Origin of the sequence: Faecalicatena contorta (assembly GCF_003149105.1) — a bacterium.
GTDB lineage: Bacteria > Bacillota > Clostridia > Lachnospirales > Lachnospiraceae > Muricomes > Muricomes contortus_C.
The window spans coordinates 1-57,671 of sequence record NZ_QGDS01000008.1 but is presented as its reverse complement, the minus strand read 5'-3'; the positions used below and the strand labels follow the sequence as shown (position 1 = coordinate 57,671).

The 57,671-nt window shown below is 40.9% G+C and carries 55 protein-coding genes and 2 riboswitches (1 of these 57 running past the window's edge); of the genes, 16 read left to right on the top strand and 39 right to left on the bottom strand.

Going from position 1 to position 57,671, the window contains the following annotated elements; genetic code table 11:
- From A8805_RS13715 to A8805_RS13685, 7 genes are all read right to left on the bottom strand, one after another.
- Window positions 1-684: the 5' portion of an alpha/beta fold hydrolase gene (locus A8805_RS13715; RefSeq protein ID WP_109712078.1), read on the bottom strand. It extends 243 nt beyond the left edge of the window; only the first 684 of its 927 coding nucleotides appear in the window; it begins with the start codon at window positions 682-684; the stop codon falls past the left edge of the window.
- 8 nt (window positions 685-692) lie between these two features.
- Window positions 693-2,063, bottom strand: a complete 1,371-nt coding sequence (locus A8805_RS13710) for a citrate/2-methylcitrate synthase (protein ID WP_109712310.1) — start codon at window positions 2,061-2,063, stop codon at window positions 693-695.
- 197 nt (window positions 2,064-2,260) lie between these two features.
- Window positions 2,261-3,136, bottom strand: a complete 876-nt coding sequence (rsmA, locus tag A8805_RS13705; protein WP_109712076.1) for a 16S rRNA (adenine(1518)-N(6)/adenine(1519)-N(6))-dimethyltransferase RsmA — start codon at window positions 3,134-3,136, stop codon at window positions 2,261-2,263.
- Between the two features lie 169 nt (window positions 3,137-3,305).
- Window positions 3,306-4,070 carry a TatD family hydrolase gene (locus tag A8805_RS13700; protein ID WP_109712074.1) on the bottom strand — a complete coding sequence of 255 codons (765 nt, stop codon included), beginning with the start codon at window positions 4,068-4,070 and terminating at the stop codon, window positions 3,306-3,308.
- Between the two features lie 430 nt (window positions 4,071-4,500).
- Window positions 4,501-5,739 carry an IS110 family transposase gene (locus A8805_RS13695; RefSeq protein ID WP_109712072.1) on the bottom strand — a complete coding sequence of 413 codons (1,239 nt, stop codon included), beginning with the start codon at window positions 5,737-5,739 and terminating at the stop codon, window positions 4,501-4,503.
- Between the two features lie 672 nt (window positions 5,740-6,411).
- Complete coding sequence (locus A8805_RS13690) at window positions 6,412-8,523, bottom strand: beta-propeller domain-containing protein (protein WP_242992398.1); 2,112 nt, start codon at window positions 8,521-8,523, stop codon at window positions 6,412-6,414.
- Between the two features lie 15 nt (window positions 8,524-8,538).
- Window positions 8,539-9,051 carry an RNA polymerase sigma factor gene (locus tag A8805_RS13685; RefSeq protein WP_109712070.1) on the bottom strand — a complete coding sequence of 171 codons (513 nt, stop codon included), beginning with the start codon at window positions 9,049-9,051 and terminating at the stop codon, window positions 8,539-8,541.
- Window positions 9,052-9,361: 310 nt separating this feature from the next.
- On the opposite strand from A8805_RS13685, the gene A8805_RS13680 reads away from it, so the two are divergent.
- The 7 genes from A8805_RS13680 (at window position 9,362) to A8805_RS13650 (ending at window position 18,534) form a co-directional block, all read left to right on the top strand.
- A complete protein-coding gene (locus tag A8805_RS13680; RefSeq protein WP_109712067.1) occupies window positions 9,362-10,981 on the top strand; it encodes a response regulator transcription factor in 1,620 nt (539 codons plus the stop codon).
- A gap of 17 nt (window positions 10,982-10,998) precedes the next feature.
- Entirely contained in the window at window positions 10,999-12,102 is a 1,104-nt protein-coding gene (locus tag A8805_RS13675) for a sensor histidine kinase (protein WP_109712065.1), read from the top strand.
- The gene (locus tag A8805_RS13670; protein ID WP_181392843.1) at window positions 12,095-13,597 is read left to right on the top strand and encodes an ATP-binding cassette domain-containing protein; all 1,503 of its coding nucleotides are present in this window, start codon (window positions 12,095-12,097) and stop codon (window positions 13,595-13,597) included. The genes A8805_RS13675 and A8805_RS13670 overlap by 8 nt, the downstream gene beginning before the upstream one ends.
- 193 nt (window positions 13,598-13,790) lie before the next feature.
- Window positions 13,791-15,287 carry a sugar ABC transporter ATP-binding protein gene (locus A8805_RS13665; protein WP_109712061.1) on the top strand — a complete coding sequence of 499 codons (1,497 nt, stop codon included), beginning with the start codon at window positions 13,791-13,793 and terminating at the stop codon, window positions 15,285-15,287.
- Window positions 15,280-16,266, top strand: coding sequence for an ABC transporter permease (locus tag A8805_RS13660; protein WP_109712059.1), 987 nt, complete (start codon window positions 15,280-15,282; stop codon window positions 16,264-16,266). The genes A8805_RS13665 and A8805_RS13660 overlap by 8 nt, the downstream gene beginning before the upstream one ends.
- A gap of 166 nt (window positions 16,267-16,432) precedes the next feature.
- On the top strand, window positions 16,433-17,452 hold the full coding sequence (locus tag A8805_RS13655) for a sugar ABC transporter substrate-binding protein (protein WP_109712057.1): 1,020 nt from the start codon (window positions 16,433-16,435) through the stop codon (window positions 17,450-17,452).
- 17 nt (window positions 17,453-17,469) lie between these two features.
- Window positions 17,470-18,534, top strand: coding sequence for an alcohol dehydrogenase catalytic domain-containing protein (locus A8805_RS13650; protein ID WP_109712055.1), 1,065 nt, complete (start codon window positions 17,470-17,472; stop codon window positions 18,532-18,534).
- Window positions 18,535-18,588: 54 nt separating this feature from the next.
- Here A8805_RS13650 and A8805_RS13645 read toward each other — a convergent pair whose 3' ends face one another.
- The 6 genes from A8805_RS13645 to A8805_RS13620 form a co-directional block, all read right to left on the bottom strand.
- Window positions 18,589-19,605: a PD-(D/E)XK nuclease family transposase gene (locus A8805_RS13645; RefSeq protein ID WP_109712053.1), complete on the bottom strand. Its 1,017-nt coding sequence runs from the start codon at window positions 19,603-19,605 to the stop codon at window positions 18,589-18,591.
- Between the two features lie 278 nt (window positions 19,606-19,883).
- Window positions 19,884-22,151 carry a hydratase gene (locus tag A8805_RS13640; RefSeq protein WP_109712051.1) on the bottom strand — a complete coding sequence of 756 codons (2,268 nt, stop codon included), beginning with the start codon at window positions 22,149-22,151 and terminating at the stop codon, window positions 19,884-19,886.
- A gap of 152 nt (window positions 22,152-22,303) precedes the next feature.
- Complete coding sequence (locus tag A8805_RS13635; RefSeq protein WP_109712049.1) at window positions 22,304-22,876, bottom strand: FHA domain-containing protein; 573 nt, start codon at window positions 22,874-22,876, stop codon at window positions 22,304-22,306.
- A 106-nt stretch (window positions 22,877-22,982) separates the two neighbouring features.
- Window positions 22,983-23,786 (bottom strand): C-type lectin domain-containing protein, encoded by an 804-nt coding sequence (locus A8805_RS13630; RefSeq protein WP_109712047.1) that lies wholly within the window; start codon window positions 23,784-23,786, stop codon window positions 22,983-22,985.
- Window positions 23,787-23,885: 99 nt separating this feature from the next.
- Window positions 23,886-25,235, bottom strand: coding sequence for a glucose-6-phosphate isomerase (locus tag A8805_RS13625; protein WP_109712045.1), 1,350 nt, complete (start codon window positions 25,233-25,235; stop codon window positions 23,886-23,888).
- A 94-nt stretch (window positions 25,236-25,329) separates the two neighbouring features.
- Window positions 25,330-26,091, bottom strand: coding sequence for a hypothetical protein (locus tag A8805_RS13620; RefSeq protein WP_109712043.1), 762 nt, complete (start codon window positions 26,089-26,091; stop codon window positions 25,330-25,332).
- Between the two features lie 407 nt (window positions 26,092-26,498).
- Between A8805_RS13620 and A8805_RS13615 the strand changes: the two genes are divergently transcribed.
- Window positions 26,499-26,741, top strand: a complete 243-nt coding sequence (locus A8805_RS13615; protein WP_109712041.1) for a TIGR03905 family TSCPD domain-containing protein — start codon at window positions 26,499-26,501, stop codon at window positions 26,739-26,741.
- A 259-nt stretch (window positions 26,742-27,000) separates the two neighbouring features.
- Here A8805_RS13615 and A8805_RS13610 read toward each other — a convergent pair whose 3' ends face one another.
- Together A8805_RS13610 and A8805_RS13605 are read right to left on the bottom strand one after the other, a co-directional pair.
- The gene (locus tag A8805_RS13610; RefSeq protein WP_242992396.1) at window positions 27,001-27,516 is read right to left on the bottom strand and encodes a DUF6147 family protein; all 516 of its coding nucleotides are present in this window, start codon (window positions 27,514-27,516) and stop codon (window positions 27,001-27,003) included.
- A gap of 52 nt (window positions 27,517-27,568) precedes the next feature.
- Entirely contained in the window at window positions 27,569-28,567 is a 999-nt protein-coding gene (locus A8805_RS13605; protein ID WP_109712039.1) for a DUF4367 domain-containing protein, read from the bottom strand.
- 151 nt (window positions 28,568-28,718) lie between these two features.
- Between A8805_RS13605 and A8805_RS13600 the strand changes: the two genes are divergently transcribed.
- Window positions 28,719-29,786 (top strand): undecaprenyldiphospho-muramoylpentapeptide beta-N-acetylglucosaminyltransferase, encoded by a 1,068-nt coding sequence (locus A8805_RS13600; protein ID WP_109712037.1) that lies wholly within the window; start codon window positions 28,719-28,721, stop codon window positions 29,784-29,786.
- A 46-nt stretch (window positions 29,787-29,832) separates the two neighbouring features.
- Here A8805_RS13600 and A8805_RS13595 read toward each other — a convergent pair whose 3' ends face one another.
- Together A8805_RS13595 and A8805_RS13590 are read right to left on the bottom strand one after the other, a co-directional pair.
- A complete protein-coding gene (locus A8805_RS13595) occupies window positions 29,833-30,381 on the bottom strand; it encodes an RNA polymerase sigma factor (protein WP_109712035.1) in 549 nt (182 codons plus the stop codon).
- 14 nt (window positions 30,382-30,395) lie between these two features.
- Window positions 30,396-30,803, bottom strand: a complete 408-nt coding sequence (locus A8805_RS13590) for an HIT family protein (protein WP_109712033.1) — start codon at window positions 30,801-30,803, stop codon at window positions 30,396-30,398.
- A gap of 245 nt (window positions 30,804-31,048) precedes the next feature.
- Here A8805_RS13590 and A8805_RS13585 point away from each other — a divergent pair, with 245 nt between their 5' ends.
- Window positions 31,049-31,780: a sensor histidine kinase gene (locus A8805_RS13585; protein WP_109712030.1), complete on the top strand. Its 732-nt coding sequence runs from the start codon at window positions 31,049-31,051 to the stop codon at window positions 31,778-31,780.
- A gap of 21 nt (window positions 31,781-31,801) precedes the next feature.
- Here the strand turns inward: A8805_RS13585 and A8805_RS13580 are convergent, their stop codons facing one another.
- The 18 genes from A8805_RS13580 to A8805_RS13495 all read right to left on the bottom strand — a co-directional run bounded on the left by A8805_RS13580 (window position 31,802) and on the right by A8805_RS13495 (window position 47,362).
- Window positions 31,802-32,425: a rhomboid family intramembrane serine protease gene (locus A8805_RS13580; protein WP_330405948.1), complete on the bottom strand. Its 624-nt coding sequence runs from the start codon at window positions 32,423-32,425 to the stop codon at window positions 31,802-31,804.
- 139 nt (window positions 32,426-32,564) lie between these two features.
- Window positions 32,565-33,344, bottom strand: a complete 780-nt coding sequence (locus A8805_RS13575) for a DUF6382 domain-containing protein (RefSeq protein WP_109712028.1) — start codon at window positions 33,342-33,344, stop codon at window positions 32,565-32,567.
- Between the two features lie 3 nt (window positions 33,345-33,347).
- Entirely contained in the window at window positions 33,348-33,791 is a 444-nt protein-coding gene (locus A8805_RS13570) for a TadE family protein (RefSeq protein WP_109712026.1), read from the bottom strand.
- 4 nt (window positions 33,792-33,795) lie between these two features.
- On the bottom strand, window positions 33,796-34,227 hold the full coding sequence (locus tag A8805_RS13565; protein WP_109712024.1) for a prepilin peptidase: 432 nt from the start codon (window positions 34,225-34,227) through the stop codon (window positions 33,796-33,798).
- Between the two features lie 87 nt (window positions 34,228-34,314).
- The gene (locus A8805_RS13560) at window positions 34,315-35,232 is read right to left on the bottom strand and encodes a TadE family protein (RefSeq protein ID WP_330405947.1); all 918 of its coding nucleotides are present in this window, start codon (window positions 35,230-35,232) and stop codon (window positions 34,315-34,317) included.
- Entirely contained in the window at window positions 35,225-36,628 is a 1,404-nt protein-coding gene (locus tag A8805_RS13555; RefSeq protein ID WP_109712022.1) for a DUF5702 domain-containing protein, read from the bottom strand. Before A8805_RS13555 ends, A8805_RS13560 begins: the two co-directional genes overlap by 8 nt.
- The gene (locus A8805_RS13550) at window positions 36,594-36,794 is read right to left on the bottom strand and encodes a Flp1 family type IVb pilin (protein WP_109712020.1); all 201 of its coding nucleotides are present in this window, start codon (window positions 36,792-36,794) and stop codon (window positions 36,594-36,596) included. Before A8805_RS13550 ends, A8805_RS13555 begins: the two co-directional genes overlap by 35 nt.
- Before the next feature lie 24 nt (window positions 36,795-36,818).
- Window positions 36,819-38,051, bottom strand: a complete 1,233-nt coding sequence (locus A8805_RS13545) for a secretion protein F (RefSeq protein WP_109712018.1) — start codon at window positions 38,049-38,051, stop codon at window positions 36,819-36,821.
- Between the two features lie 2 nt (window positions 38,052-38,053).
- The gene (locus A8805_RS13540) at window positions 38,054-38,803 is read right to left on the bottom strand and encodes a type II secretion system F family protein (protein WP_242992395.1); all 750 of its coding nucleotides are present in this window, start codon (window positions 38,801-38,803) and stop codon (window positions 38,054-38,056) included.
- The gene (locus tag A8805_RS13535) at window positions 38,760-39,953 is read right to left on the bottom strand and encodes a CpaF family protein (protein WP_242992392.1); all 1,194 of its coding nucleotides are present in this window, start codon (window positions 39,951-39,953) and stop codon (window positions 38,760-38,762) included. The genes A8805_RS13540 and A8805_RS13535 overlap by 44 nt, the downstream gene beginning before the upstream one ends.
- A 14-nt stretch (window positions 39,954-39,967) precedes the next feature.
- Window positions 39,968-40,897: a hypothetical protein gene (locus A8805_RS13530; protein ID WP_109712014.1), complete on the bottom strand. Its 930-nt coding sequence runs from the start codon at window positions 40,895-40,897 to the stop codon at window positions 39,968-39,970.
- A gap of 240 nt (window positions 40,898-41,137) precedes the next feature.
- Window positions 41,138-41,347 carry a pro-sigmaK processing inhibitor BofA family protein gene (locus A8805_RS13525; RefSeq protein WP_109712012.1) on the bottom strand — a complete coding sequence of 70 codons (210 nt, stop codon included), beginning with the start codon at window positions 41,345-41,347 and terminating at the stop codon, window positions 41,138-41,140.
- 130 nt (window positions 41,348-41,477) lie between these two features.
- A complete protein-coding gene (locus A8805_RS13520) occupies window positions 41,478-41,966 on the bottom strand; it encodes a deoxycytidylate deaminase (RefSeq protein ID WP_109712010.1) in 489 nt (162 codons plus the stop codon).
- 20 nt (window positions 41,967-41,986) lie between these two features.
- Window positions 41,987-42,616 carry a uracil phosphoribosyltransferase gene (upp, locus tag A8805_RS13515; protein ID WP_109712008.1) on the bottom strand — a complete coding sequence of 210 codons (630 nt, stop codon included), beginning with the start codon at window positions 42,614-42,616 and terminating at the stop codon, window positions 41,987-41,989.
- Window positions 42,616-44,142 (bottom strand): L-threonylcarbamoyladenylate synthase, encoded by a 1,527-nt coding sequence (locus A8805_RS13510; protein ID WP_109712298.1) that lies wholly within the window; start codon window positions 44,140-44,142, stop codon window positions 42,616-42,618. Before A8805_RS13510 ends, upp begins: the two co-directional genes overlap by 1 nt.
- Before the next feature lie 82 nt (window positions 44,143-44,224).
- Window positions 44,225-44,926 (bottom strand): N-acetylmuramoyl-L-alanine amidase family protein, encoded by a 702-nt coding sequence (locus tag A8805_RS13505; RefSeq protein WP_109712006.1) that lies wholly within the window; start codon window positions 44,924-44,926, stop codon window positions 44,225-44,227.
- Between the two features lie 130 nt (window positions 44,927-45,056).
- Window positions 45,057-46,985, bottom strand: coding sequence for a glycosyl hydrolase family 18 protein (locus tag A8805_RS13500; protein ID WP_109712004.1), 1,929 nt, complete (start codon window positions 46,983-46,985; stop codon window positions 45,057-45,059).
- 149 nt (window positions 46,986-47,134) lie between these two features.
- A complete protein-coding gene (locus A8805_RS13495; protein ID WP_109712002.1) occupies window positions 47,135-47,362 on the bottom strand; it encodes a hypothetical protein in 228 nt (75 codons plus the stop codon).
- A gap of 482 nt (window positions 47,363-47,844) precedes the next feature.
- Between A8805_RS13495 and A8805_RS13485 the strand changes: the two genes are divergently transcribed.
- Window positions 47,845-48,564 (top strand): adaptor protein MecA, encoded by a 720-nt coding sequence (locus A8805_RS13485; RefSeq protein WP_109711998.1) that lies wholly within the window; start codon window positions 47,845-47,847, stop codon window positions 48,562-48,564.
- Between the two features lie 131 nt (window positions 48,565-48,695).
- On the opposite strand, the gene A8805_RS13480 is transcribed toward A8805_RS13485, so the two are convergent.
- Both A8805_RS13480 and A8805_RS13475 read right to left on the bottom strand, forming a co-directional pair.
- Complete coding sequence (locus tag A8805_RS13480) at window positions 48,696-48,905, bottom strand: DUF1858 domain-containing protein (protein ID WP_109711996.1); 210 nt, start codon at window positions 48,903-48,905, stop codon at window positions 48,696-48,698.
- 584 nt (window positions 48,906-49,489) lie between these two features.
- Window positions 49,490-50,596, bottom strand: a complete 1,107-nt coding sequence (locus A8805_RS13475; RefSeq protein WP_109711994.1) for an SH3 domain-containing protein — start codon at window positions 50,594-50,596, stop codon at window positions 49,490-49,492.
- A gap of 428 nt (window positions 50,597-51,024) precedes the next feature.
- Between A8805_RS13475 and A8805_RS13470 the strand changes: the two genes are divergently transcribed.
- The 3 genes from A8805_RS13470 (at window position 51,025) to rbr (ending at window position 52,714) form a co-directional block, all read left to right on the top strand.
- The gene (locus A8805_RS13470; protein WP_109711992.1) at window positions 51,025-51,420 is read left to right on the top strand and encodes a Fur family transcriptional regulator; all 396 of its coding nucleotides are present in this window, start codon (window positions 51,025-51,027) and stop codon (window positions 51,418-51,420) included.
- A 140-nt stretch (window positions 51,421-51,560) separates the two neighbouring features.
- Window positions 51,561-52,103, top strand: a complete 543-nt coding sequence (locus tag A8805_RS13465; RefSeq protein WP_109711990.1) for an NADH peroxidase — start codon at window positions 51,561-51,563, stop codon at window positions 52,101-52,103.
- Between the two features lie 74 nt (window positions 52,104-52,177).
- On the top strand, window positions 52,178-52,714 hold the full coding sequence (gene rbr / locus A8805_RS13460; RefSeq protein ID WP_109711988.1) for a rubrerythrin: 537 nt from the start codon (window positions 52,178-52,180) through the stop codon (window positions 52,712-52,714).
- Window positions 52,715-52,796: 82 nt separating this feature from the next.
- On the opposite strand, the gene A8805_RS13455 is transcribed toward rbr, so the two are convergent.
- Together A8805_RS13455 and A8805_RS13450 are read right to left on the bottom strand one after the other, a co-directional pair.
- Window positions 52,797-53,081 carry a GIY-YIG nuclease family protein gene (locus tag A8805_RS13455; protein ID WP_109711986.1) on the bottom strand — a complete coding sequence of 95 codons (285 nt, stop codon included), beginning with the start codon at window positions 53,079-53,081 and terminating at the stop codon, window positions 52,797-52,799.
- Window positions 53,082-53,157: 76 nt separating this feature from the next.
- Window positions 53,158-54,516 (bottom strand): NCS2 family permease, encoded by a 1,359-nt coding sequence (locus A8805_RS13450; RefSeq protein ID WP_420319473.1) that lies wholly within the window; start codon window positions 54,514-54,516, stop codon window positions 53,158-53,160.
- 226 nt (window positions 54,517-54,742) lie between these two features.
- A riboswitch (purine riboswitch) is annotated at window positions 54,743-54,838 on the bottom strand.
- Window positions 54,839-55,130: 292 nt separating this feature from the next.
- A riboswitch (purine riboswitch) is annotated at window positions 55,131-55,226 on the top strand.
- Between the two features lie 46 nt (window positions 55,227-55,272).
- Here A8805_RS13450 and A8805_RS13445 point away from each other — a divergent pair.
- Window positions 55,273-56,553 carry an amidohydrolase family protein gene (locus A8805_RS13445; protein WP_109711982.1) on the top strand — a complete coding sequence of 427 codons (1,281 nt, stop codon included), beginning with the start codon at window positions 55,273-55,275 and terminating at the stop codon, window positions 56,551-56,553.
- A gap of 29 nt (window positions 56,554-56,582) precedes the next feature.
- A partial coding sequence (locus A8805_RS13440; protein ID WP_146199448.1) for a molybdopterin cofactor-binding domain-containing protein occupies window positions 56,583-57,671 on the top strand: 1,089 nt, incomplete at its 3' end.

The window sequence follows — 57,671 nt, the reverse complement described above, 5'->3', positions numbered from 1 at the left end:
CATCTGAAGCATACCACCGAACATATGATAATATGCATTCACGGTAAACATGAAGGAGCAGAGGGGATCTGCCGCATACATGTCCAGCATCTGAACATCACTGGTTACCCAGTCCGTCCTGGTCCTTGCAGGCTTATAACCCTTATTATACCCCCCTATAGCCAGCTTATCAATTAGCTTACTGCGGTAATGCCATCCTTTGAAAGCCGCCATAATACGGCACATGCGCTTTGTAAGACGCAGTGCTGCACGTTTTTGATCTGATACCACACCAATAAGGATAATGCCGCTCAAACCATTGCCATACATCTGGATATATTGACGTACAAGTGCGGAACCCATGCTGTGGCCCAGCATAAAATAAGGAACCTTTGGATATTTTTTAGCTGTCCGCTGGCGAAGCGTATGCATATCTCCCAATATACACGCGTTCCCATACTTCTCGTTAAAATATCCATATTCTGTTTTACTTTGTACAGACTTCCCATGCCCTAAATGGTCATTCCCAACTACATAGTATCCCTGCCGGCACAGGAAATCCGCAAATTCATCATAGCGGTTCACATATTCAACCATTCCATGACAAAGCTGCAAAACAGCTTTTACTTCGCCCTCCGGCTTCCATTCAATTGTATGAATCTCTGTATTTCCATCCTTCGACGGGAAGTAAAATTCATCTTTCATCTCAACATCTACCTGTCATCTAATTTTATGTAATCACGATAAGGTGCAAGCGGCTTATATGCCGGGCGAATAATCTTATCTACATTCTTAAGCTCTTCCAGTCTGTGCGCGCTCCATCCAACAATACGGGCTGCTGCAAATATTGGAGTGTATAATGCCGGCGGAAGATCCAACATGCCATACACAAGGCCACTGTAAAAGTCCACATTCGCATTGACCCCTTTATACATCCTGCGTTTCTCGCCGATAATCTCCGGCGCCATATTCTCCACTTTCTCGTACAGGGCATATTCTGCTTCATAACCCTTTTCTGTTGCAAGCTTCTTAACAAATGCTTTAAAAATATCCGCTCTTGGATCGGACATAGAATAAACTGCATGACCCATTCCATAAATCAGCCCTTTTTTATCAAAAGCTTTCTTATCCAGCAAATCAACCAGGTACTGGCGTATCTGACTGTCATCTTCCCAGTTCGTCAGATTACTCTTCATATCCTCAAACATCTGCGTTACCTTTATATTGGCACCGCCGTGTTTCGGCCCTTTCAAAGATGCCATGGCTGCCGCAATTGTTGAATAAGTGTCTGTACCTGAAGATGTTACAACATGAGTTGTAAACGTAGAGTTGTTACCGCCGCCATGATCCATGTGGAGCACTAGGGCCATATCCAGAATCTGAGCTTCCAGCTTTGTATACTGCCTGTCCTCACGAAGCATCATGAGAATGTTTTCTGCCATAGACAGCTCCGGGTAAGGTGCATATATATACAAGTCTTCACCTCTTCTATAATTATATGCATGATAACCGTAAACCATGAGCATAGGGAACTGGCTGATTAAATTCAAAGACTGGCGCAGTACATTTGGAATCGATGTGTCATCTGCATTTTTATCATAAGAATACAAGTTCAGGATACATCTGGAAATGCTATTCATCATATCCCGGCTTGGTGCTTTCATAATTACATCACGTACAAAATTCGGAGGAAGCGTTCTGCGTTCTGCAAGTATATCCTGAAATTCCTTTAACTGTACCGCATTGGGCAGGTTACCAAACAGGAGAAGGTACGCTGTCTCCTCAAATCCCGGATGCTCCGCGTCCAGAAAACCTTTTACAAGATCTTTGATATTATAACCACGATAGTAGAGGTTTCCCTCGCAGGGAACTTCCTTCCCGTCCACAATCTTACTGGCACATACATCCGATATATTTGTTAAACCTGCCAGTACGCCTTTACCATTTAAGTCTCGCAGGCCTCTTTTCACCTCGTATTTCGTGTAAAGCTCTTTTTCGATTGCATTGTTCTCCTCACAGATACGAGCTAACTCTTCAATCCTGGGGGTGTTTTCAAAAAAGATATTATCAATGTCCTTTTTCATTTTTACCATAAAACCTCTCCTTTCCTTTTATCATTCTATTCACTTGTCCGACTCAATTATTATACTAAAAAAGCCCTTTTTATACAATGAAATGTCTATAAAATCTTTATGAACTTGCCCAAAATAGAGATATTTTCCAAAAATCAGGCTGTTTTTGCTTTAATATGCCCTAAAACATGCTTTAGGACGTAACATTTTTACGCTCTGTTACGCCCTAAAGTATTGCTTAATACCGCAAACTCTTCCAATGTTAGTGCTTCTCCCCGTACGCTTGCACCCTTTCCGAGACTCCGTATGGAAGTTTCTATCTCTTCTTTTGAAAAATCCAACTCCGACGAATTTTTCAATCCATTAGCCAAGGTTTTCCTTCTTTGATTGAAAGATGCCCTGATAATTTTAAACATGAACTTCTCATTATCCACTTGTACCGGTGGCTTTTCATACCTGTCCAGGCGTATGACCGCGGAACCGACTTTCGGCCTGGGCATAAAACAATTAGGCGGTACATTTGCTACAATGTATGGTTTTGCATAATATTGTACAGCTAGAGACAGTGCGCCGTAATCCTTGCTTCCCGGCCCTACCTGCATCCTCTCCGCCACCTCTTTTTGTACCATAACGGTGATACTTTTCAAAGGAACATGATTTTCAAACAGCCCCATGATAATAGGTGTCGTAATGTAATAAGGCAGGTTTGCAACAACCTTTATCGGCTTCCCCCCATTCTCCCGCTCTGCAAGTCCGGCTATATCCACTTTCAGGATATCTTCATTCAACACTGTTACATTTTCATAATCTTCCAGCGTTTCCTCCAGGATAGGAATCAGTGCCCGGTCAATCTCAACTGCTGTCACCCGGCCTGCCGCCTGTGCCAGATATTGAGTCATTGTTCCAATCCCAGGCCCGATTTCCAATACCATGTCCTCACTGGAAATTTCCGCCGAACGGATAATTTTATTCAATACATGTGTATCTATAAGGAAGTTCTGTCCAAACTTCTTCTGAAATACAAAATGATACTTCTGCAGAACCGCTATTGTATTCTGTGGATTTCCTAATGTGGGCTCCTTCATAAGCTCCTCCTTCAAAACGCAGTTTCCTGAATCAGTATAATATACTTTTACCCATGGGGCAACTTAAAACCTGGAGTTTCCTGATATATCAGAAGGGGAATCTGCAAAAGCATTCCGCTTATGATAAAGAAAATGGCAGACTTTATTCTATGGAAAAATTATCAGACTCTTACTCCATACCATACAGTCTCCTGGCATTTTTCTCTGTCTGCGCAACCACCTCTTCGTAAGAAACCCCTTTCAATTCTGAAATCTGTTCTGCCACATAAATCAGGTTTAAAGAAGAGTTTCTTTTTCCCCTGTTTGGTACCGGCGCCAGATAAGGGCAGTCTGTTTCAAGCACTAAAAATTCCAGAGGAATCTCTTTTACCACTTCTTTCAGCTTTTTTGCATTTTGAAATGTCACTACTCCACCAATTCCAATAAAAAATCCCATCTTCACATACTCCCTTGCCAGTTCTGCTGAGTAAGAAAAGCAATGAATAACTCCCTGAAGTTTCCCCCCATATTTTTTCATAATCTCAAGTGTATCTGCCGCAGCGTCCCGGCTGTGGATAATCACGGGCATTTCCAGTTCCTTCGCCAGCTCCAGCTGTCGGATGAACCACTCCTTCTGCTCCTCATGGCTCTCTTTATCCCAATAATAGTCCAGACCAATTTCACCCAAGGCAACTATCTTTTCTTCTTGTAGAATCGTTCTCAACCGATTAAAGTTCTCTTCGTTCAACTCGCCTACATCATCAGGATGAACTCCAACTGCCCCGTACACAAAAGGATACCTTGCCGTCAAGTTCCGGATATCCTCCCAGGATGACACATCTGAACCTGCATTAACAATAGTTCCGACTCCGTCTTCCTGCATGGATAATAGCAATTCCTCTCTGTCCTCATCAAACTGCTCATCATCATAATGTGCATGTGTATCAAAAATCATGATTTACTTCCTCCATAAAATAAACAATATAATTTCCTGTTATATAAAAATCAGCCGGCTTAAAACAACGCGACTCAAATCTCTTCTAACTCTTTTCACGATTATAGCACAACTTTAATATTCTTTTCACTTATTTTATTAGCATACCCTCCTTTTCCCATATTCCATGTTATTATATATTCATTCTTTCCGTACAGCTTGGCTGTACTTAGCAGGCTCACAGCGCCTTCTTCATTACTCTCGCCACTTCTTTCATTATAATCCGTTTCTTTTTACCCTTGATAATATTAAACATTTTCCCATGTACATTGCTACGAAAATAAAATATTCGTCAGCAAACTTGTACATTGACAATAATTGTTTTCAACAATCATAAGGCACAGCAAACAAAGCAGTATACTGACTGCCATAGGGAAACCAAAATGGATATTTAGATTTGGTGCTCCACTCGATAACCACGCTTTTCTAATTCGTGAATGTAACGAGACAATTGTTTTTGCTCACAGTTTTTGCGTCTAATCTCAAAGCAGGATTCGTCAAAAAGAGTTCCTTGTTTGAGCATGGTGTAGATAATGACGAGAAGTTTACGCGCGAGGGCAATAATTGCTTTCTTAGCACCTTTTTTCTGCTTAATACGCCAATACCAGGCTGAAAGATAAGAGTTACGTTTTCCGGCAATGACCCGGGAAATTTCACAAAGCATAGTTTTCACATATGGATTGCCTTTGGTCACCGAAGCACTTTTACGCTTTCCCGCGCTTTCGTTGTTCCCGGGGGATAACCCAGCCCATGAGCAAATATGTTCGGCTGTTTTAAAGCGGCTCATATCAACACCAATTTCTGCAATGATAGCACAAGAGGCGGTAGTACCCATTCCGTAAATACTGTTTAATTGATCCACCTGTAGGGCAAAGGGTTCCATCTCTGCAGCAACTGCTATTTCAATTTCAGAGAGGTGAGTTCTTAACGAATCATAGTGATCCATTAACATTTTTAAAAAGGATTTTTGATGATCGGATAATGTTCCGTTGACCGAAACAAGGATTTCTGATATGCGGTTACGGGTTTTTGTCTTTAGACAAGCATCTAATGCAGACTTATCAATCTGCCCATATTCTATCAAATGGGAAATGATATCTCGGCCGGAAGCTCCAAAAATATTAGAAATGAATGAGGATAAGCGAAAGCCGGAGCTCTGAAGAAACTTTTCAACACGATTTTTTTGAGAAGTAATATCACGTATAATACTTTTGCGGTAGCGGTTCATATGCCGAAACTCCCGGATATTTTTGTCTGGAATAAAGCTTCCATTGAGAAGTCCGGCGCGAAGGAGGGTTGCAATCCATTCAGAATCGCGCATGTCAGTTTTCTTACCCGGAACACTTTTCATGTGTCTGGCATTTACACCAAGCAGTGTAATGTGTCCGGCAAACGCGTCTTCGAGAATTTCATAGATGGGTTGCCAATAGATGCCAGTACTTTCCATAGCAACATGCTGACAATCGAACTGCACGATCCAGTCGCGTAAAGCAACCATGTCAGGTATTAGAGTAGAGAATTCCTTAATTTCAGTATGAGTGGGTTTGCCAAGAGGACCTAAAAGTATACAGGCAACAATTTTTTCTTTGTGAACATCCAAACCAGCACAGATTTCTAATAAATCTTTCATAAGCGAACTCCTTTCTATCTTTTGAATCAGCAGGAGATTTACCCGAGATAATACGGACTTTGCTACTCGTGCTATCCACTAGGGGTGCGACAATATGTTGTTCTCAAGGGCAAAACATTTACGTTGACAAACGGGGTGCAAATCCTCCAATGTGCACTCAAACTTGATCCTGCTTACATTTATTATAAGACAAAGGAGTAATGGAGTGGAAACCTATTTTCATTATAGGCTGTGATAAACCTTCATGATTCGTTGACAATAATATACTTACCCAGGGAACCGTTGAGGTTGCTATACTGGCCGCGGGATACAAAAAAGGAGGCTGGTGCTTATGGTTACATACAGTGATTTATTTACTTTTATTATCATGCTTTGTGCCGTTATAACCCTTGTTATAGCGATTTTTAAACATAAAAAATAGCACCCTCTGTCTGGTAAACTAAGGCGCTACTTTTAAGACTTTAACTTTACCGGCGGTCAGGTGTGCTCTGGCCAACGGTTCCCTTGTTAGGTATATTATAGTCAATATTATAAAATATGTCAAATATCTTCTAAGCATTCTTATTCTCTCTGGTCAAAATGGAAGTAGATACAGTATTTTAGTTCCATGAATACATTAAAGAAAGCCAGCTTCCCCTTATTTTAAAGGAAAAGCTGGCTTTCTTAATGACATCATAGCACGATATCATCTATTTTATCAAATGTGTCCATATTATATGACTCTACTGTATTTCCTGCCACAATATAGAAAGTGTTTCCGGAATAGATACCCCTCGCCTCAGAATATCCTCCCAGCTCTCTTTCGAAGATATTCTTGAATCCATTCTCCTTGTCATAGGAAAAGAGGTAATAGCTCTGCCCCTGTCCATATGCCGAGAATCCAATCAGATTCCTGTCCGTACTAACTAAAGCTGCTTTATAATTGTAAGAAATATCCGTAGAATAACTGTCTTCCAATATATACTTCTGCACCTCTTTTACATCCTTCGGATTAGAAATATCAAACATGGATAATTTCACTCCCTGAGTCATAGTTCCTGTTTTATCTACATCCATTCCAACACCCAGTAAGAGTCCCTCTCCATAAGGGTGAAGATAATCTGAAAATCCAGGTATCTTCAGCTCACCGATAATCTTAGGCTTTTTCGGATTGGATAAGTCAACGGAAAATAGCGGATCTACCTGTTTAAATGTTACAAAATATCCGGTATCACCCATAAACCTGGCTGAATATACTCTCTCATCTTCTGCAAGTCCCTCAATTTTTCCCGTTTCATTCAACTTTTCATCTAAAATGTATAAAGAATTTGTATCTTTCTTTGTTGAATTCTCCGCAGGCGCTATTTCGTTAAACAGAACGATAGGGAATCCACTTCCATTTCCTGTAGAACTGACTGTTGTCACCAGTCTGAGGTTTCCTTTGTATTCATCAATACTGAAAGAATCGTTTAGTGTACCGTTAATTCTGGTCTGTCCTACTGCCTCCAGTTTGCCATCCTTATAAGCTACTTTTCTGATACATGTCTGTGTAACATCAGATTCCGCGGAATTGTAATATGCTTCACAAACATAAATATTATTCTTGCTTACATATACAAGCCCTGCATTTCCAAATACTGCCTTATTGTCCTTCTTCTCACCTGGGTCCTTCAGGGAAAATGTGGAGATTACCGTATATTGATTTCCCCGTACATACTGAGGAAGCAGAATATTTTTACTGTCTATTTCCTTACCCTGTACCTGAGGTATATAAGCGCCAATATCCGTTCTTCCTGCTGCCGTATCCGCATAAAAATTACTCAGAATATATACATCATCCCCGGATACCCGCATGGTATAAAAGCTGCCGCTCTGAGTGATCTTTCCTATAGATTTAGGTTTGGAAGTATCGCTGACATCGTACGTCTCAGCAACAGTATACTGCTTATAAGTTCCTCCGTATCCTTCTTTCCCATCTTCATACTCTGTTTTTGTGTAAACAAGGATTAATTTTTCATCTTTTACATAAACTTCGGAAATATACTGGTCATCCTCAAGACGGATTGTTGCCATCTGTTTCATCTCTTGCTTCTCAATGCTGACAATCTGAATCCTCTGACCATTTAGTATATACAAATTCTTACCGTCCGTCTTGACGATATCACCTTCCCCAACGCCCTCTTCCCTGATATTTGTATCAGAGTAAGAGCCATTGCCTGAAACATCATTCGTTGCCGATGAATCCGCCTTACTTTCCTGTGCCGCACGCTCTGTATTTCCTGTTCCGGGCGTACCAGCCCCTTCATCTCTGCTGCTTTCCGTAACATAAGTCTCACTATTGTACTGTTCCTGGCTTTTTCTCTCTGCTTCAATATACTGGTACACCTCATCATAGCTCTTTGCTGATGCAATGACCCTGTCCCCTGACGATACCGGTGCAGAAGATTCCTCCCCCGCATCACTGGCATTGTCTGCAGAAGCCATTCCAGGTCTGCTGCCTGCCGTATCTTCATTCTTTTGAAATAATCCGCCAAAAGCTGCAATTCCTATGACAAGAGCACAGCACGCCGCAGCTGCTCCAACCGTATAGACTGTTTTCCAGCGGAATCTTTTTAGTTTTCCTTTTTCTTCTAACAGCTTTTCAATATTTTCAGGCTTTAGAGATTCTGGAATTTCCACATCTTCTGTCATTTGCCGAAGCTGTTCCTCTAGTTTGTTTTCTTCTATTTCCTGCCCCTCTGCCGTCTGCTCCTCTATCATCTCTTCTTCCGGATTTTTCTTTAAATCATTCCCATCCAACGTCATGACCTACACCCCTTTCTATTGTAGAACCCTGCGCATTTTTTCCATTGCGCGGGTCTTCTTTGAGCGGACTGTGGCGGGGTTCTGATCCATCATATTCCCAATTTCATCACTCTGATAGCCCCCAAATACTGAAAATGCCACAATCATCCTCTCGTCTTCGTTTAATATGCCGAATGCCTTCCGCACATCATGTGACCCCGCATAATCCCTCTCCGGTGCCGGCAACTCCGTCTCAAGCTCTTCCATCTGCGGAACATCCCTGAACCGCTTCTTACATTGATTGCTCAAAATCCGAAAAATCCAGCTTCGAAAAGATTTCTCTTTTTTAAGTCCGCTGATATTCTCATAAGCCGCTATGACAGCTTCGCTTACCGCATCCTCCGCATCCTGAGGATGCTTCAGTGTATACAGCGCAAACTTATATAATTCCTTGTGAATCCTCACATACAGCTCTGAAAATGCTTTCACATCTCCCTGCCGGGACTTCCGTATTAATACTAATTCCGATAAATTTTCATAATCAGACATCTGCCCCTCCTCTCCCGCCCTGTAATTCCAGGACAAAGTTATTTACATTCATGAATGAAAACGAAACAAGATATCCGTTTCGTTCTTGTATATATAAGAGTAAAAAATCTTATATTTTGTTGCAGGTAAAACAAAGAAATTTTTTTCTTCCTCTTTTTTCATCTTATCCCATTATTGTCCAGACATCCACTATTTTTTCTATTGCCCATTATATTTTTATCCCTTAAAATAAGGGTAGCGGTTCAGAGGGCAGGCTCGAAAATATTTATGTTCTTCTGAATAGTTACAAATTTCGAAAGGTGGCACATTTATGTATAAGGTCATGATTGTGGATGATGAAAGCCTTATCATCTCTTTGATAGAGAATTTGATAGACTGGGAAAAATATGACATGGTAGTGGCAGGGAGCGCAAATAATGGAATAGATGCTCTGACAGAGGTAGAGAGGATACAGCCGGACATTGTCATAGTTGATGTCCGCATGCCCGGGTATGATGGTATCACTTTTATGCAGAAACTCCGTGAGATTAATACTAAGATTAAATTTATCGTAATCAGTGGGCATAAGAAGTTCGAATATGCTAAGAGTGCAATGAAATATAACGTAGAAGATTATCTCATTAAGCCTATTAATAAAGAGGAAATGGAACATATTCTGGATAAACTGAGACAGAAGCTGGCAAGTGAACGGCAGTCTGAAAACATTCACCAGGCTTTGAGCAGCGAGCTTAATGCCAGTCACCGGCAAATCCATGACTATTTCATTGAGTCATTTTTTCAAAATAAGCTTCCGGCTGACGGGTTATCTGAAGATGCCGTTAACAGCTCCTATTTTACCAAATTCCGCTCCGGCTTCTACTGTGGTATCATTCTAAAACTGGATTCCCGTTATACCCGGCTGGATTCCGGCTTTACAGAAACACTGCTGGGCCGCATTCAAGAGCAGTTCCTCAAGATTGCGGCAGATCTGTGCCACGAAATACTGATACAGCCGGCCCCCGATTCTCTCCGCATCATCTGTAATTATCCAGATGAACGCCGCCAGGAGCTCCCGGGGCTGTTAAAAGAAATCTTCTCTTATGTTTCCAATATTCTGAAAAAATTTGAAGATATCCTGCTTACCATAGGAATTGGAGCCCCCGTGCACAAGTTAAGCGATGCCAGTTCAAGCCTGCTTAGCGCTGATAGCTGCATTCAGGCAAGAATTGCCCTGGGAACTCAAAGGTTGATTTTTTATTCTGACTTGAAAGAAGACCCCGGTATTGCACAGATTATTCTCACAAATACAGCTATGGAAAAATGGAATGATGCCCTCCGCAGCCTTGGAGCTGATAACATCAAGATGCAGCTTTTAAATCTTTTTTCTTATGCAGAGGATTACAAATATCAGGATAATCTGATTTATAATAAGGTTGCGTTGGCTTTACACAGAAAATTTTATGATTATATCGTTAAAATAGACCTATGTAAAAAGTCTTATGAGGAATTTGAAAACGAACTGGCGGAAAACTCCTGCTGGGCATTTACCGGACGGATGCTTGCCGATGCCCTCTCGGAACAAATGGCTTCCTATATCACCCAATATATCAGCGAGGATTCTCAGGATTGTAACCCTGCTATCCGTATTGCAAAAAAATATATTGCAGAAAACTATCAGAGTAATATTTCTATGACTTCAATGGCTGAACTGGTCAATCTGAGCCCGGTCTATTTTAGCGTGCTCTTTAAGAGGGAAGTAGGCACCAATTTCCTTGATTACCTGAACCAGTACCGTCTGGAAGTCTCTAAAAAGCTGTTAAGGCAGGTAAAATACAATATTAATGAAGTGGCTTCACTCTCCGGTTTCCAGGACTCCAAATATTTTTCCAAGCTCTTTAAGAAGACCTTTGGAATCACTCCAACAGACTACAGAAACCGGAATGCAGGTTAGAAAGGGCGGTATCCGGAATGTATAAATATAATGTATCACGCCTGAACAGAAAGCTTGACAGTGCTAACCTATTCTTAATCCTCATTATTAATATTACCCTGCCTTTGGGTGTCCTGCTGTTAAACACCCTGATTATCCGGTTCCAGCTCAGCAAAAACCTGCTGACATCAATCCCTGAAAATTATTATACAAGGCTTACCCTTCTGTCTTTGGTTCTGGTTACAGTAATGCTTGGAATTATCGACTACGTTTATATTATCTCCCCATTTCTTCACCTGGAGGATGTGTTAAAGGAATATGCTAATCTCACCAATATGAATTTAGAAAAACCTTTTGATAAACACTTTGTGAAATCCTCACTGGAACAGAATTTTCTGGACATGCTGCAGATTCAAAAAGAGATAGATAAACAGGCGCGGAAAGCAGAAAACCGGATTCAGACAACGGAATTGTATGCGCTTCAGACTCAGATTAATCCACATTTTCTCTACAATACCCTGGACTCTATCCGGGGATTAGCTCTCATTCACGGGGTAAGTGAAATTGCCACCATGACTGAATCTCTGTCCTGCCTTTTCAGGAGTATGATTGCCAAAGAGGGACAGATGCTGCTTTTGCGGGATGAATTTGAAAATGTGCGCAATTATATTACTATACAGAATTTTCGTTTCAGCAACCGGTTCGATTATGAGTATAATATCCCGGAATCCCTCATGGATCAGTATCTTATTCCAAATATGACCCTTCAGCCAATTGTGGAAAATGCCATTATGCATGGTCTGGAAAGTAAATACGGGAGAGGCAGGATTTCTATTTCGGGCTACGTAACGGAAAAACGCCTTGTACTGTCAATCACAGATAATGGAGTAGGCATTAAGGAGGAAAAGCTGAACTACCTTAACGAAAGGCTGCTAAATTACCGTGCGCCTATTTCAAAAGAGCATACCCGCTATCATGTAGGAATCGCGCTTCTGAACATAAATAAACAGATTAAGTTAAAATTTGGAGACCAATACGGAATCTGCCTCACAAGCACTCCCGATGTCTACACATCTACCGAACTTGTCCTTCCGGCACTGCCTGCCGGACAGGCTGCCAGACAGGAGAATATCTATGAATAAAGAACTGCTTAGAATGGAGCATATCATCACTTACCGTTCTTCTAAAAAAATACTGGATGATGCAAAGCTCAACCTGTTTCAAGGCGAACTCATCGGTATCACCAGTGTAAACAATGCAGGAAAAACCGCCCTCGTTGGTGGTATAGTTGGGACTGCCCCGATTACCTCGGGGCATATTTATATTGAAGAGGAAGAAGTCTCCATTACATCCATAGAAGAAGGACGGAAGGCAGGTATTTACTACTTTTCCCGCCATTCCTCACTAATTACTGATTTTACAATCTGGCAGAATTTTCTTCTGGGGCCTAACCCAGGCCAAATAATCATTAAATCCAGGGACTCAGAGGCACAGTGCCGGGAAATGCTGGAGCTGCTTGGAATACAGGTGAATATTCATGAAAAAATCAGCACTCTCACCCAAAAAGAGAAACTTCTGGTTGAGATGGCGCGTGCCGTATATTATGATGCTAAAATCCTTGTAATGGATGATATTCTCAATACACTTTCAGCCACAGCCCTGGATGAATTTGAAATGCTCTTTCAAATGTTGTGTTCTCTGCATATAGGGATCATTCTAATCGACAACCGTATCCGCTGTCTGAAACGTTATTGCAGCCGCCTTTTCGTCATGCGCAGCGGTCAAACAGCGGCTGTACTGGATAAAGGAAATATGGACGACAATCTTATCACTGCTCTGATGCTGGGCACAAAGCCTGCTGCAAAAGACAAACCCCACATTCCTGAACCACTGCGTCATAACGAAGTTTTGCTGGAAATGCAGAATATTTACTATCAAAATATTTTGCGGGGCCTCTCCTTTCAGGTTTTCCGCAATGAAATTACCGGTGTCTTAAATGTAGGGACTCATTCCGGAAATGCAGTGAATCATCTGCTTCAAGGCAGGGGAAAACCAGATTCCGGTACTTTATATTTCCGGCAGCAGCCTATTGTTCTGAAGTCTGCGGAACATGCTGTCAGTACTGGTATTGCTTCTCTTGCAGAACAAAACGCCATCTTCCCTAACCTGACCCTGGAGGAAAATATTATGTTTCCTGCCTTAAAAATGAACAGCAGACTCTACGGAATCTTGAATAAATCTGAACTAAAATATTGTGCCAGGGAACTAATGAGCCGCTATATTGTTGATTATGAGGGCATCTATATTTCTGAATCCCAGATTGAAGCAGACATCATTCTGAGATGGAAAATCTATTTTTGCAGAATGCTGTCCACAAGCCCTGAACTTGCTGTAATTCTAAATCCTACCAAAAGCATCGACAGCACTTCAAAAGAATTTCTTTATGATGACATCCGCAGCCTGAGCGGGCTAGATACTACGGCCCTCATCATCTCCTCGAATATTGAAGAACTCTTTGCTGTTTGTGACCGGATTCTGGTTGTCAATCATGGAAAAGCTGAAGCTGATATTCGTAATGATGACGCTGGCCGGGAAGAACTTCTATATCTCTACAGGCAATATCTTAAGCTTATGTAAAAATAAGGATTGGGGCTTAAAAATGCCCCTCTTCATTTTCTGTTCACTTTGTTATATATATATCGAATATATATCCCAATTTTATACAAATTAAATAATTTTTGACACCATATCTAAATTTTGGTGCATTGTTGTCCCCGGCACCCCTGAGTATAATTGATACTAGCAAACGAAAGGAAAAGGGAGGGAGAACATGAAAGGCGATATGATTCTCAAGCTAAATCATATATCCAAGATGTACCCTGGCGTAACAGCTCTGGACGATTTAAACATCCAGTTCCAAGAGGGGGAAATACACGCCATAGTCGGTGAAAACGGCGCCGGTAAATCAACCATGATTAAAACAATTTCCGGTGCAATCCAGCCAACAAAAGGTACTATCGAAATAAACGGGCAAACTTATGAGCATATGACACCTGCACTCTCAAGAGCAAATGGTATTGCGGTTATTTATCAGGAGTTTACTTTGATACCAGTCTTGTCTGCGGCTGAAAATATTTTTATGGGTGAGTTCCTTATGAACGGCATGGTCCTGGACCGCAAAGCCATGTACAACAAATCAAAAGAGCTTTTCGAGCGTCTGAAGGTGAATATCGATCCCAACGTCAAGGTGGCAGACCTGACTACCGGATACCAGCAGATTGTAGAAATTGCCAAAGCGGTCTCAAAAGATGCAAAAATCCTGATTATGGATGAGCCGTCTGCTCCGCTGACCACCTCCGAGGTGGAAGCAATGTTCAAAATTGTAGATACATTGAAAGAACAAGGTGTTACCATTATCTATATTTCACACAGAATGGAAGAAATTTTCCGTCTGTCTGATCGTGTATCTGTTCTGCGTGACGGAAAATACATCACCACAGTCAATACGGCGGATACGAATAAAGCAGAGTTAATCCGCTTAATGGTAGGCAGGGAGCTTACAGAAACTTATCCTGTACGTGCCAAACATGCTACGGAAACAATCCTTTCCATCAGAAATGTTTCGGGCAATGGTGTCAAAGATATTTCATTTGATGTAAAAAAGGGTGAGATTTTGGGTATGGCAGGACTGATTGGCGCAGGCCGTACAGAGCTTGCACAACTCTTATTCGGATATGAAGAGATTACGGAAGGTGAAATCATTCTGAACGGCAAAAGCCTGAAACCGAAGAACTGTATGGAATCCATTAAAGCCGGTATCGCTCTGGTACCTGAGGACCGGAAACGTCAGGGGCTTGTACTTGATATGACAATCAAGGAAAATACCACCATGCCAAGCTTAAAAGACTGGTCAAGCCATAGCGTGATTAATCATAAAAAGGAGACAGAGATTACTGAAAAATACATCGAAAGCCTCCGCACAAAAACACCGAGTATGGATCAGAAAGCAAAAAATCTAAGCGGCGGTAACCAGCAGAAGGTTGTTCTTGCAAAATGGCTGGCAATGAACCCGGATATTTTGATTTTTGATGAACCTACCCGAGGAATTGACGTAGGAGCCAAACAGGAGATTTATCAGATTATGAACGACTTGGCCGATGATGGCAAGGCAATCATTATGATTTCCTCTGATATGGAAGAATTGATTGGAATGTCCGATAGAATTGTAGTTTTATGTAAAGGAAGGATGACCGGCATTATGGACAGAGACTCCATTTCTCAGGAATCTATTTTAGCTAAATCTGCCGGAGGTGACGAAAATGAATAAAAGTAAGAAACTATTTAAATCAAAAGAACTTGGGATTTTTCTTGTACTGGTTGTCATGTTCCTGATATTCAGTATCCTTTCCCCACAGTTCCTAAAAGCAAACAATTTATTTAACATAGCCAAACAAATTGCAACCCTGGGTATTTGCTCTGTAGGCTTTACCTTTGTACTTATTACAGGCGGAATTGATTTGTCTGTAGGGTATCAGATTTCACTGGTTGGAATTATCTGTTCCTACCTGATGACTAAGGCCGGCGTAAACTGGCTGCTCGCAGTACTAATCTCCATGCTGATAGGCACTGTGATAGGTCTCATCAACGGAATGATTATTACAAAAACCGGTGTTGCACCTCTGATTGTCACACTATCCATGATGACCATACTAAATGGAATCAGCTACCTCATTTCAGGAGGACTCCCCATGTTTGGATTTCCAAGGAGCTTTTCTTTCCTGGGGCAGGGCAATATACTGGGGATTCCGGTTTCCCTGATTTTCCTGGTTGTGATTATCCTGATTGGCGCATTCATTCTAAACAAGACTTACTACGGAAGGTATTTCTACGCTATCGGAAGCAACGAGGAGGCCGCTAAGTTATCCGGTGTCAATACCGGGAAAATCCGTATCATTGTTTACAGTATGTGCGGATTCTTCACTGCAATCGGAGCAATCCTGCAGCTTTCCCGCCTGAATTCCGGCCAGTCTGCAACCGGTGCCGGATTTGAGTTTAATGTACTGACTGCCTGTGTACTGGGCGGAGTCAGCAGCAGTGGTGGAAAAGGTACAATTCTTGGAGCATTTATTGGTGTATTGATTGTGGGCGTACTGGATAACGGACTGCTTCTCCTGAATGTCAGTGAATATATCCAGCTTGTTATCAAAGGATGCATCCTGCTTATCGCAGTTATCTATGATACAATGTCACGCACAAACAGCGAACGTGTAAAACGTATTAAGGCAATCAATGCAAATAATAACTAGTGTATTCCCCCTTTAATAAAGAAACATCCATGACCGCTAAGTTCGAAAGAACCTCACTAAGCCGGCAGGATGTACTTTGCAACATAAGGTCTGAAAAAGCCAGACCTAAGTAGCATAAGCAAGGGGATGAAGACAAAATAATATTTTATTTCTAGGAGGAAAAGATATGAAAAAAAGAATTTTAAGTGTATTTGCAGCGATGTTTCTTTTGACAGGGACTATCACCGGGTGCAGCATGGACTCAGATACCAGCAGCAAAGACAGCAGTTCCACTGAAACAGCATCAAAAGACACCAAAAGCTCCGGGGATTACAAGGTAGGCATTACATTTTCTGATTTGAGTAACCCTGTATGGGCAGAACTTGTGAAAGAGGCAGAGGCCTATGCAAAGGAAAAAGGAATTTCCGTTACATATGTGGATGCCCAAAGTGACGCTACAAAACAGGTGACACAGATTGAAAACTTTATCCAGGGCGATATGGATGCTATTATTGTCTGCGCAGTAGAATCAAATGCAGTTGCAGATGTAACAAAAAAAGCACAAGATGCCGGAATTTATGTTGTAGGTTATACACAGACTCTCGAGAACTGTGATGCACAGTACCTTGTAGATCCGTATAATACAGGATATGCATGCGGAGAGCGTGCTGCTGAGTGGATTAATGAAAACTACGGTGACGAAGAAGTCGTAGAGTGGGCACTGATGGATTTACCTGAATTTCCTGAGATTATTGAACGTGCAAACGGAATCAAAGCCGGAATTGAGGAAAATACAAAAAATACAAAGCTGGTAGCAACTGCTTCCGCACTCACCTCTGAGGAAGGTGTTAAAAATGCTGAGACATTCCTTCAGGCTCACCCTGATATCAAGGCGATCTGCTGTATCGGCGGCGGCGGAAGTGTAGGCGGAAACGAAGGAATCAAATCTGCAGGAATCACAGACTTTAACTCTATCGGCCTGTTTGGAATTGATGCTACAGAAAATGAAATCCTGAACATCATCAATGGCGAACCTCAGAAATCCTCTGTCAGCCTGGGCGGCGGAAAAGCACACGGACGTGCTCTGGTGGACATTACTTCTGACCTGCTTGAAGGTAAAGATGTAGAAAAAGACCAGTACATGCCAATTGAGGTAATTGATTCATCTAATGCACAGGAATACTATGATACAATTTATGCTAAATAAGAAGAAGGAGAACATCTATGGAAAGAACAATGAAAGCACTCTTATCTTACGCACCTTATGATAACCGTTATGAGGACGTTCCGGTTCCAACAATCAGTGACGGAGAAATTCTGCTCAAAGTAAAAGGCTGCGGTATCTGTGCGGGTGATGTTAAATCATACCATGGGGGAATCCGTATCTGGGGAACTTCTGAAGAGAACCGGTACATTGAAGCTCCCTGCATTGGCGGACATGAATTTTACGGTGAAATCGTTGAGAAGGCTGACGATGTTGAAGGATTTGAAATAGGTGATACCATTGTTACTGAACAGATTATTCCATGTGGAACCTGTAAATTCTGTCGGGAGGGAAAATACTGGATGTGTACACGATCGGCAGTATTTGGATTCAAACAGTACGCAAACGGCGGCTTTGCAGAATACGTAAAGCTGGATAAAAACTGCCTGAACCATAAAATTCCTAAAAACTTCACCCCTGAACAGGCTGCCCTTGTTGAACCCATCGCATGCGGTATGCACGCCATAGAACGTGCCAATATCCAGCACAGTGATGTCGTGGTTATTGCAGGGCTGGGAGCTATTGGATTATCCATGGTTAATATGGCCTCTCTCTGCCTCCCAAAACTGGTTATCGGTATTGATGTCAAAGCAAACCGCCTGGCGATGGGAAAAGACTTCGGAGCTGATGTAGTATTGAACCCAATGGAATGTAATGTAGTGGAAGAAATCATGAAACTGACCAGTGGACTTGGCTGTGATGTATATGTAGAAGCTTCTGGAAGCCCCAAAAGCGTTACACAGGGAATGGATTCTTTAAAGAACCTGGGACGTTATATTCAGATGGGTGTATTTGCAGAAGAAGTAACCGCAGACTGGAATACAATCGGTGATGGAAAAGAACTCACTATTATTGGATCTCATCTTTCCGCACTTACCTTCCCCGCTGTTATCAAGGGAATCGCATCCGGGCTGATTAAAACAGATGGTCTGATTTCTCACAAATTTGATCTTGCAGACTGGACGGAAGCATTTCAAGTTGCTGAAAAAGATCCAAATGCCGTAAAGGTTATGCTCATACCATAAAGAATAGAAACATCAAGGGGCCGATACACTGGCCCCTAAATGTTTTCCGCTCTTCTATTCACCTAAAATAGATGCCAGCTTTTCCTTTAGCGCTGCAATCTCAGCACTTTGTTCCTGTATTTTGGTACCCTGCTCCTGTATTTTGATACCCTGCTCTTTGAGCTCTTTCTCCTGCTCTTTTATCTCCTTCTCCTGCTCTTCAATCATATATCGAACCGTATTCCTATCCAGTTCCCGCAATTCTTTTGAAAACATGTGCATCACCTCTTCAATATCCAAACACATTTGATAGATTTCTTCGTACATGGTTCTAAATTCCGGGTGTATTTCCAACAGCTCCGCAATTTTTTCCGGCTCATCATAACTTAAAAAGGCCAGCCATGCATCTAACTCACTTTCTATGATTTTATTGTGCATGCTATTTTTGAAAATGTCAAGTGGGATTAACACATACTCCTGCAGCATATTCAGCTGAAGTCCCGTATTAAAAATTTGTTTTCCCCGGTGAATGTACTGTCCTTTTACTTCATGAAATTCTCTTGTACTTTTCTCAAATAATACAATCGTATATACGGTCTTGATATCCCGGTATGTAAAATTCTTTTTTCTCCTTCCCTTTACCCGCTTATACTGCCTCAGAAGCATGTCCGCCGAATAACATGCGATTCGTTCACCCGGAAAAGCATAACCAATCTTCTGGATTTCAATATTTGCAATGCTTCCGTCTTCCAGCTCCACTACAATATCAGTAATCAAAAGTGTACATTCATCTGCGATACGGGTAGAATCATTAGGCAGAATTTGTATAATTCTTACCTTACGGCATAAAATGAGACTAAGAAACCGCTCCACCCGTTCGGGGTGATATTCAGGGCTGAATATCTCTTTGAAAAATGAATCATAAAGAATCTTTACTCCTCTGGCCCCGGAGCAGAAATCTAAAAACTCTTCCTGCTGTTCCTCCTTCCATGAATCAAACAATACCAGAAGTTCCTCTTTTTTCCCAATTTCGTTTAATATCTCATTTCTTGTACGAAGCATTGGAAAATACTCTTGTAATTTTTTTGTCATAGGCATTTCCTTTCTAAAATGATTATTCAGTTTTTTATTCACGGATTATGCTTCGAACATGAAGCGCCGGGATAAGATTTCGCGGCTTGATATAGGCAAGAGCGCCTGCCGCTTGATGTATCTATCATAATATAATAAATTACTTATGACAAGATATTTTTCAATTCAAAATGTTTACAAAAAACTTATAACAAATGAAGCCGCTAATCATCAAGACCAGCGGCTTCTGCCTATTTATTATTTTAACTTAGAAAAGGTCTAATCCCCTTCCAAATACTTTAATCTCTATAATAGTTAATAAGGCATCCTTTTAATATAATTTCTCTTTCTGCATCTGTGAGTTCACCAAGGCGGAATTCAATTTCTTTCAGGCTGTCTCCTACAACATATGCCTTTATCACATCTGCTTTATCCTCCACTGCCTTTCTTACATCAGGAACAAAGATATAGTCCCCATTTTTAAATGGCAGGTTTTCATGGTCTGCATCTGTTAGGAAAGGAAGCATTCCCCAGTTAATCAGATTAGAGCGATAGCGTTTTGTTGCATATCCATTTGCAATATTTGCCCATCCGCCAAGCACCTTCTGACAGGAAGCGGCTTGTTCTCTTGCAGAGCCATCTCCTGGTTTTACAGCGAAAATGGTACTTCCTACACCAAGGTTTCCTTCTCCTGCTTCAGGATAAAATTCTCTGACCTTTGCCATTACCGGCTTTAACTCTTCCAGCACATCCAATGGACATGTATTTTCCTCAATTGCCTTCTGTGCTGTCTGTACTTCTTTGGCACGTCCTACATAAGCCGGGTCCTTTCTGGAAAGTGTAAACTCCGCAAGTCCAAGAGGATTGGAGCGGTAGGAAGATGTCTCCCCTGAAGGAATCAACTCATCAGTAGTCGTCACCGGATCATGAATCTCAGAAACTACCTTCAGAACCAAATTGGGGGGTAACGCAGACATCTTAGGCCAATCTTTAATATTGGGGCCAAATTTAATTTCTACACTTGGGTCAGCAACACCCTGACTGTCAAATACGCGATTTTCATAAATACTCTTATCAAAATGATACTTTTGTCCCTTATACTCCACATCTATAGCTGTAGCAGGTGTCAAAAATCCTTTGTTAGCCGCTGTGGCTGCAATAGAACGTGCATCCATAAGCGCAACAGATGCAATCTGTCCACTTTGGAGCTTAGAGCCTTCACGGTTCGGGAAGTTTCTCGTTGAATGACGGATAGAAAATGCATTATTGGCAGGTGTATCTCCCGCACCAAAACATGGTCCGCAAAATGCTGTCTTCACAACTGTACCTGCTGCCATCAGGTCAGCAACTGCACCATTTTTCACTAATTCCATATAAATTGGCGTACTTGCCGGATATACACTGAATGTAAATTCATCATGTCCAATGTTCTTTCCTTTTATAATATCAGCCGCAGCACAAATATTTTCAAATCCGCCGCCTGCACATCCTGCAATAATTCCCTGTTCTACATAAAGCCTGTCATTTACAATCTTATCCTGCAGTGAATAATCTACTGCACCGCCCAGGCTTACAATTGCTTTCTTTTCCACATCATGTAAAATGTCTTTCAGATTTGCATTTACTTCATCGATTGTATATACATTGCTTGGATGGAACGGCATCGCAATCATAGGCTTAATTTCACTTAAATTTACATAAACCATGCCGTCATAGTACGCAACAGATCCCGGATTCAGCTCTTTATAATCCTCACTTCTTCCGTGAATCTCATAGTATTCCTGAATCTTGTCATCCGTTTTCCAAATGGATGACAAACAGGTAGTCTCCGTTGTCATAACATCAACGCCCATACGGAAATCGGCACTTAACTTGTCCACACCCGGTCCTACAAATTCCATCACTTTATTATTTACATAGCCATTTCCAAATGTTGCCCCAATAATTGCCAGTGCAACATCCTGAGGTCCCACCCCTTTCATTGGCTCCCCATCCAGGTAAATACCGATAACACCTGGCATGTTAATATCATAAGTCTTGTTCAAAAGTTGTTTTACAAGCTCCGGTCCGCCCTCACCCATGGCCATTGTTCCAAGAGCGCCATAACGGGTGTGGCTGTCTGAACCAAGAATCATCTTACCGCCCCCTGAAAGTACCTCACGGGCATACTGGTGAATCACGGCCTGATGAGGAGGTACATAAACTCCGCCATACTTCTTTGCACAGGTCAGGCCAAACATATGGTCGTCCTCATTAATTGTACCACCTACCGCACATAAACTGTTATGGCAGTTTGTCAGCACATAGGGAACCGGGAATTTCTCAAGTCCTGAAGCTCTGGCCGTCTGTATAATTCCAACAAATGTTATATCATGTGATGTGAGCTTATCAAATTTTATCTGCAAACGCTCCATATCAGATGTTGTATTATGATCCTTCAGAATTCCATAGGCAATGGTATTCTGAGCTGCTTCTTCCTTCGTAACAGGAATGGTAATATTGCCTGTATCTTCAACTATTTCAGTGCCATTTTTCAAATAAACACCGTTTTCATATAGTTTTATCATGATTAATCCTCCTAACATACTTATTAACTCGTTACTGCTTATCATTTTAGCATGATAAAGAATAGATGTAAATTGGGAAATTTCCCTCTCAAGCCACAACCCCCTCTGCGTAAGGTCTAAAAAGGCAGTACCCTGTCAGGCACCGCCTTAAATTAATTTGTCTCTCTAAGAATTTTAATAACTTCGAGTTCTGTCTCACCCAGCGAAATAAAATCCTCTCTTTGAATCACAATAGGTTTCTGAATCTTCTTGCCATTTAAGAATGTATGGTTCTTTGAACCCTCATCCCTGAGGTACAATTTATCCTTCCTTCGTATAATTGCACAATGAACCTTAGAAATCTTCCTGTCATTGGTGAGAGATAAAAATTCCTCAAAAGCCACTTCTTTTGTGGTTCTGCCAATTCCAATATTATCATAGAAAATATAGGTGTACCGCTCCTGGGTATCGGTGTCTTCTAAAATAATCTTCCAGCGTCTTTTCTTTCCTGATGAATTCTCAGCACCTGCATCCAAATCGTCATCTTCCAGCTCCTGCTGTGTACCTGGCCTTCTGCGCCTTCTGGCCGGTCTCTTGTCCTCGTAATCATCTTCTTCTATGTCATACTCTTCATCAAGCTCATATTTCCTGTATTCTTTTCTCTCTTTTACTATTGTTACTACTGTCGCGATTATAGTAACTAAAATCAGAACTGCCAAGACTATAAGAATAATCCAGTACATCATTTGCATATCAACTCCTTCAGGAGTTAATCTTACTATATTTTTTCGGTTCAGGCAAGTTAATACGCCTTTTTTATAAATACTTTTAGGAATATCCTTCTATTCCGGCCTAATTCTCGTATTCACAAATATACCCTAATTTTCCTGAATAAGCCGGTTCTGCAGCCAGCATATTATCAGGAATATCATTCCATACGAATCGCTTCTCTCCGTCAAAGAAGAACAAGTCCATATACAACTCTTCCAGACTGCCGTCCTTATAGCTTGGCTCTCCCTTTTTCCATTCATCGGAACACCAGCTATCATCAGAATTTAACTTTTCTCCAAAGAGCTTGTAATCTTCATTTACCCAGTAGTAATCTGAAGAACTACTGTCTCTTCTTCCGCCAATGTGGAAAAAGATATTCGTCATCTTCTGTTTGCTGATTTCTTTTCTGATATATTCATATTCACTTGAGCTGTTGATTCTGACAAGATACCCCCCACGGTCAATACAGTCCTGGAAAGCTTCCTGCCATGTGCCATCACTCAGAATATATTCATATCTGTGAATTCCTGTATCATCCCCAGGAATAGACGCATCATAAGTACTTCCACTATTATCTGGCATGCTGTCATCCTGGGATGGGTTTTGGGCATCATCCTGAGAATTATCTTTCTTATCGTCCCCTCCATTTGTTTCTCCGCCATCCAGCGTATCGTTTTTTGTACTATCGCCTGTACCGGAATTTATGTCATCCTTCTTATCTCCGGCATTTTTTGATTCATTCACAGATGTTGTTTTATCTGTGCTTTTCGTTTCTTTTTTCACTAGCATGGTTCCCGTCACTATACCGGCCCCTATACCCACTGCAAATACTAAAATAATTATTATAATAATCCATACCTTGCGGTTGTGCCTTAATCCTTTCATCTTCTTTGTCCTCCGTCTATTAATTTTATCATATAGAAAAACAGAAGCCTCTGATTCTAAGGCCTCTGTCTACTAGAACTTCCTACAATCCATACTATTTTATAGTCTCTTTAATAACTCTTCTCTTTCTTTTTCATATCCTGGTTTACCTAAAAGAGCGAACATGTTCTTCTTATAACTCTCTACACCTGGCTGATTAAATGGATTCACGCCGAGTAAGTATCCACTTACGCCAACTGCAAATTCAAAGAAGTAAAACAGTTGCCCCAAATAAAACTCTGTCTGCTCCGGAATCGTCACCAACAGATTCGGCACATTGCCGTCTGTATGGGCAAGAATTGTTCCATTCATTGCGCTCTTATTGATAAAATCTACCGTCTTTCCTGTCAGATAATTCAATCCGTCCAGGTCAACCGGTTCTTCATTCATGATAAGCTCTGCCTGGGAAGCCTCCACATTCAGAACTGTCTCAAATAAAATTCTATTTCCATCCTGGATAAACTGTCCCATGGAGTGCAGATCGGTCGTCAAATCTACTGATGCCGGGAAAATGCCCCGCTGGTCTTTACCTTCGCTTTCTCCATACAACTGCTTCCACCATTCAGATACATAGTGCAGGCTTGGCTCGTAATTAGCCAAAACTTCTATCGTCTTGCCCTTTCTAAGCAAAATATTGCGGACTGCCGCATATTGCAGGGCATCATTTTCTGCAAAATCATTCTCCAGTGCTTCTTTTCTTGCTGTCTGAGCACCTTCCATCAGCTTTGTGATGTCTGCGCCGCTCACCGCGATTGGAAGGAGGCCCACTGCTGTCAATACTGAAAAACGTCCCCCAACATCATCCGGTACTACAAAAGTCTCATATCCTTCCTCTGTAGCAAGATTCTTCAAAGCGCCTCTGGATTTATCAGTGGTTGCATAAATTCTCTTTGCTGCTCCCTCTTTTCCATATTTTTTTTCCAATATATCCTTAAATACACGGAAGGCGATGGCTGGCTCTGTTGTAGTTCCTGATTTGGAAATCATATTGATGGAAAAATCCCTGTCACCCACTACGTCTATTAAATCTTTTATGTATGTACTGCTGATGCTGTTACCCACGTAGTAAATCTCTGGAGACTTTCTAATTTCTTCAGAAACGATATTTGCAAATGAGTGCCCCAGAAAATCAATTGCTGCTCTTGCTCCGAGATAAGAACCGCCAATACCGATTACCAGTAACACTTTAGAATCGCTGCGGATCTGTTCCGCTGCTTTCTTAATACGTGCAAATTCCTCCTTATCATAATCAACCGGAAGGTCAATCCACCCCAGGAAGTCATTTCCTGCCCCTGTCTTTGCAACAAGCTTGTCCTTGGCCTGTGCAGCCAGTTCGCTCATATATTCCAACTCATGTTCCTGAATAAAACTACTCGCCTTTGAATAATCAAATGTAACTTTCTTAGCCATTGTTTACCCTTCCTCTCTGTATATGTTTTCATATCTTCTTGAACATTAGCAGCTCAAGAAGCATATCTAATTCTACCAAATATATCCTTCTTAATCAAGCTAAAAACTCTTCTAATATTTGGCGAATTGCTTCTTCTTTTAGTACCGGCTGCTCATCCTCCTCCACTTTTTCTTTTACCGTACGGCGGATAACTTGTCTTGCAGCTTCCCCCTTCTCCACTCTTCTTGGCTCACCCTCTATATTAATAGACAGCCCCGGGTCTTCTTTAAGTGCAGCCGCTCTTGCTGCACTCTCGGGACCTATCACATCTATATTATCTTTTTCAGTCTGTTTTGCCTTTTTGTAACGGTGCGCGCAGACATTTTCCAAATAATCAACCATATAATTCTTCGCTGCTTGTATCTTATATGCTTCGTCGGACAGCTGACTAATGACAAACAGCGCAATCATCTCTGCTGCCCCCACCGCAATATACCGGTACGTTCCCTCCGAAAATCCATTTACTATGTAATTCCCCAATGCTCCGCAAGCTGCCAGACCTCCGGAAAACCAAATGCTCTGTATCTGTAACTGTCTCCATGTGTGTATCCGGAAGAGAAATCCCCGGTATTCATATATGTATTTTCCTACAAATGCACCTACATTATCTACCGTATCGTGTATCATGCATGCATGTTCATATTTTGCCCGCACGAGCTTCATCAGTTTGTGTGTACTCTTTGACATATTGCCTGCCGCCCTTACCATACGGCGAAGAGTAAATTGATTTACAATTTTACCCAGTACCCCGATGACACCGACTGCAATCATTAAATAGAAAATGATATTGGTGTCTGCTATTAAATTTTTTAACATAACTAAGACCTCCTGTTTTTATGGTTGTGCCACAACTACCTTTTTTTGTGTGAGCTTATTATAGCCTAACTTTGCCCGTTCTGCGCAAAAACCGTTCTACATAATTCGTCACCGGCACATGATTTTAACTGGAAACATGCATATTTCAGAGTTCAGAATATAAGAAAGCATGTCCATCCTCAATCCTTAAATTTAACAAAGCATTTAGAACCACATTTTTATGAATACCTTCAGAAAGCTCTTGTCATTTTATAGGAAAATCACTCGAAAAATAGTACATAAAAAGTTCAATACGCAAAAATATACTGGTATTTTCCAGCCCGTTCTGTTATAATTTTCGTATTCTGTAAAACACCAGAATTTCATTTAAGTACGTCCCATCGTACTTGTTACAGGAGGAATACACTATGCAATACAAAACAAGGGGCGTCTGTTCCCAAGTGATAAATTTTGAAATTGAAGACGATAAAGTAAGAAATGTAGAATTCGTCGGCGGATGTGACGGTAACCTTCAAGGTATTTCCAGTCTCATAGACGGTATGGATGTCAGGGAAGCCATTTCCAAGATAGAAGGAATCCGTTGCGGATACAAAAAAACATCTTGTCCTGACCAACTCGCAGAAGCATTGAAAAAAGCAACCGGAGAATAATCCGATTGCCTTTTTATTAGAGTGCGCAGATTGGAACAATGATTTTTCAAACACACTCTTATCTCATTAAAATGAAAAATATTTCCTTTGAGCAATTGAAGCAACTACCAGGTGTAGCACATTTAAAAAAATTTGTGGTGTTTTCTCGGTACAGGTCTTCTCTATAATTTATTCGATTAATAGTTTCTCCTGTTATGTGGTACACCAGCGGTAGCTGCTTCAATTGCTCAAAGTAAAATGGGTTATGGGCTAAATAGAGTTAATTTATCCAGATTCCATCTGTTGCGGAGGTGGCTTCTTCGTATGGTGGAGTCGCTTGCATTCCAGCAACATGTGTAGCCCATACTCTATAGTAGTAGCCTTTCTCTACATTCAATGTTTTACTTGTGCAAACAAAATATGTATCATACTCACTGGCTTGTTGAAAATAAATCTGTCTCCAGGTCTTAGTTGCTTCATTGTATTGATCAACATACATAACTACAGAAAGATAATCAACATCATGATTTGCAGTTGTTCCGGCATACGCATATATCTTCCCACTCCCTGCTTTAGTAATAGAACATTCCCCGTCCATCATATGAATTCCTCGAGTACTTATCCCACCATTAGTACTCCCTGTGGAAGTATCGTCCATAGTTAAGTAGGAACCATCTACCTGAAGCTTATTATAACCTGATGCTTTAACATTCATTAAAGATATAGAAAATATACTGCAAAACACAATTAAAGTGCACAGAACCTCTAAATACTTTTTCCTCACCATTTTTCTCATTTGTACATCTCCTTAATAATTAAACAATCATCTTCTCAAAAACTTACGCGTTTTAATCAAAATAAATTAACTCTTTTATTATTTTAGTGAATTCTTCTTTACTAAATATACCTTTTAATTGATAATTTACCCCCTTATAGGAAAAGTTTGCTATAAACCTGTTTACTGCAGGCTCTTGAATCTCATATTCTTCTACCTCTATTGTTTGTCTGTCCGTGTCAATATTAAACCTATCCTTTAATATATCTTCTTGCTTCTGCCCTAAAGATGACTCAGAATCATTTAAATAAATTGTATAACGGATTACTTGTCCATTATATTTATAAAATAATTGTGCACTTTTTTGCTCTTCATCAATATTAAGGTTCTCTAAGTTCATGTTCTCCGGTTGATACCCAAAACGGACAGGCACTACCCCTAGTTTCTCCGTAATCTGCGTAAAAGCAGTTATTTTTTCACCATCTTCGGTAGGCTGTTTTTCCATATCCTTTACATTTAGAACTTTTCTGCTTTGATTACCTAGCAATCCATCAAATAATCCTTTCAAATATGACTTACTACTTATACTTGTCATATTCGTTCCCACCAGCAGAACTAAAACTGCCACAAGTGCAGCAATAATTCGTTTTTTACGGGGCATATAGAATACTTTAGCTTTCTTCCCATTACTTTTTTCATTTTTATTGAGATGTTTGTGGTATTCCTTATTTACCTCACATAAATGTTCCCCTCCTTTCTCCTTGTTTATTAATTCTCTGCCAAGCAGTAGAGCTCTTCTGTCTTCCTCAGACAAAAATTTTTCGGCGCTATAACTTGTTCCTTCAGTAAAACCTGAAGCAACCTCTTTCGAAATTTCCGGTGTAATACTTTCGGTATTTTGCCTCTCCGCACGTTTTTTCTCGTATTCTTTAATTCGGAGGAAAAGCTCCCTTTCCATCTTCTCCGACACTTTCATGTCTTTAAGATCGGGATTGTCAGAAATTTTCTGTTCTATTTCTCTGGCCTCTTTCTCTACTTCTTCTCGCAGTGATATCCTCTTATTTTGTTCCATTCTTATTCCTCTTGTTTTAATTGTTACTTCTTCTTGACATTTTATTAAATAAGTTTAATATGAAATTATATGTGTTTTATTCATTTTATGCAAGCATAACTTTAAAATTTTTAAGCATAATATAAATATTTAAATCTGGAGGTTTTTCATCATGAAACGAATTATACTTACCGGCGGAGGAACCGCCGGACATGTTACCCCCAATATTGCTCTCATCCCCCGGCTAAGGGAATTGGGCTATGATATCCAATACATAGGCTCTTATAAAGGGATTGAAAAGGAACTGATTGAACCTTTCGGTATCCCTTATCACGGTATTTCTTCCGGAAAACTCCGCCGCTATTTCAGCACGCAGAATTTTACGGACCCTTTCCGTGTCATAAAAGGATTTAGTGAGGCTCATTCTATTATTAAAGAATTAAAGCCTGATGTTATTTTTTCTAAAGGCGGTTTTGTGTCTGTTCCGGTTGTACTGGCTGGCAGGCGCTGTAAGGTTCCTACCATTATACATGAGTCTGATATGACGCCTGGGCTGGCTAATAAGCTTGCAATCCCGTCTGCTACTAAAATATGCTGTAATTTCCCCGAAACTCTTGATTCTCTTCCGAAAGAAAAATCCATTTTAACCGGTTCCCCTATACGGCAGGAATTATTATCTGGAAACAAGATTGCTGCTATGGATCTGTGCAGATTCTCTGCAGATAAGCCTGTAATTCTTGTAATCGGAGGAAGCCTCGGTTCCGTAGCTGTGAATAATGCTGTCCGTCTGGCGCTTCCTGAACTTTTAGAGCGCTTCCAGATTGTCCATCTCTGCGGTAAAGGTAAAGTAGATGATACTCTGGATAGTATGAGAGGCTACAAGCAATTTGAATATATCAAAAATGAACTTCGGGATATATTCTCATTGGCAGACATTGTAATTTCAAGGGCCGGTGCCAATGCAATTTGTGAGCTGCTCGCTTTAAGAAAGCCAAATCTCCTGATTCCACTTTCCTCACATGCCAGCCGCGGTGACCAAATCTTAAACGCACGTTCCTTCGAACGGCAGGGTTTCAGCATGGTACTTGAAGAAGAAGACCTTACAAAAGAAGCACTTCTCGAATCCGTCCGGAGCCTTTATGATAACCGCAGCTCCTACATGGATGCAATGCGGGACTCAAGGCAGCAGGACTCCATTGATACAATTATAGAACTTATAGAAAAAGTCAGTTTGAAATAATTGGAACGCGTCTAAGAAAACAGGTGGCAAAACAGCACCTGTTTTCTTAAAGCTGGTTTAATTCATCATATTCTACTCCAAACTTTTTCTTTATCCAATTTTTAGCTCTATGCAATGTACTATGAAGTACCTCTAAACGTATTCCCAATTCTTCTGCGACTCTTGCCTGTGGTACCTCAAGATAATATACCAGGGAAATCGCTTCATACCACCTGGGATTTTTCTCAAGCAGCGCTGCAAAAATGCGCCCATGCAGCTCTGAACAATCTAAATTTTTCAGTTCTTCCATGAACTCATCTTCGGCACTCCCTGCGGTTTCCTGAATATAATAGCCATCTTCTATAACTTCATCACTCAGTATCTCGCGGTTTGCTTTCTTTTTATAATTCAATGCACGATTTTTAGCAGTTGTATATAGCCACGATTTTATATTACTATGATTCAAACTATCATAATAAATATATAATTGTAGAAACGTACTTTGAGCGATATCTTCTGCTACATAATAATTGCCTGAATATGTATACGCTGCCTTCAAGACAAGATTCTTGTATTCTTCATAAATCTCGTCAAATTCACAATTCTCAGTCCACATATTATCCCCGGTTACTAACTTAACCCTTTTAATATTTCTTCTTTGTCTTCTTGTAAAAGTTTACCCATTTTCCAACCCAAACCAACACTATCACCCTTATATCTCGGAATCAGATGCATATGAAAATGATATACCGTCTGTCCCGCAGCCTCCTCATTATTCTGTACAATATTATAGCCGTCGCAGTCCAACACATTCTTAAGCCTGGTTATCATATTCTTCGCTAACACCATCACTTTAGCCGCAAGGCCTTCATCCAGATCATATAGATTCCGGTAATGTTCTTTCGGAATAATCAATGCATGCCCTTTCGAAGCAGGGCTCAAATCCAAGATAACCCGGAAATCATCATCTTCATAAAGTGTAGCAGATGGAATATCTCCTGATGCCAACTTACAAAAAATACAACTGTCATTTTTCATAACATTTCCCCTTTTCACCCTTAATAAGTATATTAATGGTAGTATAGACTATTTTTGCCAAAATGAAAAGAGCTTTTCCAAAAGCACCGCAAAACATGACAAACAACGCTTCCTCTATTAACGTTAGTCATTTGACAGGAAATTTTATTGATATATACTGTCGAAAATTGTCTATCTGATTTTATTGAATAGAACTGGCCATCGTGCTAGACTACATAATGAATAATACAAAAGGAGGTAATATAATGTTACATAATGTAGACATTAATAAGATGAATACACTTATGAAAGAAAACCCAGATGCAAAACAAATGATTAACCAATTATTGGACAACCACCATGAAATAGTGTCGACAATTGCACACGAAATACGAAATCCACTAACCCTGGTTTCCTCATCCTTACAGGTCATGGAAGCCCAGAATCCCCAAGTAAAAGAGTTCCCTCATTGGAAACAAACCATTGAAGATGTTGAATTCATATGCCAACTGCTTAATGAACTATCCTCATTTAATAATGGAAATGTTCTGCACTACTCCGTATTCTCCATCGAACGGCTTCTTAAAAATATTGCAATCTCATTTGCAATTTCTTTAGACGGCGAAGATTCCGATATAGAATTCACCTCGTCCATCCCCTCTGATCTTGGCGATTATACGGGTGATAAAATAAAACTGGAACAAGTCCTTTTAAACTTGCTGCGTAATGCCAAGGAATCCATTGCAAATGAAGGCTGTATCCACCTTTCGGCCAGCCGCAATAAAGATTCTCTGACTATTCAATGTAAAGATAGCGGATGTGGTATTTCTGATGAAATTATTGATTATATCTTTGAACCATTTAAAACCTATAAAGACGGCGGTACAGGGCTTGGATTGTCCTTGTCCAAAAAAATTATTGAATCGCACAGCGGCTCCATTTCTGTAGATTCAAGGATGGACGAAGGTTCTACATTTACAATTAAACTGCCAGTATAGAAGCGAATCTAGTACTTAATCTTAAACTGCCGATATAGGTACATGGTATTTTCTGTGATATAAAATAACTGCCGCTATAAACCCACAGACAAGTCCCCCTATATGGGCAGCATTATCTACCCCTGAGCTTGTAAATCCAAAATAGAGGCTCAAGGCTACCATGAATAAAATTCTCCGGTTTGTCAAACGTCCGACTCTCCCATGATTCTTGATAACTACCCACAAAAGCGCCCCCATAAGTCCAAAAATTGCCCCGGAAGCTCCGGCTGATACAACCACAGTATCTGTTCTGTCATTCATCCAAAATGAGAACAGATTCCCTCCCAGGCCGGCTATAAAGTAAATAAGCAAAAATTTAATTCTTCCGGTTTCAAGTTCCAGGTTCCATCCCAGAGCTCCCAGAAGCACCATGTTATTCAATAAATGTTCAATTCCAAAGTGAAGGAACAAACTGGTAAACAGCCTGTAGTATTGGTGCCCTTCTGATATATACGGTCCGTATACTGCACCATGATTCAACATAAACACAGTATCTTCCGTATCTCCCAAAAAAGTAAGGATTAAAAATACGGCGATATTTATCACAATCAATGTTGTAGTACATACTGCCTTTTTTTCCTGGTTCAAACCAATACCCCTTTTCATATTTTATATCTTCTTGAACATTAGCAATTCAAGAAGTATACCTTATTGTACATTAGCAGTTCAATAAGTATACCCTCTTGAACACCAGTAGTTCAAGAAATACATCTTATTTGAACGTTAACGGTCCAATTAGTTTATATTATAAGGGTTTCTCGGTCTCGTGTCCATCTGTTTCCAAGATTAAATCCTTCCAGTTGCCCCACCGTTTCTTTTTTAATCTAACGGCAGTCTTTTTCCAGGAGCTTAGCCAGCCTCCCATTTCGCGGATAGTCTCTACATCTCCTGCCTGTTCATATTCTTCCTCATCAACCGAAAATATATTATCCTCCTGCAGAGTTTCTCCTCCTTCATTTGTTTTTCCGGCATTGTTGTTATTCCTCTTTTCCTCATGCATTCTATATTCACTCATTATCTTTTCCAGGTCATAATTTTCCTGCAAAGTTGCTTTATGAAGTTCATATGCCAGCAAAATTCCTTCAGTTTCTTCATAATCCAACCTCTTAACAAAGTATTCCGTCATAACATGAAATGCTTCACATAACGTTTTTTTTCTTCCGGGCAGATAACAGAAAAACCAGTTGTTTTCTCCTGAAAACACAAACTCCGGGTACAGCAGAAGGCCATCCGGATTCAGCATATAATGGGAGAGCAGCTTCACAACCTCTATCAGACGATTTACAAAAGCCAGCATGTCCTCCTTTTTGATTGCAGAAGTCTCAAACATTGCTTTCATTGATACCATTCCCGTCACCACATAGCTATATCTGCTTTTTCCATTTATTCCACACCCTGTTATTTCCAGTAAACCCGAGATTTTGTTTTCTCTCAGCATATGTATCTGATAGTCTTCCTCATATAAACGGGGTAAATCAATATGTAGGCATACCCTGTTTAGTTCTTTTTCATATCCTGCTTTCATTTTCTACTTCTCCTGTTCCAATAGTGATTCTAACTGCCTTTTCTTTCTGATTTTTTTCTCCGGTTCAGGGACTACTGCTTTTTGCCTTACAGAAACACGCATCTGTTTTTTTCCCGCCCAGGCCGTAATCTCAATCCACTTCTTTCCCTCTGTAATCTCAACCTCAGTCAAATGAAGCAGGGTTAGCTTCCCCTCTACCCGTTCTCTATAAAAATTATGCAGGTCCGCTTTGTTCTCTCCTTTCTGCCTTTCTATCTGCGCTCCTAACACTGCCGTTTCACCTGCTGCTCCAATCAGAATATTTTTATCATGATAATAGAATATTGTATATATGGTTAATAAAAGCATTAAAACCACTATTGGCATTATATAAGCCATCTCTATTGTAATACTTGCTTTTAATTTTCTAGTTTTGTTTAATGTTCTATATTTGTTTGATATCCTCAACGAATTAAAATCCTCCAAACCACAGCCAAATTGAATAGGATATCAGTAAAAATGGAACAAAGGGATATCCTGCTTTTCTGTCTAGTCCTTTATATATCAGAAATATGACTGCAAAGGCAGAGGAGAATAAAAACGCGCCCAGCAATACCCCCAGAAGATTCCACAGCCCCAAAAAGATTCCCATTATTACAATCAACAAACTGTCTCCATATCCAAACGCTTCCCGGGTTATTCTGCTGATTACCAGAAATATTGCCCCAGCCCCTGCTCCTGCCAGCACTAAAACGAGTGGTACTTCCGTTTGGCATGCCCGTACCATAACTGCTCCTGCCCCTCCTGCCGCCAACAGCCATAACGGTACTCTTTGCAGCCATATATCTATAATCGATAATACGCACAAATATACAGCATATCCTATCTGGCTCACTTCAGACATTCTTTATAACCTCCTCTTATACTTGTCTCAAATATTCCTTTTGTCCTTCTCTCATACTCATCTCAGGCATTCGTGACACTTTACTTTCTATTTTGAACATCTGCTGCATCCTCCTCTTATACCAACTTCAGATTTTCTCACGGCATAAATGGTCCGTTTTAATCCACTGCAATTTAACGAATTGTGGTACTTTCCTCCTGTATTCGTGATATATACACCTGCAAAGGTATTCCCATGTACACATTTCCCGCATTTATAATATCTGCCCCCATCTTCATTGCGGAGTCCGGAAAGTTCAGCATAGGGGACAAACTTAATGGACAATTGTAAATAAGTACATTGATAATCTTCATGGTAGACCAGTGCCGTATCTGTAATATATACAATTTGGCTGTCTTCCTGGCCTCCATCTCTTTTGGAATATCCTGTCCATGCCTTTACCTTCATCTCTTCCCGAAATTTTGCAGTTAGATTGGTGAACTTTGGAAAAGGCAGGCGTACCTTATATTCCACAACAACATAAATCTCTCCGCTTAACACGGACATATGTGTCTTAAGACAGCTAATCCCCGAGCTTCCTCCTGCCAATATACTTCTTTCAATTCTGTCGGCGCCTACAGAATCAATAATGTCATGCTTTAGCTTAATGACATTTACTACAGGAAGTATTATTGCCTCCTCCGCGGCAGTCTTTGCCGCGCTTTGCACTCCCTGACGTATACTAGTCCGTATAGACTGTATTTCCAGCAGGTAGACTAAACTCAGAACTGCAAACAGAAAAATAGGAATAACCAGCGCCGCTTCTACTGTTACACTTGCTTTTGAACTCCATGCAGATGCCCTTTCTTGATTTGACTTGGATGGGTGTTTATTTGATTGTGACATCGCAGTTTTTCCTTTCTTAATATTTTTTATATGTTGGGATGTTCCTGCCAGAAGGGATGCCTGGCAGGGTTTTGGAGAAAGGGCATCTGCATGGGATTCAAAAGCCATTCTTTTATTCATATCCAAAGTATACGGGGAATTGATAAGTAAGCCCTTTACGTATTTCTGCTTTATTTTGTAATTTCAGTTTTACTACACATGAGTCCACACAAAAGTTCTCAGCCTCTTTTTCACTCCTCATATTCTGTTCCACCCTGTCCAATGCTTTCATAGTTAATTCACCTTCATTTTCTAGAAATAGAAGAATCCTTAAATAGTCTTTATAGGTAAGTCCACCTTCTGCGTCCATTCCTTCCTGCATATCCTCCCCGGTTCCCAGTGTTATGAGAGCGGAAAGTGACAACTGCCAGTTTTCATTGTTTTTTATCAGTGCCGCTTTTTTGCCTGACAGAAGCACCCGCAAGTCCACCACACTCTCGCCAAAAGCCCAGGCCGCCAGCAAAGCTTGCTTGATAAATCCCGATACTGCTGGTAAACCTGCAAGGACAGATAAGCTTAATGCCATTGCTTCTGCTTCTGCCTGCTTGACAGAATCAGACTGCAAATACAAGTAATTGATTCCAAACCGGACTGCGAGCAGTTTTTTTACTACAGCTTCCAGATTTTCTACATCTGAGCTGCTTCCACCTATCAGATATTCCAATTCATACGATAGACTTCTGTTCTCGCCTTTACTCTCCGCTGCATTGCCAAATTTCTTTAGAAGATACTCATGGAACAGTAAACGATCTTCTATACCATTTATGTTCTGCCTGATATAAAAACTCCCCCGTCCACCTCTTAAATTTCTGCTGCTCACTTGTTCCTCCGGAACAATTCCCCTTGCTGATACCTGAAATTCTTTAGGAAGTACAAGCTTCAAAATACCGGATTGCTTCAGTTCTTCTATATGATGGAGAGGATTCTCTTCCTCCGGCAGCATAATCTCACTTTCTTCCACGAACTCTTCCAACTCCATATTCACTTTCTCATTTTCTTGATTTGCTTCTTCCCCCTGCATCTCCTGTTCCTTCCAAACACCCGTTTTACCAGCCAATTCACGGATAATAGAGATCCCGTATGCCTGTTCCATATATTCCAATACCTGTTCCCGAAAAGCACTTCCCTTATTATCAGATAAATATTGGATTCCCTGAATATCATGTTCAATGCCGGCAGTTCCATAATAGCGCATATGATCCAGCAGGTTTTGTTCCTGAAAGGAACCTGTCCCATAATTGCCGTCAATTGCCAGAATTTCATATTCTTCCAGCAGTTCCTTTTGATATTCCCCGAATATAGAAAATATTGCATTGTCCACATCAAGGCGTTTTTGATTCTTTGATACCTGTATCACCGTACTTTCCAGCATTGCGGTAATAAATGAAATGAGGAGAACAAAGATAAGGCTCAAAAATGCTGTGACTTCGCCTTTTGCCAATTTAAATGCCTGCACTTTCACTGGTAATTTTTTCAAAAATGGAGTTTACTAAGCTGATTAGCTGTGTTTTGAATATTAAGATAAGGGCAATAATTACGACCAGAATTAAAATCATTTCAACAACAGAAAGCCCTGCGTCATCCTCCAATAAATTCCTGATAAAAATCCATTTTTGCCTTATTTTATTTCTAAGACTCTTCATATATTTCCTCCTTTTGGCTTATGCCTAAATCTGTATAGTTAAAAACGCTGGGACAACAATTATAAGCAATACTACTGCCAGCATCATAAACATAGGTCCCAGCAACTTTGTGCCCGCCTCTTCCCCTAACCTGCGTGCCTGTTTTTTCCTCTCCTCAAATGCGTCCAGAGCTTCACGCCTAAGTAAATCGCTCATTCCTTTTGTCCCCTTTCGGAGGTTTTGAGATAAAAGAGCACCAAATTTCCGGTAAGAAGGCAGTGAGCACCTGACTCCAAATCTCTCATAACATTCTCCTTCAGAAATGCCGCCCTGCATTTCATGCATGGTATATACCATTTCTTCATATGCAACACGTATATCTTTTTGGCTTCTTTGGTTTTCATAATCCTGCACCATTTTGAACCACGCTTTACGTACCGCCATACCTGCACCAAGAAATAGTGTAAACTGACTGACAAGCTGAGGATAATCAGCCGCCAGTTGTTTCTGCCTGTCCTCTATCCTTTGCTTTTCCTTCTGCCGTTCTAATGCATAGATGGAACCGGAAGCCACAATTCCTAATACAAACAGTCCTAAAGCACGGGAGTTTCCGGTATACCTCCAGACGGCAGGTCTCCCGTCCAATTGGTCGGGAAGTGTAAGATATGCTTCTTCCCTGGTTTCCTCTTCGTTTTTCTTGATCTGTCGGTTCAACTTTTGAAATGCTTTTTCCCTTGTATTCAGCTTTGGGGGGTAGATGTTAACATAAAATGAATGTACCGCTTCCTGTTCCCCATATGAAAGCAGCGCATGAAGCCCTACGCTTGTCCCCTCCTCCTTCAAACCTTCCGGCTGCAGCTCACCCATGAGATTTATAACTTCATAATTATCTATCTCCCAGGTGACAGCAATATCCGAATCCGGGATCTTGTTTACCAAATTCAGGTCGTGTCTGATTTCATCCAATCCGGTGTTTTCTCCCAGGATTAGCTCTTCTAACTGTTTTGCAGCATCCTGAAAAATTTCAGGAAGTTCCTTTTTACTATACTGCTGTTCCCCAACCTCCACTGTCAAAGTCTCCTTCTCCTTACCCAGGCGGACTTCCAAATCTACCTTCCGGCTTCCCAGACCGTACCCTCCCCGTTCCAAAACATACTTTCCTTCTCCATTTTTTCCCGGCACATGATGATTATCTGCAAGGAATAACAGTATAGATACTGCACTTACCCCTAAAAATACCATGCCCATTCTTCTATATACGGAACTTCTTTTATTCATACTCATACCTCAATTTCTACCAGCTTTTTCCCTATACGGTAAGCCGCCGCGTATACACAAAGGCACCCGGTCATCATAACCGCACCCAGCAGGTTTCCATACAGCACAGACATAAATTCGGGGAAGGCCAGCCTCATATACAATAAGATTGCAAAAGGTATCACACACATGATCTTAAACTCCAGCTTTTTGGCAGACAGCAATGTCTGTATTTCCTTTTCAACTTCAATCTTTTCGCTGATGTCTTTGACAGCATTTCTGATAATTGCAATGCTGTCACCTCCCGCTCGTTTAGCTGCTGTAAACACAGTTACAAAGTTATGGACATCTTTCTGGCTGACTCTGTCTGCAAATCCAGTCATAACCTGTTCCACTGTCTGATTCATATCAAGCTGGTGAATCATCGCTGCAAATTCCTTCCGTATCCTGGCATCTTTCTTAAAAAGAACTTTCATATCCTTTGCCGCCTCACGTACTGCGTTTTCCACAGAATAACCTACGTTCAGCGCCGCTGCCATTGCCTTTATTACCTCTTTAAACTGCTCTCGGAATTCTTCCTCCTTTTTCCGGCACTGTTCCTCCTGCCATGCCTGCAGGTAAAAATAAAGTGAGGGCAAAACAAGCAGAATTACTATCCATGTATCATAAAACAGATATCCTGCTGTTCCTGTCAAAACCGTACCTTTTACAGCCGCCAACACATACTCCTCAGTCCGTATATCCTGCTGCCAGCAGCTTTTCTTTATGAACAAGTTCTTCCACCTTCACAAGATTACCCTGAATTTTCCCATTTTCCATCCCCTCCTCTCTATATTCATATAATGTCTGAATTTGTATCGTACCATTTTCATACCCCAGAACCTCTGATATCTCCAGCACTTTCCTGCTTTTATCCCGAAGCCTTCCAAGATGAATAATGATATCAATTGCAGATGCAACCTGTCTTTGAATTGCTGCTAAAGGCATATCTATTCCCATCATCATCATAGTCTCAAGCCTGTGCAGCATGTCCGTGGGATGGTTTGCATGTCCCGTGGACATAGAGCCACTATGTCCATTGAGCATAGCCGAAGATATCATATCTACGGTTTCCTCGCCCCGCACCTCCCCAACCACAATTCTATCAGGACGCATCCGCAAAGCTGACTTTATCAAATCCCGTATAGACACAGCACCCTCTCCCTCAAGATTTGCATTTCTTGTCTCAAGCCTGACCAGGTTCAGCACACCTCTTATCTGGAGCTCAGCATTGTCTTCAATGGTTATCAGTCTTTCATCCTTCGGAATATAATCTGATAAAGCATTCAAAAATGTAGTCTTCCCTGCCCCCGTTCCTCCGCTGACAAAAATATTATATTTGGCACCAACTAACATCTTTAAAAATTCTGCCGCTTCATGGCTGATGCTTCCCCATGAAATCAATTGCTCCATCGTGACCTTTTCATTTGGAAATTTCCGAATTGTCATGATAGGACCGTTTAGGGCAACAGGTTTAAGTACCACATTCACCCGGGAGCCGTCTTCCAGCCTGGCATCTACAATTGGTGATGCCTCATTGACATACCGGTTTGTTCCAGCCACAATCTGCTGTATCACATCCTCCAGCTTGCCTATAGAAAGAAACTGCTTATCTGATTGATAGACCCGCCCGCCTTTTTCCAGAAATATATTATCTGTTCCGTTGATCATGATTTCCGTAACATCTTCATCTTCAATTAGATCCTGCAAAATATCCAGCTTTCTGAATGCATTAAATAATTCTTTACTCAGCCGTATCTTTTCCTCAAGAGGCAGATACTTTTCTTCGCCTGCCTCTTGAAGTACCATATGTATCAGTTCCAGCAGCTCATCATCTTCCATTTCATGCCCCATATCTATCTGCTCCAGAACTTTGTCATACATTTCTTCCAGTCTGTTTATGTGCCCTCACCTGCCCTTATTTCAACCTTTTTCTGTATAGTATGCTCCAGTACATCTTCATACCCTGTCTGTCTCAGATTCCCCACATACTGCTTAAGTTTTGCCTGGGAAACAGCATCGTCAATATAAAGTGTATAGACCGTATAGCACATTCTCAGTATTTGATACAATCCATCCACCCCATCTCCTAAGTCAAGGATAACTGTCTTGTAGATACAGTTTGCAAAAATCTGTTCAAATAGCTTTATCCATTCTTTCTCTTTTACTGCTCTCAAATCCTGTATGACAGGTATTGGTGAAATATAATCCATCTCACCGATTCGTCCGGCCATTGCACTAATCCTCAGCCCAAGATTTCCTTTCTCCTGACGGATATAGTATAAAAGGTCACCCAGATTATAACCTTCATTCTCAGGAAAATAATAACTGCACCCGGAATACTCCTCCAGATTCAGATACAATACCGCCCCATTTTTCGTCAGGTCCTTCGCCAGTTCCATGGCAAACTGTGTCTTACCTATCCTGTGAATAGGAGAATAAACCCCTATTAGTTGTCCTCCTGTAATATTTTTGTTTCTTCTTATCAGTTCATCCCCGTTCATTGTTTCTTCAAGGATGTGGGTTAAAATCATGTCGGAAGACTGATACTTGTATATTCCTTTCTCTTCAGGCAGCAGCTCTTTGTCATCTCCCTTCACAAGTATGTAACGCTTATCCGCCTTAATTTGCTGCCTCTCCTGTACCGGATAATCTTCTCCCAGCAGAATGATATGAATATTCTTTTGTTTTGAAAATTCCTCAAGCTGCTCCAGGTCCTGAAACAAATGCATTTGAAACCCCAGATTTTTCCGTGCTCCTATAGCTTTTATAAGATTTCTGGCGTATTCCTGCTCCACATCACAAATCACAAAATTCTTTGGATGCAATCTATCCCTCCTATTCACTTATAAAATAAAAAGTTTGAAAATATTGCTGCGAACCTGCAGCATGATTCAAGAATGATGGTCAGACTAATCCTAACCGCCCAACCTCAGATACGTCCGGCACATGGAATCAGTGCCTAAATGAAACAGCAGTCCGAATAACTACTGTGTGAATCGTATTATAAACATACTCTCTTTAAATGTCCATACCCATTTTTAAATTTGTAGTTTTTTGTAAAAACCTTACAAACTTTGATAAAATAAAATACCATAAAGAAGGCAAACCCCTGGAATTCCAAGGCTTCCCGTTGTCAAAAAGGATACCGTATTCAACCCTACATTCAATGTGCTGCCTCCCGGAAGCAAATAATGATTGATAAAATAAATTAACCCCATTCCAAGAATTGCACGGATGATAAAATTAATTGCAGCCGATGCCAATTTATTTTCCATTGTCACATTTCCTCCCAACCTGCATATATGATATATTATTCGTATTGGTTCGGAAATATTCCAAAAGAGAAGACCTGTACTTATGAACTACTAATGTCCAATAAGTACAGGTCTTATATAAATATAAAGATTACAATTGTATTCGTATCTCCCGGTTTGTCCTGTGGTACTGATAATACCTGACACCTGCCGCATCCATCATCCTTTTGGATGCCAGAACAGCGGTTGTATCCGCATATTTATCACACTCAAATATGACTTCTTTAATTCCTGCCTGAATAATTGCCTTTGCACACTCATTACAAGGGAACAGAGACACATATAATTTTGCCCCTGTCAGGCTTCCCCCGTTATAGTTCAGGATTGCATTCAATTCACTGTGGGTGGAATATACATACTTGGTATTCAGTGGATTCTCTCCCTCTCTCTCCCAGGGAAATTCATCATCTGAACAACCAATCGGAAAACCATTATATCCCATGGATAATATTTTGTTATCCTGACTAACTATACAGCAGCCCACCTGGGTATTCGGGTCTTTTGAACGCATACCGGACAGCATGGCGACTCCCATAAAATACTCATCCCAGGATAGATAATCTTCTCTTTTATTTGACATGTCCATCCACTCCTTTGCTTTTATTTTGTTCCAAAAATACGGTCCCCTGCATCACCAAGGCCCGGAACAATATATTTATGATCATTAAGGTAAGCATCAAGTGCACCTATATAAAGGTCAACATCGGGATGCTCTTTCTGCATCCTCTCCACACCTTCGGGCGCTGCTATAATACACAGAAAACGGATTCTTTTTACACCTTTATCTTTCAGCATCTGTATTGCAGCGGAACTGGAACCACCTGTTGCCAGCATTGGATCCACAACAAAGACTTCTCTTTCTTCGCAGTCTGCGGGAAGCTTACAGTAATATTCTACCGGATCAAATGTTTCCGGATCACGGTAAAGTCCAATATGTCCCACCTTTGCTGCGGGTATCAGTGACAGCATTCCATCTACCATTCCCAGTCCGGCCCTTAAAATAGGCACTACAGCCAGTTTTTTTCCTGTCAGCTCTTTTCCGATTGTCTCACAAATTGGTGTCTTAATCTTTACATCCTGTAATTTCAAATCCCGGGTTGCCTCAAAGCACATCAGGCCTGCAATCTCTCCCACAACTTCGCGGAATTCCTTTGTTCCTACCTCCTCGTTTCGGATGTAACTGATTTTGTGCTGAATCAACGGGTGATCCATAATGTGTACTTCTGACATCATTTTCCTCCTCTAGTAAACGAATTAAGTTTACTTGTTAATTTTTTTATTAACATTGACATTATTTCATAGCATTCCCCATATGCTGTCAATGGTTGTCCATATGGATTTGGTATTTTGATATTATCTTCTGTAAACTCATTTAAAGTATAAACATTTTTTATATTATCATATTCGGAAACAATTTTCCACTTTTGACTTTCATCCATTGTAAGAACCAGAGTATCCTCATGCAGATCTTCCTCTGAAAATGCAATAGAAGAATGTCCTTCCAGACTCATCTGGCCGGATTTCATAATCGCCTCCGCTTTCTGATTCACAGGTTCAGGAAAGAGCACCACAAGCCCGCGGGAATCTATAACATACTCCTGCTCCAAATCCTGATTCCTCAAAAGCTCCGCCGCCATTGGCCCTCTGCTTGTGTCTGTATTACTCAGAAAAACAATCCGCCGGTATTTTTGCTGTCTCACAATGATAGACGCGGGAATCCTCTGATACCCCGCGGCTTTCTCAAGACGGTTCATGATTGCATTGCCGATTCCCTGGGCTGCAAAAGACTCACTATATATATTTTCCACATCCTCATCATCAAACTCCCTAAGCACTGAATAAAGATTTCTTGCAATTGTCTTTTCATTATCCCGGGTTCCAATGTTCTTTATAACTCCATGAGTATAATAAGGTATCGTCTCATTCGTAGCAATGATACCCACTGCCCTCCCCTCCCGATGGGCAGCATATGATAACTGCCGTATTGCCAGCACCTCTTCCCGCAGGGTGCCCTCAACAATCATCAGCCTGGCTTTCGGTGCATAATGCCGGTATTTCATACCCGGGGCTTTTGGAGGCTGTTTACTTTCATTTCCCAAAATTGTCTCATCCACGCTGACAGGTCCAATGACATCTTCCAGCATGTCAGCCGTGACCGCTCCCGGACGCAATATCATAGGCGGAGTGACCGTCATATCAAGAATCGTTGATTCCAGTCCTATTTCAACACTCCCGCCGTCCAGTATCATATCAATCTTTCCGCTCATATCTTCCTCTACATGCTGCGCAGTTGTAGGGCTTGGCCTTCCAGATGTATTGGCGCTGGGAGCGGAGACGTACCCTCCCGCAGCCAATATAAGCTCTCTTGCAATTGGGTCACTGGGCATACGTACGGCTACGGTCTCCAGTCCCCCTGTCGTTCCATAAGGAACAATCTGACTTTTTTCAAAAATAAGCGTCAGAGGACCCGGCCAGAAATGAAATGACAAGTCTTCTACCTCAGGAGGTATATTGACTGCTATGTCATCCAGAGCCTGCACATCCGCAATATGCACTATCAGGGGGTTATCCGACGGACGCCCTTTTGCCGCATAAGTCTTCTTTGCCGCCTCCTCATCCAAGGCATTCGCTCCCAGTCCATAGACCGTTTCCGTTGGAAATGCAACAAGGCCGCCCTTTTTTAATATATCTCCAGCTTCCTGGATAATCGCTTCATCTATCTGATTCTTATCTACCTTTTTTATTATTGTTTTCATAGGCTCCATTATACCATCATTTATCTTAAAAAAAAACTCTCTTTGTAAAAAATAGAGTTCCGTATTTTATTGACACCTTTATTTACTGTGACAAATAATCTTGAACACCTTTACAGATTGCCTCGGTAAGGGCATTTTGATACTCTTCAGTAGTAAGCTTATCTGCTTCGGCTCTATTGCTTAAAAATCCACATTCTACAATAATCACTGGTGAATTTGTTTTTTTCAGCATATAATATGTATCATTTGCTTTTGCCTGCCTTGTATTTTCCGGGTCTGCCGCAAGCAGAGCTTCCTGCATAACCTTCGCCGACTTCTCCCCTTCTTTGGAATGTGTGAAATAGAATACCTGAGCACCATGTATACTTTCCTGAGTATAGCTGTTTTGATGTATACTCACCGCCAGCGACGGCTTCTCCTGATTGATAATAGAAACTCTTGTTTTCATATCTTCCACTTTTGAACTTGCAAGGCTGTTTTCATCTTTGCGGGTCATAATAACTTTAATTCCCTGTTTTTCCAACATCGTTTTTACCTTATTTGCTATCTGGAGATTCAGATCCTTTTCCAAGGCCTGGTTCACACCTACCTTTCCTGAATCAAAACCTCCATGTCCTGCGTCAACTACCACAACCTGCTTTTCCTTCCCTCCGGCTGCAGCCGCAGTTTCTTTTGTCTCACGGTCCAGGTAATTCTGATGCAGATATTCTCCAGCCTTCTGGCTTCCTATTACGGCACATACCAGCAGCACCAGCAGTCCTAGTATTCCTAATTTACGGCGCAAAAAAACACCCCTTTCTCATACCTCACTGAACATTCGCAGCTCAATAGGTATATCTTATTGAACGTTAGTAGTTCAATAAGTACATATTCTTCCTATATATATGCAGAAAAGGGGTGTTTCTTTCACTATTCTAGTTTACATATTGAAGGATAAGATCCCATATACCTGAATTCTCCCAGCCGAGTCTCCATTCAGCGACTCCTGCAAGCTCATTATCCTTAATCAGTATTAGCTTTTCTTCTATAGATTTACTGTCTTCAAGCCATATCTTATAAGTTCCTCCGTCAGTTTCCCACTGAGCATAATTCTGTCTTGCCTTATCATCCCACTCAGCCTGAACTCCCGCTGTATTAAGAAGCTCTTCTGCCTCATCCATACCTACTGCCGTACCTGTCACCTTGTGGGGATAGTCCGCCGCCTCGGTGCCGGCTTCTGCTGCCAACTCTTCCTCCGTCTTAGGAGTCTCCAGCCACAGCCTGGTATAAAATGGAATTGCATTGACAAGTTTTGTATTGGGAACAACTTTTAATGCATCTTCAATTCCGTTCTTTACGTAATCATAAGATGCAACTGAACCTGCTTCATAGGAACCGTCGGTGTGCTCATCATATCCCATAATAATTACATAATCAGCAATTTTCCCCTGCTCCGCCAAATTATATTGTTCGTTATACGGCATCGGGACATAATTATCAATTGTGAATACAAGTTCGTTCTGTCTGCACTTTACAGACAGCTCACGCACAAATTGTATAAAATGTTCTCCACATTCCGGGGAAACCAACTCAAAGTCCAGGTTAATTCCGTCAATGCCAGTCTGAAGTGCCGACGCAATGACTTGATTAATCAGGTTCTCCCGCTTTGATGTGTGACTTAATACGTCATAAGTTTCATTGTAAGAATTAATTCCTCCATGGAAATCTCTCAGCGTCGCCCATACATCGATGTTGGACTGGTGTGCATAGTTCACATATCCGGAATTAGCAAGGGATGAAATATTACCGTCCGTATCCGAAATACTGAACCACGTGGGGGCTATCGTCGTAAGGCCCTTTGTGTTCGCAATCATCTCAAGGATGTAACTGTTGGCTGTGTCATTTTCTACATTATGCCATGCCATATTGATGGTGTAATCCACTGATATGTTGGTATACTCAGGCCCCTGAAAATCTCTGGTAATGACTTCCTTCGCTGTTTTCCTTAAAGAACTTGTCTTTACATAACCGATAAATCCATCACTGGTACGAACCTTCATCCAGTCATCTTCGTCTTCCAGTACCCATACCTTCTGTGACTTTTCTACCTCTGTCAGAATAGGGCTTTTTACGCCTCCCTGGTATCTGACCTGGGTGTCTCTCTTAAATGTAGATACATCTTTTTCACTCCAGTCGCAATCAATCACAGCCTTATATACCGGATCTTCATAGGTGGAATATTCCATGTCCGTATATTGTTTTATGAATGCGAGTGCGATGTATGCGGTTTTTCCTTCTGTCTTCAGAATGACATAATCTTCACTCTTTTTATCTTTTATATCTGTATATTCTTTGCTGCCGACATTCACGGAAACACTGCCGCCTGGCAGGGTATACAACAGGACATTCTCATTGGAATCCCAATAGAATCTTTCGTTAATGTAGTCACGTACTACGGAATATTCTATATAAGGTATACCATCAAACAACTTGCCGCCCGCAAAACTTTCTTCCAAAGCCCCTATAATCTGATTATTTACTACTACCGCAAGGTCATCATTATCCTGTATGCCATAATATTGTTTCAAATCAGCTTTCTCTTTTGATGAGCCGTATTTTTTCCAAAATAATAATCCGCCTGCCGCTATAATAATCAGAAGAACAAGAAGAACCATTCTTATCATCAGATTGCGCTTTCTTCTCCTTGCCCGGCTGCTCTTTCTTCTTGGTCTTTGGCCGCCCGGCCCTGCGCCTCCCGGCCTGGAACTTCCTGGTCTCTGGTCACTGCCGCCTGGGCGTCTTCTCTGTGCATTCTGCTGCATTGCCTTTCTGGCATATTCAGCCCTTTTTTCTCTTTCGTCCATGCCGCACCTCCTATGTAGACCCTATTATATCATACCTTTTTCAACATTAGTAGTATAATACTTACAAAAAATAACCTCGCGAAAAGCCATGAATTCAGCAGCCATGCCCATGATGTCGGTTGTCCGGCGAACTGAGGGGAATTCCTCGCCTAATTATTGCCATTAATATTTACAAAAGCAAGTGATTCTATGTATCCCTCCGTATTCAGAATATAATCCCGCATATAACATCCATCCTCGCGAATCATATGTGCTGTCACAATCTGCAGCGGACTTGCTTTGCTGCCGTTTATATGCATGCACACACCATTCCTTTCATAATTCTCCAGTTCCGTATATAAATCTCTGTATCTGTACGCTGTTTCATCAATTTCCATGGTACACTCCTTTCTCCGCAGATTCTGATAAATATAAAACAACTGCCTGTATATTCAACCTCTCGGAAGTCCCGTGACGTACCGCCGGATAGCTGCAGTATAGAAGATAGTACGAATCCGCAGGTTTCTTCTCTTTAAGAATTTTTGATGATTTTGTCCCTGAAACGGACATATGAATTTCCTGAAAATTTATTTAGATAGAATTTCCTCTATATTTGACGAAAAATTAAGTAATCAATATCCCTCCTTTTGTATATATATTTACTTATCCTGGAATACTATCTTCTGTAACTGCAATTATAGGGAGCTCATTCATTCTTTTCAATGTGTTTTTTGTTTATAATCCATCCACATTTGTTGATAAGATGAAAGTATTATAAACTCTTTTATTGTTTCTCTTTACATATTTTTTGTTTTTGTTTATACTAATAGTGAGAAGATATATATTTTTTTGATATTACAATTCTTAAGGATGTGATTATATGAAAATCGAAAAACTGAACGACAATCAGATTCGCTGTACCCTTACACACGCCGATCTTGCAGCACGGCACTTAAAGCTCAGCGAGCTGGCGTACGGCACCGAGAAAGCCAAGTCTCTTTTCAGAGACATGATGCAGCAGGCATCTTTTGACTTTGGCTTTGAAGCAGAAGACATCCCTTTGATGATAGAAGCAATTCCTGCTTCTGCGGACTCTATTGTTTTAATTATTACAAAGGTAGAGGACCCGGAGGAATTAGATACAAGATTCTCCAAATTCACACCCCTTGGTGAGGTTGATTCCAACACGGTTGAATCTCTGGAGAAATTGGAAGGGGCGGAAGAATTTCTTAATCTGCTGAACAAAGTGAAAGAAGCTGCATCGGGAACCGATAATGCCTCTACTGTCTTGGATGCACCGGCACCATTTAATGTACGGCTGTTTTCTTTCGACAATATGGACCGGGTAATCCAGGTTGCCCATCTTCTTCAGCCTGTATATCACGGTTCTAATACGCTCTATCATGATGTGGAGAATTCATTATATATATTGGCCCTGACCCAGTCAGACCACCCGAATAATGAATTTAACAAGATATGTAACATGCTTTCTGAGTATGGTTCTCTTGAAAAGGCTTCCGGTGCCACACTGGCATTTCTGGAAGAGCACTGCGATATTATGATATCCGCAGATGCGGTCCAAAAATTAGCAACAATATAGAAGGGATTCCGGAGAGTTCCTCTTATACAAAAAAATACCCGGCAGGTCATACCTGCGGGGTATTTTTTATGGAAAACTCCAAACATGGAAATGCAGATACTTAGAACCCGCCTTATTATTCCCTCATAAGATTACATACCAGCAGCTTTCATAGAAGCGTTAATTTTCTCAAGAAGCAAATCCGCATCAATACCATGTACCATAGCGGCCTCTTCCAGAGTTTCTACCTGAGAAGATGGACAGCCAAGACAGTGCATGCCAATTTCCATTAAGATAGGTGCTGCATCAGGATATGTTACCAATAATTCACCAATAGTTGTATCTTTAGAAACCTGTGCCATTTCTATTCCTCCTTTATTATAAACTGTTTTCTATTATAATCCCAATTTTTTAAATAATCAACCGTTTAAAATGTAAATTCATTTTTAAAAATCGGGACACTTCATCGTAATTTTCTGAATTGTTCGCACAATTATTTTCACTTTTTGACTTCTCAAAAGTCAATCTTTTTACTGTTTTTTTTCGACAAAAAACTAATTTCATCATAACTTAACAAAACGTCCGTTCTTTTTTTTACAAAAGTAATCCACCAAAAACACATGTTTTTATGTGGATAATGTGAATAACTTTTTTAAAAACTGGGTTTTTCCACGCTTTTTGGGGTTTTAAATGTGGATAAGTTGAAAACTCCCTTAATTCGACTTTCGACACTGTTTTACATTTTTGTGCATTTTGTACATGCCATCCTTTTCATAATCACACCAAAATTCGATTTTTTATTATAGGAATCTGTAAAATGTCTAATAAAAAACTACACTTCAAATCAGGATGCTTTTGAAGTGCAGTTTTCTTTTCTAATTCCCTGTAGATCAAAGCGGATACTCGGAATCCGCTTTATCAAGAAGCGGGAATACCTTTTATAAGGTTATAATACTCTTCTAATTGTAGTGATAGGTGTATAAGTTGCGCTGCAAATTCCAATTCCATCTGCCTCATTCATGGCGTTGACGATATTACCGTCTCCCATATATAATCCTACATGACCATCGTACAATACGATATCTCCTGGGATAGCCTCCTCATACCCTACCGGAACTCCCACGTGCTCCATATCCCATGTGGTACGCGGCAGAGCAATTCCAAAGTGTGCATACACTGACTGTACAAACCCTGAACAATCTGCTCCATTTGTCAGGCTTGTGCCTCCCCATACATAAGGATTTCCGATAAACTGACAGGCATAATCAATAACAGCCTGTCCGCTGGATGCCTGGGTCTGTATTACAACCGCTTCCTGGGCTTCCTCGTGTTTTCTGGCTTCCTCGGCAGCTATAGCAGCTTCCTCTTCTGCTATACGCTTTTCCTCTTCTTCTTTGGATTCAGCATATGAATACTGTTTTTGGACATCTACATATTCTCCGTACACCCAGCCGGATGTTCCCCCTACATCTATAGGATACCATCCATCTACTGCTTCGCCGGTTACTTCATACTGCTGATCTGCCATAACCTGTGTCAGTACATTTGCAGAAGTTCCCTGCCCGTCTCTGACATTTAACACTCCGACTGTTACCTTAGCCTGGTCCTGTTCGTATTCTCCTGCATGTTCCTCGGCTGCCTTTCCTGTAAAAAGGCTGTTTGCAGGCACGTAACCTTCTACAGAACCAGATTTTATTTTTGTCCAGTCTCCATTATATTCAAGCACCTCGGCTGCCGAATCATTGTAAATCTTTCCAATCCAGCTGCTTGCTTCATCCGGGGCACTTCTAATGTAAGCATAATCACTCACATTAGAAAATGCCATATTCAAATACTCACCCTCATTGTTTTGTACCAGATATAAATCAATATTATCCTTTACGTCTACCTGGTAACATTCTTTTAGTACCGATTCGATTCCTGCAACCGGTATAACCGGGACATTTCCAGAAGAATCATCTGCCGCCTTTACCGTCATTGCACTCCCCGAAATCATAATCGTTCCTGCTAAAGCAGAAAGAATCAATTTCTGCTTTACACGTACTGTTTTCATATAAAACCTCCTTATAAGTTTCTTCATCTTTTGTAGGAAGTTCTAAATATTACATAATTGTTAAATTTGTTACGATGCTATTATATCAACCATATATCCTCATGTCAACCTATTTTATCGTGATTTCAATCTACACACTTCGACACGGCTTATAATATTCTTCCTCTTTAATATAATTTCTTTATCTATTTATTAATTATTTTGTAACATTTTACGCACTCTATTCCTTCTATTACATATGTTTATAATTATTTTATTTTCCAGGGATTTATTTTCCATTTAATTTCTTTTTCTACTTAAAAGTATGCAGAGCACAAGATTTTTTAATTTTTTTCTAAATACTGTTGACATTTCTTGTGATATATATTATCATTCTAAATGCAGTAACAATTACTATTATTAATTTATAATTTGAAAGGAGGTCCACATTGGCAACTTTAAAATATAGCCGGCAGCGTGAGTCTATTAAAAAGTATCTGATGACGACCAGGGAACATCCTACTGCGGACACAGTTTACCTGCACGTGAAGGAAGAGTTTCCCAACATAAGCCTCGGAACCGTGTACAGAAATTTAAACTTGCTGACAGATATTGGAGAAGTAGTTAAAATTCCTGCTCAGGACGGCGGTGACAGGTTTGATGGAAATGTGGAGCCGCACAATCACTTTTTCTGCACTGGCTGTGGAAAGATTATAGATTTAGATCTTGATATGAAGAAGATAGAAGAGGTCAATGCGACAGCCGCAGAAAACTTTGACGGAATTATAGAATCCAGCACCACTATTTTTTACGGCAAATGTGGCAGCTGCACTCCAAAGTCATAATAAAAGGATAAAAAATGTCCGCAGAAATAACTTCTGTAATTAATACAGGAAGTACACAATACTTCCTGTATTAAAAATAAAATACCGGCAGGCAGCAAGTGCCCCGGAAATAATAAAAATATTAAAAAGGAGAATTAACTATGAAAAAATTTGTATGTACAGTATGTGGTTATGTTCACGAAGGAGATGCCGCACCGGCAGAATGTCCAATTTGTAAAGCACCAGCAGAGAAATTTAAAGAGCAGACAGGCGAAAGAACATGGGCTGCAGAGCACGTTGTAGGCGTAGCTCAGGGCGTAAGCGAAGATATACTGGCTGATTTAAGAGCTAACTTCGAAGGAGAATGTTCAGAAGTAGGTATGTATCTTGCAATGTCAAGAGTAGCTCACAGAGAAGGATATCCTGAAATCGGACTGTACTGGGAAAAAGCTGCTTTCGAGGAAGCGGAGCATGCTGCTAAATTTGCAGAGTTATTAGGTGAAGTTGTAACAGACAGCACAAAGAAAAACCTGGAAATGAGAGTAGATGCAGAGAACGGCGCTACAGCAGGAAAATTTGACTTGGCAAAACGCGCAAAAGAAGCTAACCTGGATGCAATTCATGATACTGTACATGAGATGGCAAGAGATGAAGCTCGTCACGGAAAAGCTTTCGAAGGTCTGTTAAAGAGATACTTTGGATAATCAACCCGTTTTCATTGATTCAAAAAGAGCATAATGTTATAATAGCAATAATATAAAAATAAGGAGGATTTACTATGTCTAAGTACGCAGGAACAAAAACAGAAAAGAACCTTATGGAAGCATTTTCAGGTGAATCACAGGCACGCAATAAGTATACATACTATGCTTCTGCTGCCAAGAAAGCCGGTTATGAGCAAATTTCCAATATCTTCTTAGAAACAGCTAATCAGGAAAAAGAGCACGCAAAAATGTGGTTCAAAGAATTCCACGGAATCGGTGATGTGGATGCTAATCTGGTAGATGCTGCTGCAGGCGAGAACTATGAATGGACAGATATGTATGCCCGTATGGCAAAAGAAGCTGAAGAAGAAGGCTTTAACGAACTGGCTGCTAAATTCCGGGGTGTAGCTCTCGTAGAGAATGCTCACGAAAAACGCTACCAGAAGATTCTGGAACATTTCCGTGCAGGGCAGACATTCAAAGACGAGGCTCCTCTTGGATGGAAATGTGGAAACTGCGGATATATACATGAGGGAAATGAAGCTCCACAAGTATGTCCTGTATGCGCTCATCCTCGTGCATATTTTGAAAGAAAAGCTGAAAACTATTAAAATAGTGTGAATAAGCCATACTTCTTGAACTACTAATGTTCAATAAGGTACGCTTTCCACCAAAAAGGTGCGGTCCTCTTTATCAGAGGAACCGCACCTTTTTTACATCATGGAAAATTTCATCTCTGCCGGAAGCCAGCAACTCCATCTTCTTCCTGCGCGGCATCTGTTTGATGGCATATTCTCTTTTCATTGCTTCCTCCTTTGTCTGAAAAGCCTCAAAGTATGCCAGTTCTACAGGCCTTCGAGCCTTTGTATATTTGGCTCCCTTTCCTGCATTGTGATCATATATTCTCTTTTCCAAATTATTTGTCCATCCTGTATAGAGACTGCCATCCTTACATTTTAATATATATGTATAATTCATAACCTGTACCCTTTCCTGTGAAATACAGTATAACACACAAAAATGAGCAGGGCAAAAGTTCTGAAAATATGCAGTTCTATCCGAGTGTCATAAATATATATCTGATAACAAATACAATAGATATCACTAATGTTAATACCTTTACTTCTTCAAACTTTTTGCTGCATATCTTCATCAGACAGAATGTGATAAGTCCAAGTGCAACACCATTTGCAATAGAATAAGTGAATGGCATGAACACGATAGTGCAGAATGCAGGAAGTGCATTGGTCATATCGCTGAAATCCACATCTTTCACATTGCTTAACATTAAAATTCCTACAAAGATAAGCGCCGGAGCCGTAGCTGCTCCCGGAACTATCCCGACTATAGGCGCGAAGATAATTGCACCCAGGAATAATAACGCTGTCACAAAACTCGTCATACCTGTTCTTCCGCCTTCTGCAATACCTGCGCTGGATTCTACAACTGTGGTAACTGTGGAAGTACCAACCATAGCCCCCGTTGCTGTTGAAATTGCATCTGACATCAAAGCTTGTTTCATACGGATAACTTCGCCGTTTTCATCTATCATGCCAGACTGTTTTGCCGCTCCCAGTAAGGTTCCAATAGAATCAAACATATTTACAAGTGAAAAACTGATAACCAGCATAGTAACTGTGAAAATTGTATTCATCACATTTCCACCCTGGAACAGGCCAGAAAAATCCATCTTCATGAAAGATACTTCTGCGAAATCTGAAAATTTAGTTCCAATGTCCAGGCTGAAGTTTGATAGATGAGTTACTCCCAAAGGAATCCCTATAATAGTTGATGCTACAATACCGATTAAGATGGAACCTTTCACTTTTTTCGCATGAAGCACACCCATGATGATTAAGCCAATTAACGCTACTAATGCACCCATCATTGGAGTTAAATCTACATCTGGGTTTCTCCACTGCGCAAAATCCACCATGCTGACCAGTGTTGCTGAATTTCCGACAACCAAACCGGAATTTTTAAGTCCGATGATAGTAATAAATAAACCAATTCCAGGTGTTATCGCTGTTTTTACAGCATCTGGAATGGAACGGATAATCGCCTCTCTCAAGCCGACAGCCGTAATAACAATAAAGAATACTCCTGACAAGAATACGATAACAAGTGCCTGTCCATAAGTGTATCCCATTCCCAACACAACCGTGTATGCAAAGAATGCATTAAGCCCCATACCCGGTGCCTGCGCAAATGGAACCTTGGCGTATATCGCACAAAGAATGGTTCCGATAAATGCACCGATACATGTACCTATAAATACACCGTTGGCTATTTTCCCTGCCATAACGGCATCTCCCATAATCATATAGGGGTCTGCTAAAATCTGAGGATTCAGTATCAATATGTAGGCGATGGTAATGAATGTAGTCAACCCCGCAAGTATTTCTGTCCTCATAGTAGATTTGTTCTCTGTGATACCAAAATAATTGTCTAAAAAAGTTGTTTTGCTTTCTGATTCCTTATTCATTTTGATCCTCCGCTATTTCATAATATGTTTCATTATCCCTATTCTTTTCCCACCCTTAACAACGTGAATCTTTCAACCCTCCTTATTCATTTTTGGTATAATAAAAAGCTAACTTTTCTGTTTTCAGGCAACAAAAAAAAGTTGCCAATAAACTGTCACTAAGACAAATTTATGTAGTCAACTCTTTCGGCAGTTGGTAGAGACTCTGGGCCAATCCCCAGTATATACATAATGGAAAACAGTAATATTAAGTTAAACTTATTATACAATCCTATACAATTTGGAATAGTTTTATTTTAAAACAATTATATAATTTTCGGTCTTCTGTTCATATTAATTTAATTGACTTTGTATTTGGCTGACAACTCTAACTATTAAAAAATATTTAACAACAATACCTTTTGTTGTTTTTGATTTTACACGCTTATATCCATATAATCAAGTTGTTTATTAAAACAACTTGATATGGTATAGAAAAATTGCACAATAATCTTAAACAATATTGACAATAAAAGTTGAAAATGCTAGTATTGGAATATAATTAAATATCAAGTAGCAATACTTATATAGGTTCATAATCGGATGGACGTTTCTACCAACTACCTTAATAGTTGACTATAAGTATCTGTGGGGTCATCTCTGCAGGTACTTATGTGCCGCACAGATGCGGGAAGGAGGACACCGATGTATGAATCTATTTTTATTTTAAAAGGTAACATTGTGTATAGTAAAAGTGCCAGCGAACTGAAGGTATGTGAACACGGGTATCTGGTGTGTGAAAACGGGGAGGTAAGGGGAGTATACCAGACCCTGCCATTTGAGTATGGAGGGATTCCGGTTACAGATTATGAGGATCGCCTGATTATACCAGGGTTAGTTGATTTGCATGTACATGCACCCCAGTACTCTTTCCGTGGGCTTGGGATGGATATGGAACTGCTAGAATGGCTGGAGACAAATACATTTCCGGAGGAGGCGAAATTCCAGGATTTAGAGTATGCCGCCCGGGCATATAAGGTTTTTGTGGAAAACATGAAAAAAGGCGCAACTACCAGAGCCTGCATTTTTGCCACGGTGCACAGGAAAGCTACTCTCTTATTGATGGATATGTTGGAGGAAGCCGGACTCAGCGCCATGGTGGGTAAGGTAAATATGGACAGAAACTGTCCGGATTACCTCAGAGAAGCTTCCGCAGTGGAATCGTCGGCAGAGACGGTAGAATGGATCAAGGATGTGCTGCATAAAAAATATAAACATACCAGACCTATTCTGACTCCCCGTTTTACACCAAGCTGTACGGATGAGCTGATGGAGAAGCTGAAAATGGTGCAGATGCGTTATGGTTTGCCGCTGCAGTCTCATTTATCCGAGAATCCGGGGGAGATTGCCTGGGTGAAGGAATTATGCCCCTGGTCTGATTTTTATGGGGACGCCTACGATAAGTTTGGCCTCTTTGGAGCAGACTGTCCTACGGTTATGGCACATTGTGTCCATTCCACTGAGGAGGAAATCACAAGGATGAAGGAGAATGATGTGTTCGTCGCCCACTGTCCGGAATCTAATATAAACCTTTCCTCCGGCGTTGCTCCGGTAAGGCGGTTTCTTGAAGAAGGACTTCATGTAGGAATTGGGAGTGATGTGGCAGGCGGTTCTACAGAGAATCTTTTCGCGGCCATGTCACATGCTATTCAGGCGTCAAAGATGCGCTGGAGGCTCATGGATGACTCATTGAAACCTTTGACTGTGGAGGAAGTATTTTATATGGCCACCAAGGGTGGTGGTGAATTTTTCGGAAAGGTAGGAAGTTTTGAACCGGGATATGAGCTGGATGCAGTAATTCTGGACGATTCAAGGCTGGAACATCCTCAGCCTCTGGATGTGAAAAAGCGTCTGGAGAGGATGATTTATTTTTCAGATGACCGGGAAATCTTTGCCAAATATGTGAGAGGCAAAAGATTATTCTAATGTTAAAAACGCGATACGGAGGCGGAGATATGAAAGACAAAGAACATGTGATAGGGAAAAGTGTAAAACGTGTGGATGCCTTTGAAAAGGTGACGGGACGGGCAAAATATACGGATGACATATGTGATAAAAGTTCTTATACAGCAAAAATCCTGCACTCGACGGTTGCCCACGGCATTGTGAAATCAATAGATACAAAAGAAGCAGAGCGTATTCCAGGAGTAGTAAAAGTGGTGACATGCTTTGATGTTCCTAAGCGTTATTTTCCTACGGCAGGGCATCCGTGGTCAACAGATCCGGAGCACCAGGATGTGGCGGACCGTCTGCTGCTGACAGACCATGTAAAATTTTACGGAGATGATGTGGCGGCTGTGGTTGCTGAGAATGAAGTGGCAGCGGCACAGGCCGTGCGGGCAATTAAAGTGGAGTATGAAGAACTTCCTTTTGTGCTGGATGCTCAGAAGGCAATGGAGGCAGATGCTCCCCTCATTCATGAGAACTATCCCGGCAATATTTTGAAGCATACGTCTATCCGTAGTGGAAATTATGAGGAGGCGCGGAAAGAGGAAGGGTTGATTAAAGTAGAGGGCTGGTATGATACTCCGACAGTACAGCACTGTCATATTGAAAACTTTATCTGCTATTCCTACATGGAGCAGGGAAGAATTGTGGTGGTATCCTCCACCCAGATTCCGCACATCTGCCGGAGGGTTGTAGGGCAGGCTCTGGGAATCCCATGGGGAGAAGTGAGAGTGATAAAGCCCTATATCGGAGGCGGCTTTGGGAATAAACAGGATATTCTCTATGAACCGCTCTGTGCATATTTGAGTACCGTAGTTGGCGGCAGGCTTGTGAAACTGGATGTATCCAGGGAGGAGACTTTTGTTTCAAACCGGGTGCGCCATGCAATTCGCACCCACATTATATCTTATGTACGGCCTGACGGAAGCTTTGCGGCCCGCAAGATGGAATGTTTCTCAGACCAGGGGGCATATGCTTCCCACGGGCATAGTATTGCTGCAAAGGGAATGGGAGCATTTCCTCAGCTATATCCATGTCCAAATATAGAAGCAGATGCCTATACAGTATTTACAAATAAGTCCGTAGCGGGAGCTATG

Excerpts from the sequence above, each read along its gene's own strand:
- A8805_RS13585 (WP_109712030.1), top strand. The coding sequence starts at position 31,049 with ATGTTACATAATGTAGACATTAATAAGATGAATACACTTATGAAAGAA.
- A8805_RS13615 (WP_109712041.1), top strand. The coding sequence starts at position 26,499 with ATGCAATACAAAACAAGGGGCGTCTGTTCCCAAGTGATAAATTTTGAA.
- A8805_RS13580 (WP_330405948.1), bottom strand. The coding sequence starts at position 32,425 with ATGAAAAGGGGTATTGGTTTGAACCAGGAAAAAAAGGCAGTATGTACT.
- A8805_RS13545 (WP_109712018.1), bottom strand. The coding sequence starts at position 38,051 with ATGAATAAAAGAAGTTCCGTATATAGAAGAATGGGCATGGTATTTTTA.
- A8805_RS13695 (WP_109712072.1), bottom strand. The coding sequence starts at position 5,739 with ATGAAAGATTTATTAGAAATCTGTGCTGGTTTGGATGTTCACAAAGAA.
- A8805_RS13670 (WP_181392843.1), top strand. The coding sequence starts at position 12,095 with ATGAATAAAGAACTGCTTAGAATGGAGCATATCATCACTTACCGTTCT.
- A8805_RS13710 (WP_109712310.1), bottom strand. The coding sequence starts at position 2,063 with ATGAAAAAGGACATTGATAATATCTTTTTTGAAAACACCCCCAGGATT.
- A8805_RS13680 (WP_109712067.1), top strand. The coding sequence starts at position 9,362 with ATGTATAAGGTCATGATTGTGGATGATGAAAGCCTTATCATCTCTTTG.
- A8805_RS13510 (WP_109712298.1), bottom strand. The coding sequence starts at position 44,142 with ATGAAAACAATAATAAAAAAGGTAGATAAGAATCAGATAGATGAAGCG.
- A8805_RS13445 (WP_109711982.1), top strand. The coding sequence starts at position 55,273 with ATGTATGAATCTATTTTTATTTTAAAAGGTAACATTGTGTATAGTAAA.
- A8805_RS13625 (WP_109712045.1), bottom strand. The coding sequence starts at position 25,235 with ATGGCTAAGAAAGTTACATTTGATTATTCAAAGGCGAGTAGTTTTATT.
- A8805_RS13650 (WP_109712055.1), top strand. The coding sequence starts at position 17,470 with ATGGAAAGAACAATGAAAGCACTCTTATCTTACGCACCTTATGATAAC.
- A8805_RS13645 (WP_109712053.1), bottom strand. The coding sequence starts at position 19,605 with ATGACAAAAAAATTACAAGAGTATTTTCCAATGCTTCGTACAAGAAAT.
- A8805_RS13560 (WP_330405947.1), bottom strand. The coding sequence starts at position 35,232 with ATGAATAAAAGAATGGCTTTTGAATCCCATGCAGATGCCCTTTCTCCA.
- A8805_RS13610 (WP_242992396.1), bottom strand. The coding sequence starts at position 27,516 with ATGAGAAAAATGGTGAGGAAAAAGTATTTAGAGGTTCTGTGCACTTTA.
- A8805_RS13630 (WP_109712047.1), bottom strand. The coding sequence starts at position 23,786 with ATGAAAGGATTAAGGCACAACCGCAAGGTATGGATTATTATAATAATT.
- A8805_RS13480 (WP_109711996.1), bottom strand. The coding sequence starts at position 48,905 with ATGGCACAGGTTTCTAAAGATACAACTATTGGTGAATTATTGGTAACA.
- A8805_RS13605 (WP_109712039.1), bottom strand. The coding sequence starts at position 28,567 with ATGGAACAAAATAAGAGGATATCACTGCGAGAAGAAGTAGAGAAAGAG.
- A8805_RS13685 (WP_109712070.1), bottom strand. The coding sequence starts at position 9,051 with ATGTCTGATTATGAAAATTTATCGGAATTAGTATTAATACGGAAGTCC.
- A8805_RS13600 (WP_109712037.1), top strand. The coding sequence starts at position 28,719 with ATGAAACGAATTATACTTACCGGCGGAGGAACCGCCGGACATGTTACC.
- A8805_RS13690 (WP_242992398.1), bottom strand. The coding sequence starts at position 8,523 with ATGACGTTGGATGGGAATGATTTAAAGAAAAATCCGGAAGAAGAGATG.
- A8805_RS13520 (WP_109712010.1), bottom strand. The coding sequence starts at position 41,966 with ATGTCAAATAAAAGAGAAGATTATCTATCCTGGGATGAGTATTTTATG.
- A8805_RS13655 (WP_109712057.1), top strand. The coding sequence starts at position 16,433 with ATGAAAAAAAGAATTTTAAGTGTATTTGCAGCGATGTTTCTTTTGACA.
- rbr (WP_109711988.1), top strand. The coding sequence starts at position 52,178 with ATGTCTAAGTACGCAGGAACAAAAACAGAAAAGAACCTTATGGAAGCA.
- A8805_RS13620 (WP_109712043.1), bottom strand. The coding sequence starts at position 26,091 with ATGTTAAAAAATTTAATAGCAGACACCAATATCATTTTCTATTTAATG.
- rsmA (WP_109712076.1), bottom strand. The coding sequence starts at position 3,136 with ATGAAGGAGCCCACATTAGGAAATCCACAGAATACAATAGCGGTTCTG.
- A8805_RS13700 (WP_109712074.1), bottom strand. The coding sequence starts at position 4,070 with ATGATTTTTGATACACATGCACATTATGATGATGAGCAGTTTGATGAG.
- A8805_RS13475 (WP_109711994.1), bottom strand. The coding sequence starts at position 50,596 with ATGAAAACAGTACGTGTAAAGCAGAAATTGATTCTTTCTGCTTTAGCA.
- A8805_RS13495 (WP_109712002.1), bottom strand. The coding sequence starts at position 47,362 with ATGGAAATTGATGAAACAGCGTACAGATACAGAGATTTATATACGGAA.
- A8805_RS13640 (WP_109712051.1), bottom strand. The coding sequence starts at position 22,151 with ATGATAAAACTATATGAAAACGGTGTTTATTTGAAAAATGGCACTGAA.
- A8805_RS13550 (WP_109712020.1), bottom strand. The coding sequence starts at position 36,794 with ATGAAGAGTCTTAGAAATAAAATAAGGCAAAAATGGATTTTTATCAGG.
- A8805_RS13535 (WP_242992392.1), bottom strand. The coding sequence starts at position 39,953 with ATGTATGACAAAGTTCTGGAGCAGATAGATATGGGGCATGAAATGGAA.
- A8805_RS13485 (WP_109711998.1), top strand. The coding sequence starts at position 47,845 with ATGAAAATCGAAAAACTGAACGACAATCAGATTCGCTGTACCCTTACA.
- A8805_RS13665 (WP_109712061.1), top strand. The coding sequence starts at position 13,791 with ATGAAAGGCGATATGATTCTCAAGCTAAATCATATATCCAAGATGTAC.
- A8805_RS13455 (WP_109711986.1), bottom strand. The coding sequence starts at position 53,081 with ATGAATTATACATATATATTAAAATGTAAGGATGGCAGTCTCTATACA.
- A8805_RS13465 (WP_109711990.1), top strand. The coding sequence starts at position 51,561 with ATGAAAAAATTTGTATGTACAGTATGTGGTTATGTTCACGAAGGAGAT.
- A8805_RS13525 (WP_109712012.1), bottom strand. The coding sequence starts at position 41,347 with ATGGAAAATAAATTGGCATCGGCTGCAATTAATTTTATCATCCGTGCA.
- upp (WP_109712008.1), bottom strand. The coding sequence starts at position 42,616 with ATGTCAGAAGTACACATTATGGATCACCCGTTGATTCAGCACAAAATC.
- A8805_RS13565 (WP_109712024.1), bottom strand. The coding sequence starts at position 34,227 with ATGTCTGAAGTGAGCCAGATAGGATATGCTGTATATTTGTGCGTATTA.
- A8805_RS13595 (WP_109712035.1), bottom strand. The coding sequence starts at position 30,381 with ATGTGGACTGAGAATTGTGAATTTGACGAGATTTATGAAGAATACAAG.
- A8805_RS13660 (WP_109712059.1), top strand. The coding sequence starts at position 15,280 with ATGAATAAAAGTAAGAAACTATTTAAATCAAAAGAACTTGGGATTTTT.
- A8805_RS13500 (WP_109712004.1), bottom strand. The coding sequence starts at position 46,985 with ATGGACGAAAGAGAAAAAAGGGCTGAATATGCCAGAAAGGCAATGCAG.
- A8805_RS13635 (WP_109712049.1), bottom strand. The coding sequence starts at position 22,876 with ATGATGTACTGGATTATTCTTATAGTCTTGGCAGTTCTGATTTTAGTT.
- A8805_RS13590 (WP_109712033.1), bottom strand. The coding sequence starts at position 30,803 with ATGAAAAATGACAGTTGTATTTTTTGTAAGTTGGCATCAGGAGATATT.
- A8805_RS13450 (WP_420319473.1), bottom strand. The coding sequence starts at position 54,516 with ATGAGGACAGAAATACTTGCGGGGTTGACTACATTCATTACCATCGCC.
- A8805_RS13575 (WP_109712028.1), bottom strand. The coding sequence starts at position 33,344 with ATGAAAGCAGGATATGAAAAAGAACTAAACAGGGTATGCCTACATATT.
- A8805_RS13675 (WP_109712065.1), top strand. The coding sequence starts at position 10,999 with ATGTATAAATATAATGTATCACGCCTGAACAGAAAGCTTGACAGTGCT.